This window comes from Kribbella sp. NPDC058245 (genome assembly GCF_042882005.1).
Classification (GTDB): Bacteria; Actinomycetota; Actinomycetes; order Propionibacteriales; family Kribbellaceae; genus Kribbella.
Genome location: NZ_JBHVWY010000005.1, coordinates 473,245 through 529,795, shown reverse-complemented (window position 1 = coordinate 529,795; position 56,551 = coordinate 473,245). Strand labels below are relative to the sequence as shown.

The window sequence follows — 56,551 nt, the reverse complement described above, 5'->3', positions numbered from 1 at the left end:
CTCCCATTTGATGGGTCAGCCCACCAGGTGGTGGGAGGGCCAACCGCATGCGACTAGCTCACCCACAACCAGATGGGTCAGCCCACCAAATGGGGCGGGGGTGGGTCAGGAGACGGTGGCGGTGCGGATTACCCGGCGGCTGAGGGCGACTGTGCCGATGAGGGCTACGGCGATGCCGATGCCTAGGCAGACGCCGGTGATGCCGACGGACTGGTCGGAGATCCAGCCGAGGACTGGGTTCATCACGACCAGGGCGAGGCTCTGGCAGAGGACGATGACGGACTGCAGGCGGGACTGGTAGCCGCGTTCGACCGAGTTCATCAGTAGCGGCAGGACGTGGCCGGTGAAGGCGCCGACGCCGATACCGCTGATGATCGCGGCGGCGATGGTGAGCGGGATCGAGTCGACCTGCGACAGGCCGAAGTAGCCGATCGCGGCACCGAACAGGCCGAGCATCGCGACCACACCCGGCCGCTGGAACGCGCCGCGGATCAGGATCCGGAACGAGACCACGCCGACCCCGAGACTGCGGGTCGCGATCACCAGGCCGGCGGTCTTCGCGTCCCACTCGTGGTGACGTGCGAGCAGCGGCAGGACGAGTGAGTCCATCGGCATCAGGAGGCCCGCCGCGAGCGTCATCGTGATCAGCAGCGCGCGGGTCAGCGGCTTGCCGAAGGCGATTCGGAGGCCCTCGGCGATCGACTTGAAGATGCCTGCCTGGCTCGGCGGCGCGGCAGCGGTCGACGTCCGCAGGATCAGCAGTACGGCGATCATGATCGCGAACGTGATCGCGTCGAACGCGGCAGCCGCGGTGAGCCCGGACCAGGTGACGAGGACGCCACCAACCGCCGTACCGGTGACGGCGAAGATGACTCCCGTCACCTGGAAGCTGGCCAGCGCGCGCGGAACCTGCTCAGGCGGCACCAGCAGCCGCGGCATGGCGCGGGACGACGGCAGGAAGAACGCGTCGATCACACCGACGACCAGGGCCAGGCAGACCAGCAACCACACCGGCTCACCCGCCGCGAGCGTCGCCGGGACGAGCGCTGCGGTGACGACGAACATCGCCATACAGCTGATCAGCAGCACGCGCGGAGCGCCGAAGCGGTCGCCGATCGCGCCGCCGACCAGCAGCAGCGCAGCACGGGGTGCGGCGGCGAGCAGCAGGATCAGACCGGCCACACTGCCGCCGTGCTTGCTGGCCGACCAACCGATCGCGAACGTGATGGTCAGGTCGCCGAGCAGCGACACGGCAGCACCGAACAGCCAGATCCAGTAACGGACCGGGATGCGCTGCGTGTCCGAATCAGCGGGCGGAGTCACGATCGACGACCTTAGACGACAAATGGGTGGGACCTGACGACTACCCCACCAAGCCGGTGAAAAACCGACTAAAGCTCATGATTTACGGAGGTCTGCGGCCCCGTCACGCACGGTAGCACCCTTGGCCCGGGCCACCTCGGCCAACGACTCCTGGAACGCGATCATCTTGTCCCGCAGTTTCTCGTCCGACGCGGCCAGGATCCGGACCGCGAGCAACCCGGCGTTCTTCGCGTTCCCGATCGACACGGTCGCGACCGGAACCCCGGCCGGCATCTGCACGATCGACAGCAGCGAGTCCATTCCGTCGAGGTACTTCAACGGCACCGGTACGCCGATCACCGGCAACGGCGTGACCGACGCGAGCATGCCCGGCAGGTGCGCAGCGCCACCGGCACCGGCGATCAGCACCTTGAGCCCTCGCTCGTGTGCTGACCGTCCGTAGTCGATCATCTCGGTCGGCATCCGGTGCGCGGAGATCACGTCTGCCTCAAAGGGCACGTCGAACTCGACACACACCTCGGCGGCCGCCTTCATCGTCGGCCAGTCCGAGTCCGACCCCATCACGATCCCAATCACAGAAAGCTCCTACTCATCGATCGTGCCGGTCAGATAAGCCGCCGCATGCCGCGCGCGCTCCCGCGTCTCCTCCAACGAGGAGCCGTACGCCGTGACGTGGCCGACCTTGCGGCCCGGCTTCACCGACTTCCCGTAGAAGTGAACCTTCAGCTCCGGATCGCGCGCCATGCAGTGCAGCAACCCGCGATGCATGTCCTCGACGTCCCCGCCGAGTACGTTCACCATCACCGTGTACGGCGCTCGCGCAGCGGGCGACCCGAGCGGCAGATCCAGTACCGCGCGCAGGTGGTTCTCGAACTGCGACGTCACCGCGCCGTCGATCGACCAGTGCCCGGTGTTGTGCGGCCGCATCGCGAGCTCGTTCACCAGCAGCCGCCCGTCCCGCGCCTCGAACATCTCGACCGCGAGGATGCCGACCACGCCAAGCTCACCAGCGATCCGCAGCGCGGTCTGCTGAGCCTGAGCGGCCTTCTCCGGCGCCAGACCGGGGGCAGGAGCAGTGACCTCAACGCAGATCCCGTCACGCTGGACGGACTCGACGATCGGATACGCGACCGCCTGCCCGTGCGGCGAGCGCGCCACGATCGCAGAGAGTTCGCGAACGAAGTCGACCTTCTCCTCGGCCAGGATCGGTACGCCGCTGCCGAAGGCGACCGCGATCGCCTCGTCATCCGGCCCGTCGACGAACCAGACCCCCTTGCCGTCGTACCCGCCGCGCGTGGTCTTCAGGATGATCGGGAAGCCACCGACCCGCTTGGCGAAGTCAGCCACCTCAGCGGCCGACGCGACCACCTGATGCGCCGGCGACGGCGCGTCGAAGCTGTCGAGGCGGCTCCGCATCACCGCTTTGTCCTGCGCGTGCACGAGCGCATCCGGTCCCGGGAAAACCTTTACGTTCTCCGCCTCGAGCGCACGGAGCAGATCGGTCGGCACGTGCTCGTGGTCGAACGTGACCACGTCACACTCCGCGGCGAACCGCCGTACCGTCTCGGGGTCCTTGTAGTCGCCCACCGGCGCGTCCGCGACCGCCTGCGCGGCCGAAACCGTCGGTCCCTCGGCCAGCACGCGGAGCTGCACGCCGAGCGCGATCGCGGTCTCCTGCGTCATCCGGGCCAACTGCCCGCCGCCCACCATGCCGACCACCGGCGTGCCGACCGGCAACTCATCTCGCGAAAACTTCACGAACGGGAGCCTAATGTCCAGATATCACCAGCCGTACGGCGGCCACCTGGGCACGCGCACGATTTCAGCCGTGGACATGTCCCCGGGTACCGTGGGAGTGCCCCCCGCTGTTGCGGCTTGATCACAGAAAGTGCCGGAGACCGTTGAAGCTCGTCACCAAGTTGTACCGCCAGGTCGAGCACCTGGTGCACGAAGTGGCCAAGTTCGGTCTGGTCGGCCTGCTCGGTCTGGTCGTCGACCTGCCGATCTACAACTGGCTGGTCTTCGACAACCCTCTGGTGCTCGCTGACTCCGGCGAGGGCATGCTGCACCACAAGCCGCTGACCGCGAAGCTGATCTCGACCACGATCGCCACGGTCGCGACGTACTTCGGGAACCGGTACTGGACCTGGCGGCACCGCGAGCGCAGCGGCCTGCACCGTGAGTACGTGCTGTTCTTCGTGCTGAACGGCATCGGCCTGCTGATCGCCGCCGGCTGCCTCGCCTTCTCGCGCTACGTGCTCGACCAGCACAGCTGGCTGTCCGACAACATCGCCGCGAACTTCGTCGGCCTGGGCCTCGGCACGCTCTTCCGCTTCTGGTCGTACCGCAAGTTCGTCTTCAAGGAAGAGATCGCCCTCGACGAGATCGAGCACCCGCACACCCCGGTCACCACCGCCGACCTGGATCCGGACACCGGGGACCTACCGGTCGTTCGCTGACTCCGCGGGCTCGATCAGCGCGAACTGAGCGTTGATCAGGGCCAACTGCGCGGCCTCTGCCGCGTCGGGTGATTCACCGGCGGACATCCGCCGGATCGCCTCGTCGGTCACGGTGTTGATCACGACCACGATCGCGCCGGCCATGGTCCGCGCGGTCGGGTCGCCCGCGGGCGCGCCGCGCTCACTGGCCAGCAGTTCGGCCAGGGCCTTCTGCAGTTCGTCGGAGAACTCGCGTCGGCGTGCCCTGAGCGCGCTGCTCGCGGCCACGATGTCCCAGAACGCGGGCGCGGTCGGCAGGAAGCTCCCGAGCGGGTGCCGCTCGCGGGTCAGCGTGAGATAGAGGTCGCGGACGGCGGCGACCGCGCTCTGCCCGGTCGGCCGGGTCGAGATCGCCTCGACGACCAGCCCGATCAGATCGTCGTACCGGTCGAAGAGCAGGTCCTCCTTGCGCGCGAAGTAGTTGAAGACGGTCATCTTCGCCACTCCCGCGGCGCGCGCGACGTCGGCGACCGTCACCGCGTCGAACCCGTCGCGGGCGAACAACCCCGTCGCCACGTCCGCGATCGCCTGCCGGGTCTCGCGCTTCTTCCGCTCGCGCAGTCTCTCCACCACAGCCAGGACTGTACCCGACCCAAAAAGTGGACTCGGTCCAAAATTATGGCTACGCTCGAATCATGACAACTTCCCGTACGACGCGATCGGCCGACGGCACGCTGATCACGTCCGAGGTCACCGGCGGCGGGCCGGGTCTCGTGGTCGTGCCGGGCGGCGGGCGGGCCGCACAGCACTATCGCGAGCTGGCTGCCGCCTTGGCCGACGACTTCACCGTCCACGTGATGAATCGTCGCGGCCGAGGCGGCAGCGGTCCGCACGGACTGGACCACTCGATCGAGACGGAGTGTGCCGACCTGGCCGCGGTCGCGCAGGCTGCCGGCGCCGAGGTGGTCTTCGGCCACAGCTTCGGCGGTCTGGTCGTGCTTGAGTACGCACTGCGGACCCCGGAGCTGCGTGCGGTGGCGGCCTACGACCCGGCCGTCCCGCTGAACAACTCACTCCCGCTCGACTGGACGCCGAAGCTGGACCGTGCCTTGAGCAAACACCAGTACGTCAAGGCGATGGCGCTCACCGGCAAGCACCTCCAGATCGGCGGGCCGTTCGCGCTGCTGCCGATCTGGCTGAGCACATTAGTTGCCCAAGGCCTCTTTCGTGGCGAGGAAGCCCGCGCCGAACTGGCCGAGCTGATGCGCACCCTGCCGTACGACTTCCGTGTCGCCAAGGCCATGTCGTCGGACGGCGAGCGGTATCGCGCGATCTCTCAACCCACGCTGCTGTTGCACGGCGACCGCTCGCCCCGCTACCTGCAGGGCGGCTGCGCATTCTTGGAGCGCACGATCCCTCATGCCCAAGCACATGAGTTCAGCGGCGTAGGGCACAACGCACCGGACCTGCCGGGACCGGCCGCGGCCGAGGTCGCCGCATCCCTGCGGGACTTCCTCGTCCCAGCTGTCCGGTAGTAGACATCTGCTGGTACTGGCCACAGTTGTCGCTTGTGCGGTGTGTGCGGCCGGGAAATCCTTCAGGGCATCAGCAATTCGCCCCCTGGAAGGAACCCGCAGATGCGCAAGCACGCTGTGCGAGCCCTGACCATCGTTGCCGCAGGCGCCGCCCTGACCGGGATTGCTCTCCCGGCCTTCGCCTGGACCCACGTCGGCACCTATCCCTCCAAGTTCGCCTGCGTCGACGCAGGCCAGACCTACCAGCGTGAAGGCTGGGACTACAGCTGCCGCACCCGCCCCGCAGGCGACTGGCTGCTCTTCATTCAGTAGGCGCTGCATTCAGTAGGCGCTGCATCCAGTCGGCGCTGCTCCTGCAGCCAGGGCGGCGCCTTCGGAGCTCAGCGGTCGGAGCTGAAGATGGTGCCGCCCTCGCCGTCGTCGTCCGGCTTGGCCTTGCGGCGCATGTGTTCGGGCGGCTGCTCGTCGTCCAGGATGCCGTCGCCGGGCCGGCCCTCCGGGCCGCCGAAGAGCAGGTCGGACATCTGCAGGTGCACGTGCTCGACATGCGGTACGTCGGGCAGGACGACCTGGCCGCGTTCTCCGGCGGACTCGATGTTCAGCGTGCCGCAGCCGAGCATCCGGTCGACCAGGCCGTGCTCGTAGGAGACGTCGTTGATCCGCATCAGCGGGATGTCGCGGCCGGTGCGGGTGAGGATGCCGTGCCGGGTGATGAGCCGGCGGTTGGTCAGCGTGTAGGTGGAGAAGAACCAGTTCAGGAACGGCTTGGCGGCGAACGCCACCAGCAGCACCACGCCGACGGCCAGGATCGCGATCCGGGCCGGGGTCTGCATTCCGCCATCCGGAACGATCGCGGCCAGGAAACCGCCGCCACCGGCCACCACCAGGAGCAGGAACACCGGGAAGATCAGCGCCTTCCAGTGGGTCCGGGTGCTGACGACGACGTACTCGTCCTCGCCCAACAATTTCGCCGAGATCGCCATGGCCTCAGTCTCACAGTTCCGAGGGGCCGTTGTCCTGCTCCCTCGACACGATCAGGCAAAAGACAGAGCAAAACACTTCCCACATTGCATACAGGTACACAAGGATGCGATCCATGAGCATCTTGTCGATTCTCGATCGGGAGAACACGGTGGCTCCACCGGGATACAGCCGCTGGCTGATCCCGCCGGCCGCCCTCGCCGTCCACCTGTGTATCGGCCAGGCGTACGCGACCAGCGTCTACAAGACGTCGCTGGTGAAGCACTTCGATGCCAGCCTGACCTCGGTCGGCGTGGTCTTCAGTATCGCGATCGTGATGCTGGGCCTGTCCGCCGCGATCGGCGGTACCTGGGTCGAGCGCAGCGGGCCGCGCAAGGCCATGTTCGTGTCGGCCTGTTTCTGGGCCGCCGGATTCCTGGTCGGTGCCCTGGGCATCGGAACCGGCCAGCTCTGGCTGCTCTATCTCGGGTACGGCGTGATCGGCGGTATCGGACTGGGGATCGGGTACATCTCGCCGGTCTCGACGCTGATCAAGTGGTTCCCGGACCGGCCGGGACTGGCCACCGGACTGGCCATCATGGGCTTCGGCGGCGGCGCGCTGGTCGCGAGCCCGCTGTCGCGCCAACTGCTCAGCCTGTACGACTCCGGCTACAACCCGAACGACAGCAAGTCGCTCGCCGACGGCGGCTCGCTGGTCGCGCTGTTCGTGACGCTGGGCATCGGCTACTTCCTGATCATGATGTTCGGCGTCTTCAACATCCGCGTTCCTGCCGAGGGCTGGAAGCCGGACGGCTTCGACCCGTCCAAGGTGAAGCAGAAGGCCCTCGTCACCACGTCTTCGGTGTCGGCTGCCAACGCGATCAAGACGCCGCAGTTCTGGTGCCTGTGGGTCGTGCTGCTCTGCAACGTGACCGCGGGCATCGGCATCCTCGAGCAGGCCAGCCCGATGATCCAGGACTTCTTCCGTGGCGCGGACGGCAAGTCCACGGTCGCGGTGGCGGCCGCCGCGGGCTTCGTCGGCCTGTTGTCGATCTTCAACATGGCCGGCCGGTTCGCCTGGTCGACCACCTCCGACATCATCGGCCGCAAGCCGATCTACGCGATCTACCTCGGCGTCGGCATCGTCGCCTACTTCCTACTGGCCACGATCGGGCACAACAGCACCGCGGTGTTCGTGCTGCTCGCCGCGGTCATCCTGTCCTTCTACGGCGGCGGGTTCGCGACAGTCCCGGCGTACCTGCGAGATCTCTTCGGCACCTACCAGGTCGGCGCGATCCACGGCCGGCTGCTGACCGCGTGGTCGGTGGCGGGCGTGGCCGGTCCGCTCATCGTGAACGGCTTCCTCGACCGGGAGGGCAAGCCGGGCACGCTGACGGCCGACGCCTACCGGCCGGCGCTGTTCACGATGGTCGGTGTCCTGGCCGTCGGCTTCATCGCCAACCTGCTGATCCGGCCGGTCGCGGCGAAGTTCCACGAGAAGTCCGGCTCGACCGTGGAGGCAGCACAATGAACCAGACCCCACGCCTGGTGATCTCCTGGCTGCTGATCGCCGTACTGCTCGGCTACGGCATCATCCAGACCTTGATCACGGCCGCAAAGCTGTTCACTAACTAGTCCGAAGGTGTGTGACGTCCCCGGCGGCGAGTGTCCGCTCTCCGTCGGGGGTGTCCACGATCAGACGGCCGTCAGCGGCCAGGTCGCGCGCAGTCCCTTCCAGGAACGTGCCGTCCGGCAGTTCGACCCGGACTGCCCGGCCTAGCGTCGCAGACAGCTCCCGGTACTCCGGCAGCAGCGCAGTCGGGTCATCCAGCCAGCTCCTGTAGCGGGACTCGAGTTCACGCAGTACGGCGGCTGCCACGGTGACCCGATCCGTCGTGGCAGCGTTCTCCAACGCCAGCGAGGTCGCCACGGGATGCGGCTTCTCCGACTCGCGCAGAGTCACGTTCAACCCCATGCCGACAACGACCGCCGGTCCGTCGATCCGCTCGAGCAGGATGCCGGCCAGCTTGCGGTCCTCGACCAGTACGTCGTTCGGCCACTTCACCTGGGCTGGAATCTGCGCCACCTGCCGCACTGCCGCAGCCACCGCCAACGGCACCAGCAGACCGAGCCACGGCCACCGCTCCGGGTCCACCGCCGTCGGACGCAACAGTGCCGACATCAGCAGCGCAGAACGCGGCGGTGTCGTCCACGTCCGTCCCAGCCGACCTCGGCCCGCGGACTGGAACTCGGTGAGCACCACCAAGCCCTCAGCGGCACCATCAGCCGCAGCCTTGGCCACGTCTGCATTTGTCGACGGCGTGTCGTCCAGTACGTCGATCTTCGTCCACAGCGAACCGGGACGCACCAGCCGTCCACTCAGATAGCGTGCGTCGAGTGGCGGCCGTTCCAGGTCGCCGAACATCAGCCGGTGTTCTGCAGGCCGGCGGCAACACCCGAGACGGTCAGCAACAGCAACCGCCGGGTCCGGACGATCTGCTCCTCGCTGAGCGTGTCATCGGTGCGCAGCGTCCGGAGTGCCCGCAACTGCAGGTAGCTGAGCGCGTCGACGTACGGGTTGCGCAGCTCGACCGCACGGCCCAGCACGCGGCGCCCGGCGAGCAGTCGCTCCTGCTTGAGGATCTTGAGCACCCACTCGGTGGTGAGGGCGTGCTCGTCGAGCATCAGCTGGGTCAGGTCAGCCCGGTCGCCCAGCTCCAGGTAGCGGCCGAGGATGCGCCGGTCCGTCTTGGCCAGCGACATCTCGGCGTTCTCCAGCATCACCTGGAAGAGCGGCCAGTTCTGGTTCGCATCCTGCAGTACGGCGACGTCGTTGACCGCGGCCAGCGCCGAGCCGAGGCCGTACCAGCCGGGTGCGTTCACCCGCGCCTGCGACCAGGCGAACACCCACGGAATAGCCCGCAGGTCCTCGAGCGACGACACTGCGACGCCACGACGAGCCGGGCGGGAACCGAGCGGCAGCTGACCGAGCTCCTCCAGCGGAGTCACCCGGCCGAACCACTCGGCGAAGCCGTCCGCCTTGACCAGCCGGTGGTACGCCGTACGGGCCGCCTCATCGAGGGTCTTCTCCATGACGGCGAAGCGCTCGGCAGCCACGACTGCCCGCTCCTCGATCGCCGGAGTGGAGGCGAGCAGCGTTGCCGCGGTCACCTGCTCGATGTGCCGCTGGGCGATCGGTGCGTTGCCATAGCGAGCCGGAATCGCCTCGCCCTGCTCGGTCAGCTTGAAGCGACCGGCCACTGAGCCAGGGGCCTGAGCCAGCACTGCACGGTTCGCCGGGCCACCGCCACGGCCGAGTGCACCGCCGCGGCCATGGAACAGGGTCAGCCGGATCGCATTGCGCTGCGCCCACGCGGTGATCCGCGCCTGAGCGTCGTACAGGGCCAGGGTCGCCGAGACCGGGCCGACGTCCTTGGCGGAATCGGAGTAGCCGAGCATGACCTCGAAGCGCCGGTCGTTCGCCGTGAGGCGGTGCCGGACCCGGGTGAGCTGGATGGCGTTGTCGAGGACCTCTACCGAGTTCTGCAGGTCCTCACCGGTCTCGAACAGCGGTACGACGTCCAGCTCGATCGGACGGCCGTCGAGAGCCGCATCGGCCAGCTCGTAGACGGCTGCCAGGTCACCGGCGTTGCGCGTGAACGAAACGACGTACCGGCGGCACGCCTCGGGACCGAAGCGCTGCTGGATCTGTCCGATGACCCGCAGAGTCGCCAGAACCTCTTCGGTCTGGTCGGACAGCTCACCGGCGCCGAGCACCTCTTCGAGCGCCTTGGCGTGTACCGACGAGTGCTGACGGACCTCCAGCTCGGCCAGGTGGAAGCCGAACGAGTTCACCTGCCAGATGAGCTGCTGCAGATCGCCGTACGCCTGGCGGGGTGCACCTGCGCCGACCAGCGAGTCTTGAAGCACCTTGAGCTCGTGCAGGAAGTCAGCAGCGCGCGGGTAGCCGAAGTCGGCGTCACGGGAGCGCGTAGCGGCCAGGCGGCGCGCTGCGAGCAGCAGGAGCTGGCGGTGCGGCTCAGACGGCGACCGCTCCTCGATGTCGGTGATCAGCTCCGGGTTGACCGCCCGGGCGTCCTCCAGGATCCGCCGTACCGGCGCGGACGGCGGAGTGGTCGCCGCGTCCAGCGTCAGGGAACGGCCGAGCTTGTCGGTCGCCTGCTCGAGTGCGCGCAGGACGTGGTCGGCCTGGATCTGCATCGCCTCGCGGGTGATCGCCGCGGTGACGTTGGGGTTGCCGTCCCGGTCACCACCGATCCACGAACCGAGGCGGACGAACGGCGCCACCACGGGCTGACGCAGACCGGCGGCCTCACCGGCTAGGGCGTCGTCGAGCCGCCGGTAGACGTTGCCGACCACGTCGAAGAGAGTCTCCTCGAACACGGCCATCGCGGAGCGGACCTCGTCCAGGGGCGAGGGACGACTTTCGCGCAATTGCGCTGTCCGCCAGAGGATGTCGACCTGCTCGACCAGGCGGCGCCGGTTCTCGGCCAGCTCGCTGTCGCCGGCGCGCGGGTCGTGCCGCTCCTCGAGCAGCCCGGAGATCCGCCGGATCGTCGCCAGGATCGCGCGGCGACGGGCCTCGGTCGGGTGCGCGGTCAGCACCGGGCGGAACTCCAGCCCGGTCAGCAATGCACGCGCCTGCTGCTCACCGCTGTCGCGGGAGATCTGCTGGACGGCCTGGGCCAGCTCCGAGGTGACCAGGGCGTTGTCGCTCCGGTCGCGCTCGCGCAGCACGCGGGCGCGGTGCAGCTCCTCGCTCAGGTTCGTCAGGTGGAAGTAGCAGCTGAACGCGCGGGCCACGTCCTCGGACCGCTCGTGCGGCCAGGAGGCGACCAGCTGCTCGGCTGCCTCGCCGTCACCGGCGATGGTGAGCTCACGCAGCCTCTCGACATCGTTGAGCAGCGGCTGACCGGCGTACTCGACGAGCACTTTTCCGAGGATCTCACCCAGCAGACGAACGTCGGCCCGAAGCTCTTCGGGCACCTCGAACCGCGCGCGGGTACGGGTCTCACTACCGGTCTCGGTCACGTTCGCCCACCCTAGCGGGCGCGCCCAGCTCGCGCCCTGCCAAGTCCGCCAACTGGATGCCTATCGTGACCGTTTCTGACGCTACTTAACAGTAGGTCACCTAGAGGGGGTCTGGGAGTTCCGCGCCGTAGCGAGCAGGTGCCCGGTGCGGTAGCTCGGTGTGCTGGGGCGGAGGCCTCGATGTTTTTCCATCGTGGCCTTTGCACCAGTGCGGCGAGGTGCCGTGCCGGGTGCCGCGCAGTAGGCGTGGAGCTTCCAGACCCCCTCACACGTTGCCGAAACCGCCGCCGACGACCTGGGAGACCACCTTCGCCAGCTCAGCGGGGGTGCGGTCGGTGCCGTCGACAACAAGCATGCGGGCGGACGACTCGGTCATGCTCGCGAGCAACTCGGCCAGTACGGCGAGGTTGGCATCCGGGTCGGTGACACCCGGCAGGGATTTCAGCAGGGTCAGGCGGAGACCCTCGACCAGGAAGGCACGGGCGGCCCGGACCCGGTCGGCGACCACGGGAGCGGCGCCGTACTGGGCTCCGAAGACGATCCGCCAGGACTGCGGGTTCTCGGCGGCGGTGGTGAGGAAGGCGGTCAGGCCGTCAAGGACATGCTCCTCAGGCGTGCCGACGGTCGGGTCGGCCGGGAGCGCCGCGACGATCGAGATGACCAGGTGCTGCTCCTCGCGGGCCAGCAGCGCGAGCAGCAACTCGTCGCGGTTGGCGAAGGAGTCGTAGACGACCGGTTTGGTGACGCCGGCCGCGTCCGCCACCGACTGCATCGTCGTCCCGGCGAACCCGTTGGCGGAGAAGACCTCGAGGGCCGCGTCCAGCAACATCGGCCGTCGCCGCTCCGGCCCGAGATGCGCCGCCCGCCGGCGTTTGTCGGAGGGCTCGACCACTTGACAAAGCTATCAGATCACGCGAGATTCCTACGGTCCGGTAGGAACTGCCACGCGGGGGTGGTGATCGGGTGACCGATCGAGGTGGTGCCGGTTGGCTGGAAGCCGACGGGCTCGCGGGTATGGACGCGAGCGAGCTGGCCCGGCTGGTCGACCGGACATCGGAGCGGGAGCTTCGGCATCGACTCATCGGGGGAGTACGAGAGGTCGCGTTGCGCGAGATCTTTCGGCGGATGCCGGAGTACCTCCGGCCTGCCCGCGCGGCCGGGTTCGACGCCGTCGTCGCCTGGCACATCACGGGGGCGGGCGGGGTCGAGGACGTCGACGCCTTCTGGATCCGCGTCAGTGACGGCCGCTGCGAAGTCATCGACAACGCCGCCGAGCCCGACATCTCCATCCGCACCGACCCCGCCACGCTCCTCCGCGTGGTCACCGGCAACGAGGACCCCGTCAACGCCGTACTGAAACAGCGCCTCTCAGTCCGCGGCGACCTCGCTCTGGCCGCCCGCCTCACCAAAATCTTCGCCGTAGGCCCCCTCTAACGTCCGAAAAACCGCACGCCCGCCCTCCGGACCTTCGGACGTTGTGTGCGGCTGGCCGCTAACGTCCGAAAAACCGCACGCCCGCCCTCCGGACCTTCGGACGTTGTGTGCGGCTGGCCGCTAACGTCCGAAAGATCGGAGGGCCCGTCTCCGGATGTTCGGACGTTAGCGAGTGGGAGGGGCTCGTTGCGGCCGATGTCACAGGCAGGGGGGCGTACTGGCGCGTAGGCTGCCGCTCATGGGAGAGACGGTGAACATCCACACCACCGCCGGCAAGATCGCGGACCTCGAGCAGCGGCTCGACGACGCGGTGCATGCGGGGTCGGAGCGCGCGGTGGAGAAGCAGCACGCGCGCGGCAAGAAGACGGCCCGGGAGCGGATCGCGCTGCTGCTCGACGAGGGCTCCTTCGCCGAGCTCGACGAGTTCGCGCGGCACCGCTCGACCAGCTTCGGGCTGGAGGCCAACCGCCCGTACGGCGATGGCGTGGTGACCGGATACGGGACCATCGACGGCCGTCAGGTCTGCGTGTTCGCCCAGGACTTCACCGTCTTCGGCGGCAGCCTCGGTGAGGTCTTCGGCGAGAAGATCGTCAAGGTGATGGATCTGGCGATGAAGATCGGCTGCCCGCTGATCGGCATCAATGACTCCGGCGGCGCCCGGATCCAGGAGGGCGTCGTCAGCCTCGGCCTGTACGGCGAGATCTTCCGCCGCAACGTCCGCGCCTCCGGCGTGATCCCGCAGATCTCCCTGATCATGGGCCCGTGCGCGGGCGGCGCGGTGTACTCCCCCGCCGTCACCGACTTCACGGTCATGGTCGACGAGTCGTCGTACATGTTCATCACCGGCCCGGACGTGATCAAGACCGTCACCGGCGAGGACGTCACCCAGGAGGAGCTCGGCGGCGCCCGGACGCACAACACCAAGTCCGGCAACGCGCACTACCTCGGCAGTGACGAGGAGGACGCGATCGAGTGGGTCAAGAGCCTCGTCGCGCACCTCCCGCAGAACAACCTCGAGGACCCGCCGACGTACGACGCCCCGGCCGATCTGGAGCCGGACGAGACCGATCTCGCGCTGAACACGCTGATCCCGGACTCGCCGAACCAGCCCTACGACATGCACACCGTGATCGAGACGGTCGTCGACGACGGCGACTTCCTCGAGGTGCAGACGCTCTTCGCGCCGAACATCATCGTCGGCTTCGGCCGCGTCGAGGGCCGCCCGGTCGGCGTCGTCGCGAACCAGCCGATGCAGTTCGCCGGCACCCTCGACATCGACGCCTCCGAGAAGGCCGCCCGCTTCGTCCGTACCTGCGACGCGTTCAACCTGCCGATCCTGACCTTCGTCGACGTACCCGGCTTCCTGCCCGGCACCGACCAGGAGTGGAACGGCATCATCCGCCGCGGCGCCAAACTGCTCTACGCGTACGCCGAGGCGACCGTCCCGATGATCACCGTCATCACCCGCAAGGCCTACGGCGGCGCGTACGACGTGATGGGTTCCAAGCACCTCGGCGCCGACCTCAACCTCGCCTGGCCGACCGCCCAGATCGCCGTCATGGGTGCACAGGGCGCCGTCGGCCTCCTCTACCGTCGCGAACTCGCCGGCGCCGAGGACCCCGAGGCCCGCCGTCAGGAGCTCATCACCGAGTACGAGGACCAGCTCGCGAACCCGTACGTCGCCGCCGAGCGCGGGTACGTGGACGCGGTCGTCAAGCCCAGCGAGACCCGCGCCGAGATCGTCCGCGGCCTCCGGCTGCTCCGCACCAAGCGCGACACCCTCCCGCCCAAGAAGCACGGCAACATCCCGCTCTGATCGGAGACCCTCGATGAACCTGCAGATCCTCAAGGGCGACCCGACCCCCGAAGAACTCGCCGCCCTCGTCACTGTCCTGGCCGCCCGCCCCACCACCTCCGAGCCGCCCGCCGAGACGGGCCGCGCCAGCAACTGGGCGACGTACTGGCGGAACGCGCGCCAGCCCTTCCACCCCGGCCCCGGCCAGTGGCGCGCCTCCGCGCACCCGTGATTCTGCGGTAGCCGTCGGCGTCATCGCCCAGAGGTTGACGGCAGGTGCGAGGCGGAGGACTTTGGGGACTGGCCTGAGGTTCATCGAGGGGGATTGTCATGGGGCGGATGCGTGCGCTGGTTTCGCTGCCAGTGGTGACGTTGGTGGCGCTGGTGCCGATCGGGGCCTCAGCCTGGGCAGGCGGTCCGCCTTCCAGCGGTCAGATCGTGTTCAGTCGCTACGATCCCGCGAGCGGTGAACCGCACATCGTGATCGCCGACCCGAGCGGCAGGCACGAGCGTGGCCTTGCACTACCGCTGCCCTCCGACAATCCGATCTGGTCGCCCGACGGGTCCCGGATCCTGGTCTTCGCCTTCCCGCCCGACGGGCCGCCACGGCCCGCGACGGTCCGCCCCGACGGCTCCGGGTTCAGACTTCTCAAGGTTCCAGCACTGCCGCAGGACGCCGACGTCCGCTGCACCGCCTGGTCACGACGGGGCAAGCTCCTGTGCCAGGTCGGCCGTGCAGCCGGCGGCGACCCGGCCCTGAACGGCATCTACACGATCCGTGCGTCGGACGGCGGCGAGGTCCGGCGGCTGACCACCAACCCCTACCCGCCCAGCGGCGACTTCGGAGGCGGGGACATCCCCGGCGACTTCTCCCCGGACGGCAGCCGGTTCGTCTTCATGCGAGCGAAACCAGGCCCGGAACCGACACCGGACATTGGCCAGAGCGGCGCCTTGTTCGTCGCCAACAGCGATGGCACTGGCCTGCGCCAGATCACCGACTACGGTCTGCCCAACTCACACGACAACGGCCTGGCGCACTGGTCGCCGAACGGACAAACCCTCGTGTTCGCCGGTGAACAGGGCGAACTGCTCCTCGCCAAGCCGGACGGGACCCACCTCACCCGGATCCATCTCCAAGTCGAAGGAGACGCCTTCGCCTTCACCCCCGGCTGGTCGCCCAGCGGTGGTCGCGTCGTCTTCAGCCTCTTCCTCCGGCAGTCCGGGCAGGAAGACATCTACACCGCCGACCTTCACGGCGGCCACCTGGCGCAGGTGACGAAGACGCCCGAACCCGAGGACTTCGCCAACTGGACGGGCCACCGCTAGGTACGCCAGAGCACGGCGTCCAGAAACTCTTCGGCGGCAGTCGCCACCTGACCGAGTACGGCGGTCGAGGCGGCCAGCGGGCCCGGCACATACATGCCGTGGTCAGCGTCGTCGACCTCCAACACGTACGGCGTGAGCTCTCGCGCAAGAGCCGAGTTCCACAGCGAGTCGGCCGTGCCGCCCACCAGCAGGAACGGCGCGGTCGACCGACGCAGGGCGCTGACTACCCAGTCGCTGGTCAGCACTGGCGTCAGCCAGATCGCAGGGAGCCCTAGTTCGGCGGTGAGGGTGGCTGCATGGGTTCCGAGGGACTTACCAATCAGCAGCGTGTTCGACGGCTCGGCCGAGCGAACCGAAGGCACCGCGCGCTCGACCTGATCCAGCACCCACGGCCCGAACTCCTCGGGCCGGAGGGTGAGCAGATGATCGCGATCGTTCCACGACACGGGCGTCACGGTGGCGTCGCGTCGCTCGGCGGCGTCGGCACAAAACATCAGCAGGGGTGCGAAGGGCCCGAACTGGCCGCCGGGCACGATGATCGCCTCACGTGAACTCATCCGCCCACACTGGCACAATCGCTCGTATGGCCAAATACGAGGTCAATGACAGTGCGGTCGAGTTTGCGCGGAAGCTGATCGACTCGCGGCAGTATGTGCTGGACAGCGACTGGGGCTCGGTGCAGCCGCATGCGGATGCCCAGAACGCCTTTCTGGACAAGCATTCCTGGGCCGACTACTCCGCTTGGCACCTCGGTCTCACCGATGGAGCGAACGACGAGACCAAGGCGCGCTACGCCTTCGTGTACGGCGATCTGCGCCGCATCCACCGCTCCGGCCTGATCGCGTGCGTCTACCGAGCCTCGGAATGGCGCCACAAGCAGGTGGAGTTGGCCGCGCACGACCTGCTCCAACTGCTGGACGCCAAAGCCGGGATCAAGTGAGCCGGAAGCGCACCAACGGATAGATCGGCGCCGCGCCGGCCGTCCGCACAGGGCCGGGGAAGGTGGTTGCTCCGTCCAGGACCAGACCGTGTACGGCGGCCTCGGCGACCAGGCGGGTGAGTGAGTCCTGGGCGCGCGACGAATTCGGTTCGCGGCCCTCGGCGTACCGGGTGGCGTCGTTCTTCTCGGTGGTGGTGAGGAAGACGCCGCCGGGGCGGAGGACGCGGGCGACCTCGGCGAAGATCGGGGCGCTGTCGTAGAGCAGGTGCAGCAGCCAGATCGCGATGACAGCATCGGTACGGCGGTCTGCTACGGGGAGCCGGGTTGCGTCGGCGGCCGCGATGTGACCGGGCAGCCGGACCTTCGCGTGCTGCAGCATCGCCGTGGAGAGGTCGAACCCGTGGACGAGGTTGCCTAGAGCAACCAACTCGGCGCCGACGCTGCCGGTACCGACGGCCAGCTCGAGCACGCGACTCGATCCCTCCGGCAGCAGCTCTTGAACCGCCTGCGCCGCGGCTTGGGCTCTTTGCGTCCCGCCGCGGGTGTCATCGTACCGAGCCGCCTCAGACTCGTTGTATTCAAGGCGATTCTTGGGCGGTGCCCAGAGCGCCGGCCACGCGATGCCCACCTTGGCGAGCATGGTGCGCAGCAAGGGCAATGAGAGGCCGACCACGTTGTGATAGTCGCCCTCGATGCCCGTCACGAAGGGCCCGCCGAAGCCGTCGACGGTGAACGAGCCGGCGACCACGAGCGGTTCGCCGGTGGCGACGTACGCGTCGATCTCCTCGTCGGTCAGGTCGGCGAAGAAGACCTTCGTCGAGGCCAGCTCACGCTGCTCCGTCTTCGACTCGGTGTCGAACAGGCAGTGCCCCGTGTGCAGTACGCCGGTCTGCCCGCGCATGGACCGCAGTCGCTCGCGCGCGACCTCCGGCGTACCGGGTTTGCCGTAGGCGACGCCGTCGATCTCCAGCACCGAGTCGCAACCGAGCACGGTCGCGTGGTCGTCGAGCTCAGCCACGACGGCCCGCGCCTTCAAGACCGCGAGCAGCCGGGCGAGCTCGCCCGGGCTCTCGGCGGTCACGTTGTCCTCGTCGACGCCGGAGACGATCACCTCCGGCTCGACGCCGGCGCTCCGCAACGTCTGCAGCCGCGCCGGCGACTGCGATGCGAGTACGAACCTCACAGCTTGGCCAGCGCCCGGCGCAGCGGGTCGAGACCGATCGACCCGAGGTTGAGCGCGTCGGAGTGGAACTGACGCAGGTCGAACGCGGATCCCTTGCGCTGCTTGGCCTCCTCGCGCGCCTGCAGCCAGAACCGCTCGCCCACCTTGTACGACGGCGCCTGGCCCGGCCACCCGAGGTACCGGTTCAGCTCGGCCTTCAGGAACTCGCTCTCCAGACCGCTGTGCGCGGTCAGGAACTCGAGCCCCATCTCGGCGTTCCAGCGCTCGCCCGGCCGCCAGCCGAACGGGTTGTCGCGCGGGACCTCCAGCTCGAGGTGCATGCCGATGTCGACGATCACGCGCGCGGCCCGGAAGCCCTGCGCGTCCAGCATGCCGAAACGGGCACCCGGGTCGTCCAGGTAACCGAGCTCCTCCATCAGGCGCTCGGCGTACAGGGCCCAGCCTTCGCCGTGACCCGAGACCCAGCAGGCGATCCGCTGCCAGCGGTTCAGCAGGTCGGTGCGCAGGATCGTCTGCGCGACCTGAAGGTGATGCCCGGGAACGCCCTCGTGGTAGACGGTGGTGACCTCACGCCAGGTGGCGAAGTCCTCGACGCCCTCCGGCACGGCCCACCACATCCGGCCCGGGCGGGTGGTCAGGTCCTCACTCGGCTGGGTGTAGTAGATCGCCCCGTCCGAGGTCGGCGCGATCATGCACTCCAGGGTCCGGATCGACTCCGGGATGTCGAAGTGCTTGCCGGCCAGCTCCGTCACCGCGGTGTCGGACATCTGCTGCATCCAGTCGCGGAAGGCTTCCTTGCCGTGGATCTTGCGGGCCGGGTCGGCGTCGAGCAGTGCGGCCGTCGCCTGGATGTTGCGGTCGCCACCGTTCAGCTCGGCGGCGATCTTCGCCATCTCGCCCTCGATGCGGGCCAGCTCGGCCCAGCCCCAGGCATAGGTCTCGTCGAGGTCGACGGTGGCGCCGAGGAAGTTCCGCGAGGCGAGCTGGTAGACCTCACGGCCGCACGCGTCCCGCTCCGATGCCTTGGGCGCCACCTCGGTGCTCAGCCAGGAGCCGAACTCCGCGTACGCCTTCCGGGCCGCCTCCGCGGCCGCGATCACGCTGTTCTTGACCGGGCTCTCCGGGGCCTGGTTCGCGAGCCCGCCGAAGAAGTCGTCGCCGGACGGGTCGGTCCAGGTCTTGATCTTGCCGGCGATGTCGAGCACCTGGCGGCGCGCCGAGACCCGGCCCTGACCAGCCTGGTCGAGCAGGGTCTCGCGGTACCCGTCGAGCGCCGTACCGACGAGGTTGAGCCGGATCGCGATCCGCTCCCAGTCGTCGTTGCTCGCGGTCGGCATCAGGTCGAAGACCTGCCGGATGTTCGCCGGGACCGACGAGATCGCGTTCAGCTGGTGCTGCGGGACACCCGCCTCGTACGTCTCCTGCTCGAGGCCGAGCCGCTCGACGAACGCGTCCTTGGCGACCTCCTCGCGCGGGCTGGCCGGCTCGATCGCGGTGGCCTGGGCCAGCGTCCGCCGGGTCAGCGCGAGGACGGCGTCGAAACCGGCCGGGGTGTAGTCCGGCAATTCGTGGTCGTGGCCCTCGATACCGAAGTACGTCGCCTCGATCGGATTCAGGGCGATGAGTTCCTCGAGGTAGCTCTCGGAGAGCTTGTCGATCGGGCTGTCCGTCGCATCAGTCACACGCCCGACCTTACCTCGGGGCGCGGCCCCGATCCTGCCGATTTTCGCCCAGTCGATTCACTCGGTCGTGAAGTTCGGGCGGGGCCACCTGGCGCCAGGAATCCAGCAGGATGTCGCGCAGCTCGGCGTCGTCCTCGAGCACGGCGAGGCGGGCCCGAACCCAGTTCGAACCCGCCTCGTGCCGTGGTACCCAGAACTTGTCCGGCTCGGCCAGGATCAGCTCGTCCCGCTCCAGCCGCGGACACCGCACCGCGAACGACGTCTGGTCGTCCGGCACCGTCACGAACATCCGCCCGGCCACGTCGAACGTCGGATGCCCCCACCGCTGCTTCTCCCGGGTCTCCGGGAGAGACAGCGCGATCCGTCGTACGTCGTCAGCGTCCAGCACGCCGCCCACCTTAGAGTCAGGCGCCGACAGCTTTGCGGCGACCGGGGAGCAGCAGGCTGACGACCGCGCCGACCGCGACCACGGCCGCTCCCGTCCAGACCGCGGGAACCAGGCCGTCGACGTACCGGTCGGGCGTGTTGTAGTCGCCGGCCGAAGCGAAGACAGAGACCAGTACGGCGATGCCCATCGCCACGCCGATTTCGCGGATCGTGCTGTTCGCGCCGGAGGCAACCCCGCGGTCCGCATCGGTCATCTCGGCCATCATCACGCTCGCCAGCGGGGCGAAGGTGAGCCCCATCCCGACTCCACCCAGGACGAACGGGATGACGAGCTCGCCGAACGTGACGCCGGCCGTGGTGACGAGCGCCATCCAGCTCAGCCCGACCACCAGCAGCACTTGACCGGTTGCGACCAGCACCCGCGCGCCGACCCGGTCGACGATCAGTCCGGCGATCGGTGCGACCACCATCGGCGCCATCGTCCACGGCATCGTGCGGAGGCCGGACTCGAGCGGGCTGTAGCCCTGCACGACCTGGAAGAACTGCGCCAGCAGGAAGACCGATCCGAACACACCGAGCGAGAAGGTGAACCAGACCACGTTCACCACGCTGAACGCGCGGATCTTGTAAAGCCGCAGCGGCAGCATCGGCGTGGGCGTGCGCCGTTCCCAGCCGACGAACGCGGCCAGCAGGACCACACCGGCGATCAGGGACCCGAGCACCCCGGCCGACGTCCAGCCGTCGTCGGCGCCGTTCACCACACCCCAGACGATCGCCAGTACGCCGACGCTCGACAGCGCCAGCCCGAGCAGGTCGAGCCGCTGCTTGATCCCGTGCGACTCCTTCAGAACCCGGGCAGCCAGTACGACGGCGACGACGCCGATCGGCACGTTCAGCCAGAAGATCCACTGCCAGTTGAGGCCGTCGACGACAGCTCCACCGACGACCGGACCGACCGCCACACCGAGCCCGGAGATTCCGCCCCAGATACCGATGGCCGCGCTGCGCTGCCGCTCGGGCACCGCACCGGCCAGCAGGGTCAGTGCCAACGGCATGACCGCGGCCCCACCCACACCCTGGATCGCGCGGGCGGTGATCAGCATCCACGGCTCGGTCACCAGCGCACAGGCTGCCGATGCCAGTGTGAACAGCGCGATCCCGGCCAGGAACAACCGGCGACGGCCGAGGCGGTCGCCGAGCGCGGACGCGGTCAGCAAGAGCGCGGCGAAGGACAGTGTGTAGGCATTGATGAACCACTGCAGGTCGGTCAGGGATGCGTTCAGCTCGGTCTTGATCACCGGCAGCGCGTTCGTCACGACCAGGTTGTCCAGCGTGACCATGAAGGTCGGGATTCCGACTGCGGCCAGGACCGCGCCCAGCCCACGGCTCCGGGCCGGCGCTCCAGCGGCCGGTACCTGCTCATCGAGAGCGGTCGACGTCATCGTTCACTCCTAGTTGTAATTCACTGATAACAAGCTCGGTCACCAAAGTATGCATCGACTGATAACTTGTCAACCCATCCCAGCGTCCGAAGATCCGCAGTGCGTGGTCGGCGTGTTTTCGGACGTTGCGAGAGGGGTCAGTTCCGCCTGGCGGGAATTTGCCTTAGGGGTGTTGGTAAGCGCTTGCCAAGGCGTGGGGAGCCCCGCATGATGGCCTCCTGTTCCGCCATCAGGCAGTCCTTCCGCCCAAGAGACAGGTACTCGATGACGAACCTCTTCAGCCGCCGCAGCGTGCTCGGAGCCAGTGGAGCCGCCCTCGGCGCGGCCGCCCTCGGCTCCCTCGGCTTGAGCCAGGCCGCCGCGACACCCACCGGCCGGCTCTGGCAGTCCGAGCGGGTCCGGTACGACGCGAAGTACCGGCTGGTCTACACGGCCGACGCCGAGGGGAACCGGATCCCCGACTTCAGCCACGCGGGCTACAAGAACGGCGACAGCCCGATCCCGCACGTGCGCACCGTGCAGAGGGTCGCCCCGATCGAGGGCGACAACACCGCGCACCTGCAGGCCGCGATCGACGAGGTCGGCCTGCGCACCCCGGACCGGAACGGCGTCCGCGGCGCGCTACTGCTTGCTCCCGGCAACTATCCGGTCGCCGGCACGCTGCGGGTGAACAAGTCCGGCGTCGTACTGCGCGGATCCGGCGACGGGGCCGACCCGACCCGGAACACCGTGATCCTGGCGACCGGCAACACCCCGGTCGCGCGCGATGTCGTCGTACTGGGTGGGTCTGTCAGTACCGGCTGGCGCGGCGAGGTCGCCAGCACGCGGACCGACATCACCAGCGACTGGGTCCAGGTCGGGTCGCGGTCGTTCGAGGTCGCCGACGCGAGTGCGCTGAAGCGTGGCGACAACATCATCCTGATCCACCCGTGCACCGAAGCCTGGCTGACCTCGGTCGACCACGGCGGTACGGCGACCGACGAGGGCTGGACCGTCGACAGTCAGCCGATCACGTACAACCGCTTCATCCGGTCGATCCGCGGCAACACCGTGTCCGTCGACGTACCGATCTTCGAGCACCTGCGGCGCGCGCGATCGCAGTCCTATCTGTACGTCTGGGACCGCGCCGGCCTGGTGACCGGCGTCGGTGTCGAGAGTCTGCGGATCGACATCCAGTTCGCGGGTGACCCCGATGTCGACGAGGCGCACGCCTGGGTCGGCGTGAAGGTTCGCCAGGTCGAGGACGCGTGGGTGCGGGACAGCACCTTCCTGCACTTCGCGAAGGCCGGCATCGAGACTACCGAGGCCACCCGGGTCACCGTCCGGAACTGCCGCGCGCTGGATCCGGCCTCGGTCATCACCGGCGGGCTGCGCTACAACTTCAACTGCGAGTCGTTCTCACAGCAAGTGCTGTTCGTGGACTGCTATGCCAGCAAGGCGCGGCACGCCTTCATCTCGAACGGCGCCAGCAGCGCCTCGGGCATCGTCTTCCTCCGCGGTACGTCGGAAGGCGCGCTCGCCTCGAGTGAGGGTCACCGCCGGTGGAGTCAGGGCCTCCTGTGGGACAACTACCGCGACATCGACCCGATGGTCGATCTCACGCTGGGCATCTACAACCGTGGTGACTACGGCACCGGCCACGGCTGGGCGACTTCACACTCGGTCGGCTGGAACTGCGACACCGGGACGGCCAAACTCGTCGTACAGAAGCCGCCGACCGCCCAGAACTACGCGATCGGCTGCCACGGCGTGATCACTGGGGACGGGCCGTTCACCCAGCCCGCGGGCTACATCGAGGGGCCGAACCGGTCGGGTCTCGTGCCCTCATCGCTCTACCAGGCGCAGTACCTGGATCGGCACCACTGAGGGTTTGTATGCATCGACTGATAACATAGTCGTTGGGGTGACCGAGCCAGTTGACGGAGGACCGGATGACGAAGGTACGGCTGACCGCCGCCGAACGCGGCGAGGAGGTGCTGCAGGCCGCTGTCCAGGCCTTCGGCGCCTCCGGCTACGAAGGCACCAAGACCGACGAGATCGCCCGCCTCGCCGGCGTCTCCCAGCCCTACGTCATCCGGTTGTTCGGCACCAAGCAAGAGCTCTTCCTGGCTTCGGTCCGGTACGTCTGCGCCCGGGTCGAGCAGGTCTTCCGCGAGGCGGCCGCCGAGGCCCCCGACCTGGCCCACCTCGCTCGCGGCTACGAGCAGATGTCCGAGGAGCGTGAACTCCTGCTCGTCCTCCTCCAAGGCTTCTCCGCCAGCGCCAACCCCGCCATCGGCGAGTGCACCCGCGAAGGCTTCGGCAGCATCTATCGGCTGATCCGCGAACTCACTGGCGCGACCGCCGTCGAGGCCCGCGAGTTCCTCAGCACCGGCATGCTCCTCACCGTCCTGACCGCCATGCAGGTCATGGGCCCTGATGCCCGTCCTGCCGCCTGGGCCGACGAACTCAAAGCCACCTTCACCGTCAACACCGACTAACAGGCACTCCGCGATTCATTCGCGGCCGAGCCGTTGGCCGGCGGCGAACCAGACGGTGATCGTGGCCAGCACGAGGGCGCCAACCGTCACAAGCAGGGAGCCCGGTACGTCGGCGCCTTGCACCAAGGCCGCGGCCAGCGCGATGACCGGTGCGAGGAGCACCGCGATCCCGCCCGGCAGAACCCAGCGGCGCAGGGCTCGTCGCTCGATTCGCACGTACGACGGGAGTTGCGCGGCGAAGGCAGTGGCCAGGTGCACGACCACCAGCGCGATCGCGGTCACCACCAGGCCCCAGCTGATCTCGGCCGGTGCCCGAATCACCCAGCCGACGGTCACCGTCAGCAGAAACATCACGCCCGCCAGCGAGTCGGGTACCACGACAGTTGCTATGAGCAACGGAATGGCCAGGATCAGCACGAGGTCGAGCTGATCCCAGGGGGCCACGGTCGGTACGACGATCGCTACCGCGCCGGCCAGCGCGATGACGGCCCGAGCGACCAGCACCCCGCGGCCGGTGTCTCGCAACTGGGCCAGCCACAAGGTCAATCGTTCCGCGGCGGTCATGAGCGCATCCTGGGGGCTGAGGCCAGGCGGGCTGCGTCGCGGAGGACTTCGTCGAGAGTGCCGGAGCCTCGCCAGGGGACGGTGGGAACGCCGAGGTCGCCGAGACGGTCCAGTTCGCGACGGCGTTCGAGGAGGCGGAGACGCCAAGCCAGGGGCCACGCCCGGTGGTCGTGTTCGTCGAGGTCGATCAGGGAATCGATGTCGGGTGGCAGCGTGTCGACGGCAATAACTGTGCAGCCGGAGTGCACGAGGGTGACCACATAGCCGAGAACTACCTGGCGGAGTAGCGGGCTCAGCACCAGGACGAGGCTGTCGGACTTGATCCGGTTCCGCTGGGCCAGCTGGTCCTGGTCGGGCTGACGTCCTCGGCGGTCAGCGTGCACGAGCGCGTCGAGGATGCGTCGCAGATGCCCGCGCCCGCTGCCGGAGCGAACCCCGCGCACCAGGTTGCCGGTGTCGACCAGCCGAACCCGGTCGCCGTGCCGCAGGTAGTGCTCGGCGATCGACGCGGCGGCGCGAACTCCGGTGTCGAGACTGCTCGACCGGCCGTCGATCCCTTCACTGATCCCGATCTCGCCGCCGGTATCGAGCAGGATCACCACCTCGGTATCGCGATCCGACCAGGTCGAGGTGACATGCAGCTCGCGGGTCCGCGCGGAGACCGACCAGTTGATCCGCCGCAGGCGGTCACCGGTCCGGAACGGCCGCACTCCCGCCAGCTCGGTCCCCTCACCCGGACGCCGTGAACGATGCAACCCGACCAGCCCAGCCGGCCGCGGCATCGCGTCCACCGCCTCGAAACCTTCTCGCAACGGCAACGTCGTCACCGCCAACGCTTTCGCAGATGTCACCTGTATGCGATACGACCCCAGCACGGACGTAGCCACCACGGTCGGCCGCTCCAACGCCCGCAACCCCCAGCGCTTGGACCGAACCCCGACCTCCAGCTCCACCGCGTCCGGTACGTCGTCTCCCTCGCTCGCCTGTGGTCGCACCGGCTCCGCAACGGCAGCCTGGCGCGGTGCGTAGTCGAACCACTTCGACCGCGGCAGCGCCGCGACGATCAGGTCGATCTCCGGATCCACCGTCGACGGCACGTGCATCCGGTACGTCGTCGCCTGGCCCTCGAATAGCACATCCGCATCGAGCTCGGTATGCACCTCGGGCTCCGCGCGTGGCCGGAAGAACCGGCCCCACACCGCCACGAAGGCCAACGGCAGCCCAAGCACGGCAGCGTCCGGCCGGCGCGCCAGCACGGCGATGACGAGCATCGCCGCCGCGACCACGAGCACCCGGACATGCGCATGCGTCGGCTGCCACCTCATAATCTGGCCCCGCATGGCCTGGCTCCCGCGGACATGGCGCGTCTCAACGACCAGTGCCGGCAACGGTGGGCGGTGTCGGCACGGCACCGAGCACGGATCTGACCACCGTCGCTCCGGTCACGTCATGCAGCCACAACTCCGGCCGAACCGTGATCCGGTGCGCCAGCGCAGGCACCGCGACCGCCTTCACATCCTCCGGTACGACGTAGTCGCGTCCTTTGATCACCGCGTACGCCCGAGCGGTCAGCAGCAGCGCCAGCGAACCACGCGGCGACGCACCGACCAGCACCTGCGAATCCCGCCGAGTCGCCGAGGCGAGATCAACGCAGTACTGCCCGACCGTGTCGTCGACCGTCACGGTCTCGACCGCTTGCTGAGCCGCGAGCAGACCGGCCGCATCGGTGACCGCCTCGACCTTCTGGTCCTCGCTCCGGCGGCTCATCCGGCGGCGCAGCACCTCCCACTCCTCGGCCGCGGTCGGGTAGCCGAACCCGATCCGCAGCATGAAGCGGTCGAGCTGTGCCTCGGGCAACGGATAGGTGCCCTCGTACTCCACCGGGTTCGCGGTGGCGAGCACGTGGAACGGGACCGGCAGCGGGAAGGTCTGACCCTCGACCGTCACCTGGTGCTCCTGCATCGACTCCAGCAGCGCGGCCTGCGTCTTCGGCGGCGTCCGGTTGATCTCGTCGGCCAGCAGCAGCCCGGTGAAGATCGGCCCCGGCCGGAAGACGAACTCCGAGTTCTTCTGGTCGTAGACGAACGCACCGGTCACGTCGGACGGCAGCAGGTCCGGCGTGAACTGCACCCGCCGGAACTCCAGTCCGAGCGCCTGGGCGAACGACCGCGCCGCGAGCGTCTTCGCCAGTCCCGGGTAGTCCTCGAGCAGCACGTGCCCGCCGGCCAGGATTCCCGCGAGGACCAGCTCGAGCGCCTCGCCCTTACCGACGACGGCCTGGCCGACCCGCTCCAGCACCCGCCGGCTCAGGTCGGAGACCTCCGCCAGCCCGAGGCCCGCACTCGGGGTCAGGACGTCGGCGGTTCGGGTATCGGAGTCGGTCACGGTTCCTCACAAGTTCTCGATGGTCTGGATCGCGGCCTCGATCTCGCCGAGGGACGCGACGCGCTGGTCGTCGGAGGTGACCAGGTTCCACAGCTGGTCGCCGGCCAGGGCCCGGGCGCGCTCCGGGTCGAGGTCGGGGTCGATCCCGTGCCGGTGCACGAGCCGGTCGTTGGTCAGCTCCAGCAGCAACGGCCGGATCCGCCGGTCGAACGTGTGTGAGCCTTCACCGGCCCGCCGCTCGCGACTCGACTCCTGCAGCCAGGTCGCGATGAACTGGGTGCGGTTGTCGTTGCTCTGGGCCCGTGATGTCGCGAGCTCCGCGTCCTGCCGGGCCGGCCAGTTCGTCTCGAGCAACTGCGGAACGAGCTGACGCAGCGCCACCGACCCGAAGCCGATGGCCAGCGCCGTCGCCACGAACCACAGCGGCCGCGGCGCCATCCCGGCCGCACCGAACGCCCCGACCAGCAGCAAACTCAGCACGACCGTGGCACCGACGTGCTGCAGCAGCACCTTGCTCGGCAGCAACGACCGAACCTTCGGCTTCTCAGCAGGCGGCCGGTCGTCCTCCAACGGCGTCCACCGGTACGACGTCATGCGCCCACCCCCTCATCCGGCGGAGGGGTGGTCGGAGCCGAGGCTGCAACCCCGACCCGCTCACCGACCTGAGCCGCGGCCAGGTCATCCCGCAACCGGAGCAAGGCCGACCGCGCCTCGGACCGGGAGTCCTCACTGGATCCGTGCGTCGAGTACCGCGCCTCGCGGTAGAGCTCACCCAGCCGGATCAGATGTGGCTCGGAGATCCCGCCGAGGCCGAGCACTCGCACGGTGAACTCAGCCGGTGTCTCGGACGCCTCTCGCGCGACGCCCGCTGACGCGGCCGCCTGCTCCAACGCCACCCAGCACGCGATCACCGCGTCGGTCGCGCGACCGGAGTCGATCGCGGCCAGCCCGGCGTCGACCGCCTCCGCGAGCTTCTCCGCCGCGATGCGCTCCCAGTCCGGGTCGTTCTCCGTCACGGTCGGCAACTGGACCCGCCGGATGATCCGGTAGATCAGCAACCCGAGGAACACCACCACCGCCGCCAGCGCGATCCAGAACAGGCTCTGGAAGAGTCCCGCGACCCAGGCCGGCGTCTGCCGGGTCTTCGCCGGCGGCTCCGAGCGTTGCGCGAACGTCGGCTGCGACGATGCCGTCGCGCTTTGGGTCCGCGGCGACATCGGCTTCGGCGACAACGTGCTGTCGCTGACCGGCCGCACCGACCCACCGGCCGAGGCCAGCACGACGAACCCGGCGCCGGCGATCCCGAGGATCAGCACGACGACCAGCGCCCAGCTCCCGCGGCGATGCGTCAACATGCGGGCAGGCTAGCCGATGAAAAGTGCTGACCACGGGTCGATTTCCCCTTTGTGCCAGAAGAATGCGCAAGAAATGCGCAAGAAGTGCCGAACCAGTTCCGTCAACCCCCTGACAGCAACCGGCCACCCGATCAACCCCATCTGATGGGTTCACCCCAAGGCCGGTTAGTTAGTGGGTCGGCGGCGGTGTCAAGCAGCCCGCCCCGCGTTAACGTCCGAAAGAACTGCGGGCGTGGCCTCCGGATGTTCGGACGTTGGGTGTGGTGAGCGCGGTCGGGTCGGGTTTGCGGAGTGGCCGGTTTCGGTGGTGGCTGTCGTGCTGTGGCTCCCCAAACCGGTTTGGGGAGGATTTGCCCCCCGAATCGGTCCCATATCCTCCCCACACTGGCTGGACGCTCGGACAGGATCCGCTCGAGGTCAGGCCGCCCCGCCGGTCTCGAGTTCGAGCTGGCGCCAACCCGAACCCTCCCCTGGAACCGGCGCCGCTTACGTCCGAAGACACGCCGTACCAGGCCTGCGGGTCCTTCGGACGTCAGCTCGGCGGCAGGCCGGTTGACGCCAACCCCATCTGATGGGTTCACCCACCGGCTGGTGGGTTCGGCACCCGCATGCGAGTACAGAACCCACAACCTGATGGGTGAACCCATGAGATGTGGCGCGGTGGGAGGCGGGGCCGGTAGCGGGGTTAGACGGTGATGGACCAGTTGGTGAGGGTCCCGGTGTCGCCGGGGCCGTTGTCGCCGATGCGGAGGGTCCAGGTGCCGGCGGCGGTCTCGTCGGCTGCGACGTCGTACGTCTTGCTGGCGGGCAGCGGGTGGCAGGTGAAGCCGCCGCTGCGCTGCAGGTAGTACCAGCGGCCGCTCGGGGAGACGAGGCTGATGTTGAGGTCCTCGAGGCAGGTGTGGTTGCCCTCGACCTTCACCTTGACCGGGCTCTTGGTGCGTCCGGTCGTGGTCGCCTTCACCGTGCTGACCACGGTCTGGAAGTCGCGGATCGGGTAGTCGGTGCCGTTGGTGAAGGTGCGCTCGCCCGGCTCCGGGTCAGGATCCGGGTCCCCCGGCGTACCGGTGAGCAGAGTCAGGTTCCACTTGGCCAGGGCCTCGGAGACCGGCTGGAAGATCGAGTTGCCCGGGTCGTTCGCGACACAGGAGGAGTTGCCACCGGAGTGCAGGCCGACGGCCTTGTCACCGCGCAACCACGCACCACCGGAGTCACCGCCCTCCGAACAGGCGTCCGTCGTGGTCAGGCCGTCGATCACCACGTTGCCGTAGTCGATGCTCTGGTTGACCGCGGTGACCTTGCCGCACTCCCAGTTCGGAGCCGTGTTACCCGAGTGACAGACCGAGTCACCGACGATGGCCTCGACAGCGCCCGTGACCGTGACCGCAGGTGAGCCGTAGGTGTTGACGTTCGGCGAGATCGTCCAGCCTGCCTCCGTGACCGCGACGACGCCCATGTCACCCTCCCGCGCGTTCACGCTCCGGGTACCACCGACGTTCGAAGTACCGAGCCGGTTGGCCTGGCTGATCGCGCCGTACGCCGCCTGGTTCGCGTCGTTCGTGCAGTGTCCCGCGGTCAGGAAATGCTTGTTGCCCTGGGCATCTGTTGCCGGGAAGGCCACGGAGCAGTACGTCTCGCTGCCCGGCCACCACGGGTCGCCCGGGTTCACCTCACCCGACTGCTGATGGGCCCTCGTCGCCACCGACTCGACCCGTACGCCGTCCAGGCCGCGGAACGCATCACTGCCGCCCACTGCCTTGACCACGACCTGGTTCGTCACCGGATCGATTCCCCAGCTCCGCAGGTTGTTCTGACCGCGTGCGATCTTGTCGACCGACGACAGCAACCCCTCCAGCTGCTGCTGGGTGCGGCCGACGTACTTCGGGGTTGCACCGGCAGCACGGGCCTGCGCAGCGGCGGCGTCCGAGGTCACAGCGACCACCAGGCGACCGTTCTCGATCCAGCGACCTGCCTGTCCGGCACTGGCCGGGAGCTGGGCCGAGACCTGATGTGGTTCGGGCGCTACGGCGTTCGACGGCGCCGGGAGGGCGATCAGGCTGCCACTCAGCAGCAGGATCGCGGGGACTGTCCTTCGCATGGTGCACTCCTCAGGTTGGGACGGTGCACCGAACCTAGGAGCGTGACGAGCAAGTGAAAATCGGCAGAACGCCTTTCACAGTTAAGACTCCGGGATTAACAGTTCACTCCCCCAGGTCCATCTGAACCCGTGCCGGCCCGGCCCAAAGTTCAGTACGACGTCATGGACCTCAGGTGCGACGTCGACTACACGCGATTGCTCCTCACCGTCGTCGAGCTGCGAGAACGCCGTACAGGTCGTCGGCAGCACGTCCGGGTCGAAACAGACCTCCAGGACGAACTCACGCACGGGCAACCGGAACTTGCGCTCGTAGTTCGTGGACGGCGGATAGGGCGCGACGTTCACCAGTTCGTGCTCAGTGATCACTGTCTCGCCCTTACGGAGCGGGTGATCGAAGAGCAGCTCTGCAACGAGCAGTCCGTCCTCAGGACGTCGTACCGTCCGGCCGAGCGAGCAGTGCCGCAGCGGCCAGATGTCCGGCAGCGGCCGATCGTGCTCGTCCAGATGCATGATCACGACCCACCGGTCCGGCCCGTCCGCCTCCGCACGCAGCACCTGGCGCGAGTGGTACGAACGCTCGCCACCCTCAGCCCCGATGAACACCCTGTCGTGCTGACTGATCCGCGTGAGCCGTTCGTCCCAGTGGATGTCCACCTCACTCACAGCTGCTTCAACCGCACTAGGCCGAGGCCAGTACGCCGCTATGTCCGGCCGATCAGGCACTGTGCTGAGCCACCGACCACGCGGACGCGGTGGGCCGAGCGAGGTAGACAGAGTGCCGGCGGGAAGAGCTAGCACCTCTTCCAACAGCGCGACTGCCGCCAGTGAGTCCCGGCGCTCCGGACGCGATCGACCGGACTGCCAGTAGCTCAGGGTGGCCATGCTGACCGACACACCCTGCACCAGCAGCCGCTCACGGATCCGCTCCAGGCCGAGACCGCGCGCCTGGATGGCCGCGCGCAGCACGTCGGCAAACTCGCGCTCACCCATGCTCGCGACCTTAGGCATGAGCAGCTGCGGTGACCAGAGCATGGAGCCTTAACTGTTAACACCCTCAGCGGGGCGATTTCCCGGCAGAGCGGGAAATTTCCCGTGCTGACGGGAAAGTTCACCCACCCCAGCTCTGGACTGATGAAAACCGTTTTCATATACTCGTCGCCATGACCGCCCAACCGAAGACTCCGTTGTCCCTGCTGGCCGGGCTGTCCATGACGCTCCGGCAGCCCGTTCTCGACGCGATGCTGGACGCGACCACGGTGGCCGTGGTGGTCGACCAGGACGAGCTCGCCGGTCGCGGTGTGCTGACCTGGCGAGTGCTGGACGCAGGTGGTCCGATCGACGCCGGTGAGTTCACCGTCGGCGACGACTGCGGCGCCTGCCAGCTGATCGAGTCCCTGATGCCACTGCTGGAGACACTGGTCGCGCGCAAGCACTGGGACCACGTCGTGCTCTCCGCCCCGCCGGCGATGGAGGCGCGCCCGCTGGCGTCCACCCTGGTGGCGCTGATGCCGGAGATCACTGTCGACACGGTCACCTGCGTGGTCGACGCCGTACTGCTGGTGGAGCAGCTCTCTGGGGACGAACTGCTCGACGAACGCGGCCTGGCGCTCGGACTGCCGGACCGGCGCAACGTGGCTGAGCTGACCGCACGTCAGATCGAGTACGCCGATGTCTGCGTGCTGGCGAATGCGCACCGCAGCAAGGCTCCGGAGCGGCTGCACAACCTGCTGCTGCACCTGAATCCACGGACCACAGTGGTCGCGGCGGATCCGGCCGGCGTACCGGATGGGCCGGTTGCCCGGACCGGGCTGTTCAACTTCGCAGCCGCCGAGGCGTGGGCCGGTGACCTGGCAGCGTCCGACCAGGTGCAGCCGAGCGGTGACGGGGTAACGACTGTGCTCTGGCGGTCCACGCGACCGCTGCACCCGGCCCGGTTGAACGAGGCACTCGAGGACATCGTCGACAACGTCGTACGGAGCAGAGGCGTGGTGTGGTTGGCGAACCGGCCGACGCAGCGCGTGCGATGGGAGTCTGCCGGCTACAGCGCTTCGCTCGGCACTCTGGGCGAGTGGTCGGACACCGAGCACCTGGCTGAGTGCACTGTGGTTGCTACTGGCATGGGACTCGACCCTGCGAAGCTGCAGTCGATTCTGGACGCCTGCCTGCTGACGGAGTCCGAGCTGGCCAGTCTGGACTGGAAGGAGCTTGAGGACCCGTTCGCTGGAGTACTACCCCAGTAGCGGCAAGCGCTCGGCGTGCGAGCCGAGCATCTCGAGGTCTGCGTCGTCGAGTGGCACCCGGCCGGTGCCTTTGAGCACGTACGTCGTGGTGTCCCACTCGATCACGTCCCACGCGTCTGGGCCGAACAGCCCGTCCAGCGTGCGCGCAGTCACGCGTAGCGCCTCAGGATCGGGCTCCGGTGCGTCAGGGAGGTTGAGCGTCAGGTCGAGGTGGTGAACCGTCGCCTCCAGCACCAGCGTCGCCACGAAGTCCTTCACCGCCAACACATGCCCTTGTGTCTCGATGCGTCCCTCAGCAACCGCAGCAGCCCGTACGGCGGCCTCTGACACCTCCCGCCAGTGCTGCACGAGCACACCGGGCTTCCGGTACGCCGCCGCGACGCCCTGAACGAAGCTGGTGTCACTGGGGGATCCCGGCGGGAAGTCACCCCAGTAGCTGACGTAGTCCCGGTTCGGGTCGACCACAGCTGGACTGGCGAAAGCGATCAGAGCGCGCTGAGCGTCGTACAGGAGGTGCACCAGCAGTGGGCCGACCGGCATACCGGGGCATCTGGTCTCGCGAGCGAAGTCTGCGGTGCTGAGACCCTGCACGGTCTCGGTGATCCGCCCGTAGGCCCGCTCGAGCGTGCCTGCCAGTCCCTGCGGCAAGGCGCCTCGCTCGGGTGCTCTCATCGGGGTCTCCTCGGTGTCGCTTCTTCCGACGTTAACCCCAGGCAGCCGCTATGTGTTCCTGGCAACCCGCAGGTGCTCGGCCGCTACGGCCTCCAGGTGGGTGACGTCGGAGGAGACCGTGGCGAACGTGAAGCCCTGCTCCAGCCGTCGCCTGGCGTTCTCACCGTCGGGCGTGTGCATGCCAACCGCCAGACCGGCCGCTGTGGCGGTCTTGACGATCAGTGCGATCGCCTCCTCCAGCGCATCGGCTGTCTCCGGGTCGCCCGGGTAGCGAGCACCGAGGGACAGCGCCAGGTCGGACGGACCGACGTACAGGCCGTCCAGTCCGGGGGTCGCACAGATCTCGGCGACGTTCTCCAGGGCCTGTGCCGTCTCGATCATCGCGATGACCACAGTGAGCTTGTTGTTCTCAGCCGGCACCGGATGCACCCGTAGCTCGGCTCGCATCGGCCCGAAGGACCGGCGGCCGAGCGGCGGGTACTTCACCGACCGGACCGCGCGGGCCACGTCCTCGGCCGTGTCGATCAGCGGAATGATCACACCGATCGCCCCAGCGTCGAGAGCCCGCCCGATCGGCGTCGGGTCGTTCGCCTCCACCCGGACCAGGCCGGCCGCCCCGCGACCGGCATCGATCGCGAGCAGCCCGTTCATCATGCCCTGGTACCCGAACAGACCGTGCTGAGCGTCCAGCACTAAGTAGTCGTAATCCAGGCGAGCGATCCGCTCGGTAGCGGGTGGCGCATCCAGCGTCACCCAGTACCCGACCAGCTGCTCACGATTGCGAAGACGCTCTGCGAAGGTCACGCCGTACAGCCTAGACGGGCGGTACGCCGTGACGCTTGGTCGAGAAATGGCGGTCCTTGGACTGGGCGGCGGCGAGGCGGGCGATCAGGTCGTTGCGGAGATCCTCGGGCTCGACGATCGCGTCGATCACCAGGTCGGCGGCCAGGCGCAGGATGTCGATGTCGGTCTCGTACTCCTCGCGGAGCTTTGAGACGTACTCGACGCGCTCGGTCTCGTCGGCGATCTCCTGGATCTTGTTGTAGTACACGGCGTTGATCGCCGCCTCCGGGCCCATCACCGCGATCTTCGCGGTCGGCAGCGCGATACACGCGTCCGGCGAGAACCCGGGACCGCACATCGCGTACAGACCCGCGCCGTACGCCTTGCGCACGATCACCGAGACCGTCGGGACGGTCGCCTCCGACACCGCGGTGATCATCTTCGCGCCGTGCCGGATGATGCCGGCGCGCTCGACCTCACTGCCGATCATGAAGCCCGGTACGTCGCACAGGTAGATCAGCGGGATGTTGAACGCGTCGCACAACCAGATGAATCGGGCAGCCTTGTCGGCCGAGTCGACGAACAGTACGCCGCCCTTCACGGCCGGCTGGTTCGCCACGAAGCCGACCGTCTGACCGGCCAGCAGCCCGAACCCGACGACCAGCTCCGGCGCGTACGTCGGCTTGATCTCGAAGAACGTGTCCGCATCCGCGATCGCATCGATCACGTCATGGATGTCGAACCCGACACTCTCCTCCGCCGGCACCAGGTCGCGGGTGAAATCACGGCCCGCCGGAGAGGCGTCGTACGACGGCGGCCTGGCCCGCCACGAACCGGGCAGGTAGGAGAAGTACTGCTTGGCCAGCTCAATCGCCTCGGTGTCGTCACTCGCGAGCAGATCGCCGCAACCGGAGACGCTGGTGTGCATCCGGGCGCCGCCCATCTCCTCCAGCGTCACCTTCTCGCCGACGACCATCTCGGCCATCCGCGGTGAGCCCAGGTACATCGAGGCGTTGCCGTCGACCATGATCACCAGGTCGCAGAACGCCGGGATGTACGCACCACCGGCCGCGGACGGGCCGAACAGGCAGCAGATCTGCGGCACCTTGCCGGACAGCGCGACCTGGTTGTGGAAGATCCGCCCAGCCCCGCGACGGCCCGGGAACAGCTGCACCTGGTCGGTGATCCGGGCGCCCGCGGAGTCGATCAGCCAGAAGATCGGCAGCTCGTCGCGCAGCGCGACCTCGGTGATCCGGACGATCTTCTCGACCGTCCGCGCACCCCACGACCCCGCCTTGACGGTCGGGTCGTTCGCCACGATCAACGCCGGCCGCCCGTCGACCAGCGCACGGCCGGTCACCACGCCGTCGGCGGGAAGACCCGCGTTCAGCGCGTTCGCCAGCTGCGCCTCCTCGACGAAGCTGCCCTCGTCGACGAGCAGCGCGATCCGATCGCGCACGTAGAGCTTGTTCTGGGAGTCGAGCTTGGCCTTGGCCTTCTCGGGCGGCGCCAGCGTGGCTTCGCGGGCAACCTTGAACTCTGTCCAGTGATCCCTCATGACTGCCTTTCTACCTGCAACGTCCGAAAACACGCCGACCACGCACCACAGTTCTTCGGACGCTACGACTCATTCGACGGGGAGACCGAGACCCCGCGCGATCAGCATCCGCTGGACTTCCGACGTACCTTCACCGATCTCGAGGATCTTGGCGTCACGGTAGAACCGGGTGACCGGGTACTCCTCCATGAAGCCGTAGCCGCCGAACACCTGCGTCGCGATCCGCGTCGCGGTCACGGCGGACTCGCTCGCGTACAGCTTCGCCACCGACGCGGCCTGCTTGAACTCGGCCACCGAGGCGCCGGCGTCCTTCAGGGAGGCAGCCTTGTAGACCAGCATCTCCGCTGCGTCCGCCATCACCTTCAGGTCGGCGATCTGGAACGCGACCCCCTGCTTACGGCCGATCGGACCACCGAACGTCTGCCGCTCACCGGCGTACTGAACAGACATGTCCAGACAGGCCCGGATGCAGCCGAGCGCGACCGCGGCGATCGCGACGCGACCGTCGTCCAGCGTCGCGAGGAACTGCCCGAACCCCTTGCCGCGCTCACCCAGCAGGTTCGCCTCCGGAACCCGTACGCCGGTCAGCGCCAGCGGATGCGTGTCGCTCGCATGCCACCCGAGCTTGTCGTACGCCGGTTCCGCGACGAATCCCGGCGTACCGGTCGGGACGATGATCGTGGAGATCTCCGGCTTGCCGTTCTCCCGCGTACCGGTCCGCGCCGTCACCGTCACACACGAGGTGATCGCGGAGCCCGAGTTCGTGATGAACTGCTTCGACCCGTCGATCACCCACTCGCCGTTCTCCAGGACCGCCCGCGTCCGGGTCGCGCCCGCGTCCGAGCCCGCATCCGCCTCGGTCAGCCCGAAGCCGGCCAGCCGCTCGCCCGCGACCAGCTCCGGCAGCCACTGCGCCTTCTGCTCGTCGGTCCCGTAGGTCAGGATCGGGTTGATCCCCAGCCCGACCCCGGCCTCGAGCGTGATCCCCATCGACTGGTCGACGCGGCTGATCTCCTCGATCGCCACGCACAGGCTGGTGAAGTCGCCGCCAGAACCGCCGTACTCCTCCGGCGCGGTCAGCCCGAACAGCCCGAGCTTGCCCATCTTCTGCACGACCTCCACCGGGAAGTAGTGCTTGCGATCCCACTCCGCCGCGTACGGCGCGATCTCCGCCTCCGCGAAGTCGCGCACACTGCGCCGGAACTCGCGGTGCTCCTCGGACAGCTCGAACATGCCAACTCCTCTATGCTTGACGCTTACGTAAACGTAAAGCACAGTGGGCCAGGTGCACAATATCCGGGTGCCCGCCGACACATGGACGATCGCCGAACTCGCCGCCGAGTACGCCGTCACCCTGCGCACGATCCGCTTCTACGAGGACCGCGGCCTCCTCACCCCCGAACGCCGCGGCACCGTCCGCATCTACCACCCCCGCGACCGCGTCCGCCTCGGCCTCATCCTCCGCGGCAAACGCCTCGGCTTCTCGCTCGACGAGATCGCCACCATCGTCGACATGTACGACGCCGAACCCGGCGAGGCCGGGCAGCTCGAGTACCTCTTGGCCCAAATCGCCACCCGCCGGGCCGACCTCGAGCAACGCCGCCAAGACCTGGAACAAACCCTCAAGGACCTGGCCGAAGTAGAAGCCCGCTGCCAAGCCGACCTAGCCGCCCTCCGCCCCCGGAACTAACCGACTGGTGTTCGGTGCGCAAGGCGTACAGACGGACTGTTAGTACGCGGCACGCCCAGAGAAGCTGCCGCGTGGACGCGATGCGATTGGTCAGCCTGAGGTGCCTATCAACAGTCCGTCCGTACGCGACTGGCCCGCCACTAGAGCGATACGAGCACCCCGGCACCCTCGGCCAGGTCGCATCGAAAGCTTCCAGCTGTACGGCGAACTGTTGCGGATCGTGAACAAGTTACGACCTGTTCACCTCCCCGACGTCCTGTTCAAGCCTCCGGTGGTTGGCGCGGCTCGACCACCTGCGGCGGTCGGCTGAAACCTTCGGGCGCGGCAGGTAGGTGGCTGCGGGGGATGGTGCGGTCGGCGTCCAGTTTGTGCGTTGCGTGGGGCTGACGGGCTGTGGCTGAGGTGTGTGATAGTCGGGGGTCTTGCGTTCTGGGTGAGTTTTTCGGGTCCAGGTGACCAAAAAATACCGGCTAACGTCATGGGCGGGTGTGGGCAAGTTGAGTACGCAACCAGCCCACAGCAACAGCCCACAAATCCGTTGTAAATAAGGGGTTCTCGGCTCGGAAACTGTCGGTGGGCGTGGCTATGCTTTTCGGTATGGAGATCTTGGCGATGCGCCCGGTGTGGATGCAGAGTGGCAGCGAACTGCTGTCTACTCTCGACACCCTGGAAAGCGTCGACGCCCTGGTCAAGACCTTGAAGCTGCAAGTCATAGGACACCTGGACGAGATGGGCACTGCCCAGGAGTTCGGTGCGCATGACACCGTCGAGTTGGTGTCGCAGCGGTACCGGCTGAACCCGGCCGATGTCCGCAAAGACGTGACGTTTTCTGGTGCTCTGGGCAAGTATCCGGCAGTCACAGCCGCGCTGCCCGATCCCACCGACCCGTCGCGTCCCGCCGTCCTGGACCCGGCGCTGGCCAAGGTCATCGTCACCACCCTGGAAAAAGCGCCCGCTTCGGTTCCGGTTGACCAGTTGGAGGTCGCCGAGGAGCAGATGGTCGAGGCCGCCCGGATCTCCAACCCGCGCGAACTGACCAAGTTCGGCCTGGAGGTCCTGGCCCGCCTCGACACCGACGGTGCCGAACCGGCCGAGGACGAAGCCCGTGCGAAGGAGTCGCTGCGGGTGCGGCAGGTCGAGGGCGGGGTCAAGTTCTCGGGGATGCTGGCCGGTGCCGACGGCGAGACACTCATCACGCAGATCCACGCCTTGTCCAAGCCGCACAAGACTGTCGACGGTGAACGTGACCCGCGGTCGCTCGAGGTCCGGCAGGTCGACGCGTTCAAGACGATCCTGGAAGCGGCCGCAGGCAACCCGGACTACCCAGGAGTACCGCACATCACCGTCACCATCGACTTCAACGACCTCAAAGCCTCCGTCGGCATCGCCACCGAAGCCGCCACCACCAACACCCCCACACCCACCACGACCAGTGGAGCAGGTGCGTCAGGCGCGGCCGGTACGACGGATCCGGTGGGCGTGCTCGGTTCGTCAGGTACGGGCGGTGAGTTGGTGTTCGGGGGCAACCTGTCCGCCTCGGCCGTGCGGTTGCTGGCTTGTGATGCTGCGATCCTGCCCATCGTGCTGGGTGGTGATTCCCAGCCGCTGGATGTGGGGACCGAGCAACGATTCGTGAACCGGTACATTCGCCGCGCTCTGAACAAACGCGACAAGGGCTGTGTGGTGTGTAAAGCGCCACCGTCGATGTGCCACGCCCACCATCTGACGCATTGGGCCGACGGCGGCCCGACGAGCATGCGTAACTTGGCGTTGCTGTGCGCTCGTCATCATCGTGCGGTTCACGCGGGACAGTGGCGGGTGTCGATCACCAGCGCCGGGGTCGTTCAGGTGACGCGCCCAGCCTGGGCAGATCCGTCCCCGACCGATCCCGCTTCCCTGGCTGCGGTCGTAGCGTGGGTAACCCCTGCCGACAGCGTCAACGACAGCACGGCCAAGGCTCCTACGAGCAACGTCAGCACCGTCAACGCGAGCGCGAGTGCCAGCAGTGCAGGTGCCAGCACCGCCAATGCCGCCAATGCCGCCGGTGTCGGTGTCTGGACTCCCGGGACGGGCGGGGCCAGTGCCGGCAGCGCCAGCGGCAGCGATACTGGTGGTGCGGGCAGGGCGAGTGTGAGTAGCGATCCAATGGACTGGCCGCCGAGCAGGCTCCCCGCCGCCACCACCCTGCCCAGCCCAGAAGTGGCTGCTGCTCGCGAGGCTTTCCGGGCTCGGCTGGGCACACTAGACCGCGACCCCTGGGCCACCGACGCCACCACAGGCGCCGGGCCGTAACCACCGCACGCCCCAATGTCTGCGCGGTCGCTGTCTTATGGTCGCGCCATGATGCGCTGCGCTGGGAAGTCTGGAACGGTGCGGACTGGGTGCCGTGCTCGCATTTCGTGAGCCTGCCTCGGTCACCATCGAGAAGTCTGCGTCGGGCGGCATGCTGGACGCCCGGCCCGAGCCGGGTCTTGCCTGTGACGCCGCGAAGTTGGTGATGGCCGTGACCAGGCAGCATCGGCTTCGGCGGGAGGCGGGCTCAGCTGTACGGCGACCTCTTGCCCGAAGCGCAACCACAGCCCGGCACCCCAAGCAACAGTAAGGCTGGTCGCGGCCTCACCATCCCCCTCAATCACCGCATCGCCCAGCCACCCCGTCTTTGATCGGCCGCAGTGGCGATCAGCCACAACAAGACGTACCCGGCCGAGTCCCGGCCCCGAAGCCCGTGAGCCACTTTGAGCACCCCCTCAACCACCCGGGGCTCGCCGAAACGGTTGAGCCGTGCACAACGTGGCGCGGTCGGTCGCACAAGCTGACGGCGGTGGACTTAGTACGGCGGTCACGGTCATACCCCTGATTGCCCGGTGGGGCCCCGGACGTTCACGACCGCAGGCTAGACGGCCAGGGGTACACCTCGGAGGGCTGCGTCGTAGCGAGCGAGTGCCAGCCGGGCCAGGCGGGGGTCGGCGCCAAGGGGAGCGGTTACTCGGTGCGAGCCGGCCTGGCGGTGCAGGCGGTCTGAGAAGGCGCCGGGGGCTAGGAGGTAGTTGGCGACGGCCAGACGGCCCGGTGTGGTCGCGAGGACCGCCGGGACGCGGCGACCGCGGCCGGCCAGGTAGCCGATGGTGACGGGGCGGTGGATGCGGGCGTGCAGGTAGGCCGCCATGCGCTCGCAGTCGGCCTGGGCTCGGGGGTCGTTGGAACCGGCGGCGGCCAGTACGACGTGGTCGGTGCGCGAGAGGTCGCCAAGGCGATCCACCAGGATGTCAGCGATGAGCGGGTGCGGGCCCAAGGGCCGGGCGGCGGTCAGACCGGGGTGCTGCTCCACCTGACCGGCGATGTCGACGTGCACGTGGTAGCCGCTGGACAGCAGCAGCGGCACGATCACTGCTGAGGGGGTGTCGGTCATGACGCGGTCTACGAGGCCGGGCATGGCTGGTGCATCAACGTCTACGAAGCCGAGTGACATCGGGAGGTCGGGGCGGAGGCGAGCCATCTGGCGCACCAAGTCGTGGACGACGCGGATACCCCGAGGATCCGCGGTGCCGTGGGCGATGGCGATGAGGTCGGTCATGAGGGCACCGCCGCTGCCTCGACCGCCAAGCGGTAGCCGCGGCGCACTACCGTGCGCACCAACTCTGGACGACCCACTGCGGTACGCAGTCTGTTCACGGTGACCTCCACTGCATGCACATCCTCAGCACCCGGCAGTACGGCGAGCAGGTCGGGACGCGAGACCACATCACCGCCAGCCGCTACCAGTGCGGCCAGCACAGCTCGCGGTCCCGGTCCGAGCGGTAGGACAACCCCATCCAGTACGGCGGCGCCGCCGCGGATCACGAGTTGACCGAACTCGGTCTCGATGGAGCGGGCGTTGTCGTCCGTGAGCCGGTCAGTCACGATGCGGATGAGAGCACCCAACCGGTAGCGGTCCGGGACCAGCGGCTCGAGGCCCAGGTTCACAAAGGGCCCCGCAGTCACCGGTCCCACGCACGCGTTCAGCACGCGGCCAGTCCGCAGTGCCGAGACCAGAGCGTCGTACTGACCGTTCAAGGCGGCAGCGTCCAGCATCGCCTGCGCACCTGGCGCCGAGGTGTGGACGACGGCGTCGACTGCACCTGTGCAGACCTGTCCAATCGTTCGCTCGACGACCACCGGGTCAGGCGCCGGTCCCCAGCGGTAGACCTCGAGTCCGCGCACCGACGCCCCAGCGCCCCTCAGCGCGTCCATCAGCGCCGGATCCGACAACCCGTGCAGCTGTACGACGATCTTCCGGCCCACCACGCCCTGGGCGCGCAGCCACTCGACCACCTCGACCGTGGTCTCTGAGCGCGCCGACCAGTGCTCAACCAACCCAGCGGCCCGAATCGCGCCCCGCGCCTTCGGACCGCGCGCCAGGATCCGCGACTGCTCCAGAGTCACCAGCAGATCCGCAGCGAGCCCAGCGGTGTCCGCAGCCTCGATCCACCCGCGGAAGCCGACCGCCGTGGTCACCACGACGTCGTCCGGCGGGTTGGCGATCACTCGCCGGGTCGCCTCGATCAGTGCGTGGTCGTCTGCGACCGGTGTGATCTGCAGGGTCGGTGCGTGCAGCACCCGCGCGCCGCGGCGTTCGAACGACGCGATCAGGTCGTCTGCCCGCCGGTGCGCGGTCACTGCGATCGTGCAGCCGCTGAGCGGACCTGGCCTACTGTTCGCCGACACCGGACTCCCCTACCCGAAGCATCCCGTCGACGATCTCGACCGGGTAGACCGGCAGCGACACCGCCGGGTCGTCCAGACACTCGCCGGTGCGCAGATCGAAGACCTGCTTGAACATCGGCGACGCCACCGTCGGTACGTCGCCGCGACTGCCGACGATCCCGCGCGACATCACGTTGGCCCCGCTGAACGGGTCCTGGTTACCCAGGGCATACACCGACCCGTCGTACAGCCGGAACAGTGCAATCTGCACCTCTCCGGCCAGGGCGGCGACACCACGCTCAGGCATCAGTACGTCGTACCGGCAGATCACCGTGGATTCCAATGCCGTCAGACCGGGGTGGTGGGGCGGGGAAGGTATCAGTTGAGTCATCGGCGTACCTCCAATCGGGGACCGGCGAGCAGCACCGGCTCCAGTTGCCCGCGCTCGGCCGGTGTGGCCGGGCGTGGCTGGTTGCGCTCGACCACGTAGCGCAGGTCGGCGTCCGGCTGATCCGGAGCGTTCACGAACGACACGAACCGGGCCAGCTTGGCGGGGTCGTCCAGGGTGGCCCGCCACTCGTCGACGTACGAGTCCACGTGTGAGGCCATCGCAGCGTCCAGGTCGGCGCCGATCCCGAGGCTGTCGTTCAGTACGACGTCCCGCACGTGATCGAGTCCGCCTTCGATCTCGCGGACCCACACCGACGTGCGCTGCAACCGGTCACCGGTCCGCACGTAGTACATGAGGAAGCGGTCGATCGCCTGCACCAGCTCGTCGTCCGACAAGTCAGATGCGAGCAGCTCGGCGTGCCGTGGCGTCATGCCGCCATTGCCGCCGACGTACAGGTTCCAGCCCTTCTCCGTCGCGATGATGCCGACGTCCTTGCCCCGTGCCTCAGCACACTCGCGTGCACACCCGGAGACCCCGAGCTTGATCTTGTGAGGCGACCGCAGCCCGCGGTAGCGCAGCTCCAGCGCGATAGCCATTCCCACCGAGTCCTGTACGCCGTACCGGCACCAGGTGGAGCCGACACACGACTTCACTGTGCGCAGCGCCTTCCCGTACGCGTGACCCGACTCGAAGCCCGCATCGACCAGCCGCTTCCAGATAGCCGGCAGTTGCTCGATCCGGGCGCCGAAGAGGTCGACCCGCTGCCCACCGGTGATCTTGGTGTACAGACCGAAGTCCCGGGCCACCTCGCCGATCGTAATGAGACCCTCTGGGGTGATCTCGCCACCGGGGACGCGCGGTACGACGGAGTACGTGCCGTCCTTCTGCATGTTGGCCATGACGTGGTCGTTGGTGTCCTGCAGCGCTGCACGCTCCCCGTCGAGCACGTGACCGGCCGGGTCCACACTGGCCAGGATCGACGCCACCACAGGCTTGCAGATGTCGCAGCCGCGCCCAGTGCCGTGTCGCTCGACAATCTCGCTGAACGTCCGCAGACCGGTCACCCGGACCACGTCGAACAGCTCAGCCCGTGAGAGCGCGAAGTGCTCGCACAGCGCCTTGCTGACCTCGACTCCGGCCGCGGCCAGCTCCTTGTTCACCAGGTTCTTCACGATCGGCAGACACGAGCCACAGCTGGTCCCAGCCCTGGTGCGGCCGCACACCGACTTCACATCACCGCAGCCCTCGTCCCGGACCGCGCACCGGATCGTCCCGGCCGACACGTTGTTACACGAGCAGACCGGTGCATCATCCGGAAGCTCCAACTGAGCCGGTACGGCGCCCTCCGGCAGCAGGAAGCCAGCCGGGTCCGCACCGAGCTCCCGGCCCACCATGGGCCGCAGACCCGAGTAGGCCGAGGCATCGCCGACCAGAATGCCGCCCAGCAACGTCCGGGCGTCGTCGGACAGCACCAGCTTCTTGTAGACCCCAGCCACCGGGTCCGCGTACACGATGTCCAGTGCGCCTTCAGTGGTGCCGAACGCGTCACCGAAGCTGGCCACGTCCACTCCGAGCAGCTTCAGCTTGGTGGAGGTGTCAGCGCCAGGGAATGTCGCCGCGCCGCCCAGCAGCCGGTCCGCGACGATCTCGGCCATCGTGTTGCCAGGGGCAACCAATCCCCAGACCCGCCCATCGATGCACGCGACCTCACCGATCGCCCAGACACCAGGCACAGACGTCCGGCAGGCCTCGTCGACCACGACACCGCCGCGCTCACCCATCTCCAGGCCGGCAGCCCGCGCCAGCTCGTCCCGCGGCCGCACACCGGTCGCGAACACGACCACATCGGCCGGCAGGTCCGGTCCCTCGGCCACAGCCATCGCCCGCGCCGCCCCCTGCGGGGTGAGCTTGACACGAGTGGTTGCCGACGATGTCTGTACGGCGACATCCAGGCCGCGGATCAGCCGCGCGAGCGCCGACCCACCGCCCTCGTCGACCTGCAACGGCATCAGCCGCGGCGCGAACTCAACCACGGTCGTGGCTGCACCAAGCGCCTGCAGCGCGCCAGCGGCCTCCAGCCCGAGCAGGCCGCCGCCGACCACGACACCGCTGACCTGGTCCCGTTCACTCTTCAGCCGCTCGACGTAGACGCGCAGTGCGGCCACATCGTCGATGGTCCGGTACACGAAGCAGCCCTGCGCGTCGCTGTTCTTCACCGGCGGCACAAACGCCGAAGAGCCAGTCGCCAGCACCAGCTCGTCGTACTCCAGCACCTCACCGCGCGCTGTCGTCACTGTCTTGCCAGCAACGTCCAGCGCCGTCACCTGCACGCCCTTGCGCAGTACGACGGCTGGGTCGTCCCAGAGAGATGGATCACCCAGTGCGAGGTCCTGAGGGTCCCGTCCGGAGAAGTAGCTGGTCAGTGCGACCCGGTCGTACGGGAGACGCGGCTCCTCGGCCAGCACGGTGATCCGCCACTGGATGTCGGTGTCACGCGCCCGCAGTGCCTCTACCAGCCGGTGCGCGACCATTCCGCCGCCTACCACTACTACGTGCCGGGCCTTGCTCAGCTCTGTCATCGTCGCCCTCCTGGCCGGAACTGGTTCGGTCTCGCCACGGCGGAACCGGTCGAGCAGGTCACCGACGGCACCGGTGCAACTGCCGCACCCAGTGGTCGCCCGTGTGGTGGCGGCGATGCCGGCGACACTGTCGGCACCTCCACGCCAGGCCGCTTCGATCGCAGCCCTGGTCACTCCGTTGCACCGGCAAACCGCAGCTGCCTTGCGATCCGGTACGACGGGCTCCGCGAGCAGCCCGTCCGCCACAACCGGCGTACCGCGGTCAGCCAGCAGCACGAGTTCCGCCGCAACCTCCGGCGCACCCACTGCGACCGCCGACCGCACCACACCGTCACGCAGTACGGCGCGCACCCACCGCTCGCCGTCCTCAAGCCGAACCTCTTCGCCGGACTCGTCGGCAGCGCCCAGCACCAGTACGTCGAGCCCACCGGCCGTCAGCCGGATCACCTCAGGCCCCACCGACGCCGCGCCACCAGTCAGATGCGAGGCCAACGCCTCAGCGTGCGTCCAGGCCGACCCTGCAGTCCCAGTGACCAGACCGTCGACCTCCGCGCAGTCCCCGATCGCATGAACGCGTGGATCGTCCGGACTGGTCAGCGTCTCGTCGACAACGATCCCGGTCCGGACTGTGAGGCCGACAGCCAGCTCTGTCCGCGGTTTCACACCACAGGCAACAACCAGCAGGTCGCCGAAGACCTGCCGCCCATCCGCCAGCCGGAGAGCCTTTGTTGTGTCGACGACCTCAGCGTCGAGCAGGACCTCGACCCCCGCCCGCCGTACGGCGCGAAGCACTCGTCGTCCGACCGAGCGCGGTACCAGCTTGTCCAGCAGGTCCTCGCCGTCGTGCACCAACGTCACCGCGACGCCACGCTCGCGCAGCGCACAGGCGGTCTCCACACCGAGCACTCCGCCGCCGAGCACCACCACGCGGCGGACCCGGCTCGCTGCATCGACCAGCGCACGCGCATCCGCAGCGGTACGCAGCACCTGGACCCCAGCTCCACACGGAACAGGCACCACTGGTTCAGCCCCAGTCGCGAACACCACGTGGTCGTAGACATGCTCAAACCCAGCAGCGTCGGTCACCACGCGCCGTACGCGATCCACCGCGACAGCGGTAGCCACCGGCTCGTCACCCAGCACCAAAGCGGCCCGGCCGGCGACGTACTCGGTCAGCCGGCTGCGGTTGTACGAAACCTCATCCCCCAGCACAGTGACGTCGTACGACGGCAGCAGCGCCTCGAGCCGTCGTCCCGCCATGCCACCGCCGATGATGACCACCTTCACGCGGACACCCCCGTTACCGGCAGCGCAGCCGCACTCAGCGAGACCGCACAGGCCTTGAACTCGGGCATCCGCGACACCGGATCCAGCACGTCGTTCGTCAGCTCGTTCACCGCGCCCGCACCGCCGTAGTGGAACGGTACGAAGACCGTGTCCGGCCGTACGTCGGTCGTCACGCGCGCCGCGAGCACCATGGACCCACGTGCCGTCTGCAGCCGCACCGGCCGACCATCCGCGATCCCAAGCTGGGCAGCGACGCGGGGATGGATCTCCGCGAACACCTCCGGCTCGGCCTCGGCCAGCTCCGGAACCCGCCGCGTCTGCGCACCACTCTGGTAGTGCTGCAGGAGTCGCCCAGTCACCAAGTACATCGGCGCTGCGGTGTTCAGATCGTCTGCCACCGGACGGTGGTCGACCGGGACCACATGCGCCCGGCCGTCCGGCGTGCCGAAGCGGTCCGCGAACAGGCGCGGCGTACCGGGGTGGTCCACCGAAGGGACCGGCCAGAACAGCTCCTCGTGGTCGAGGCGGTCCCAGGTGATCCCGGAATAGTCAGCCTTGCCGCCTGCACTGGCCAGCCGCAGCTCCTCGAACACCTCCTCCGGTGCGGTCGGAAACGCCGCCGTACAGCCCAGCCGCTCAGCGAGGCCGGCAAAGACGTGCAGGTCGCTACGCACCTCACCAGGTGGTGCAATAGCCGCCTTGCGCCGCAGCACTCGACCTTCGAGGGACGTCATCGTCCCGTCTTCCTCAGCCCACTGCGTGACTGGAAAGACCACGTCGGCGAGCAGTGCGGTCTCAGACGGTACGACGTCCGCAACGACCAGCAAGTCCAACGCAGCAAGGCGTTCCCGTACCGATGCGAGGTTCGGAGCAGACACGAGCAGGTTGCTCCCGTGGACCAAAAGAGCGCGCGGCCCATCCGCCGTACCGAGGGCGTTGATCAGCTCAACCGCGCTCTTGCCCGGCCCCGGCAGCTCAGCCGGGTCTACACCCCAGACCGCTGCCACGTGTGCGCGAGCGGCCGGGTCCGCGATGCTGCGGTAGCCGGGCAGCTGGTCGGCCTTCTGACCGTGCTCGCGACCGCCCTGCCCGTTTCCCTGCCCGGTGATGCAGCCATAGCCGCTCCCGAGCCGCCCAGGCAGGCCAAGAGCCAGTGCGAGGTTGATGCAGGCAGTCACGGTGTCAGTGCCCTTGCTGTGCTGCTCTGCACCACGGCCAGTCAGGATGAACGCCCCAGCACCGCCATGCACCGGAGCAGCGGCAGCGAGCACGCGAGCGGCCTGTCGGATCGTTGCCGAAGGCACACCGGTCACACGCTCGGCCCGCTCCGGCCACCACGCCGAGGTCGAGCGGTAGAGCGCATCTGCATCGTCCACGCGCTCGGCCAGGTAGGCGGTGTCAGCAAGGCCTTCCTGCAGGACGACGTGAGTGAGAGCGAGCACCAGCGCCAGATCGGTACCAGGAGTCGCCTGCAGGTGCAGTGCGCCGGGCAGAGCCGCGGTCGCCGAGCGACGTGGGTCCACGACCAACAAACCTTCAGCGGGCAGGTGGGCCACGGCCGGCGGCATAGTGTCCGCGATGTTGCTACCGACCAGCAGTACGGCGTCTGCTCCGTCCAGATCCGCCAGGGGGAAAGGCAGACCGCGGTCGATGCCGAAGGCACGGTTGGTCGCGGCTGCTGCAGACGACATACAGAATCTGCCGTTGTAGTCGACGTTCGCGCTCCGCAACGCCACTCTGGCGAACTTGCCAAGCGCGTAGGCCTTCTCGTTCGTCAGACCGCCGCCACCGAAGACCGCCACGGCATCCCGACCATGTGAGGCTTGCAGCTCAAGGATGCGCTCAGCAACGAAGTCCAGTGCGAAGTCCCAGCTTGCCGGGACCAGCTCACCCGCAGCGTTGCGCACCAGCGGCGTGGTCAGGCGGTCCGGCACGGTGAGTACCTCAGCCGCCGTCCAGCCCTTCCGGCACAGCCCACCCGCACCGCGAGGACGCACCTCCACTGCACCCGGCCGGGCGACCGGATGCAGTGTGGTGGCGCACTGCAGCGCGCAGTACGGGCAGTGCGTGGGGACTGCGGTCACACGCGCTCCTGGCTGAGCGGGCCACCCTTGCGCAGGTAGCAGAAGTACGTGACTGCCAGGCAGACCACATAGAACCCGCAGAACACGTAGAGCGCCGGGATCAGCGAGCCGAAGTTACTGGTCGACATCGCGAATCCACGCGGCACCAGGAAGCCGCCGTACGCGCCGATGGCCGAAGCGATGCCGATGCAGGCCGCAGCCTCGCGCCGAGCGCGCCCCGGGTCGCCGGGCGTGGTGATCCGGAAGACCGCCGGGATCATCCGGTACGTCGAGCCGTTCGCGGCGCCGCTGGCGACGAACAGGAACAGGAAGCTGATCAGGAAGCCGGTGAAGCTCTCGGCCTTCAGCGCGACGATCGCGGCCAGGATGCCCAGCCCCATCACCACGAACGAGCAGACCGTCACCCAGGCGCCGCCGACCAGGTCGGCCAGCTTGCCGCCGAACGGCCTGGCGACCGAGCCGACCAGAGCGCCGAGGAAGGCGATGTGCGCGACCGTGATCGAGGGGAACGTCGTCTTGATCAGCAGCGGGAACGCCGCCGAGAAGCCGATGAACGAGCCGAAGGTCCCGATGTAGAGGAACGAGATGATCCAGGTGTGCGGGCGCTTGGCCGCGGTGATCGACGCCCGGAAGGACGAGGTCGCGACGGACAGGTTCGACATCACCCGCCAGGCCAGGAAGGCCGCGAGCAGGATGAACGGCAGCCAGAGCAGACCGGCCCGGTTCAGCGTCAGACCGGCGCCGATCGTGATCGCGACCGGGACGAGGAGCTGGACGACCGCGACGCCGAGGTTGCCGCCGGCCGCGTTGATGCCGAGCGCGAAGCCCTTCTCCTTCTCCGGGTAGAAGAACGAGATGTTGGTCATGCTGCTCGCGAAGTTGCCGCCGCCGACGCCCGCGGTCGCCGCGACCAGCGCCATCAGCCAGAACGGCGTGTCCGGCCGGCTGATGAAGAACGCCAGCCCGCTGGTCGGGATCAGCAGCAGGAGCGCGGACACGATCGTCCAGTTCCGACCGCCGAACTTCGGTACGGCGAACGTGTACGGCAACCGTAGGGTCGCGCCGACCAGGCTTGGCAGGGCGACCAGCCAGAACAGCTGGTCGGTGCTGTAGCCGAACCCGGCCTTCGGCATCGACACCACGACGATGCTCCACAGCTGCCAGACCGAGAAGCCGAGGAACTCGGCGAAGATCGACGGCCACAGGTTGCGCCGGGCAACCGCACGCCCCTTGGACGCCCAGAACGTCGCGTCCTCCGGGTCCCATACATCGATCCAACGGCCGCGCCGCGGCGCCTCGACCGTGCCCACCGTACCGGCCTGGTCGCTGGGAGCAACGACCTCCGGTCCTGCCTCGAGCGTCATCGTGCGTCTCCTGTCGTCCGACCTCACTGATTAGGCCAGGACGCTATGACCGGGGTGTTTCCACGTGGTCATCTCGTTGTTACGCCGCCGAAACGGCTTCCGCACACCTGCCGGTGAGCAGTGAGAGAAGCCGGGTACTGTGCGATCCACCAAGGGCGGAGGGGAACAGAGCGTGAACAACAGACGGTGGGGCTGGCGGGGCCTGATCGCCGCGGTGCTGATCGGGTGGCTGGTGCTGGGCTCGATCGGCGGGCCGGCGGTCGGCAAGCTGAGCGAGGTCCAGGAGAACGACAACGCCAACTTCCTGCCGAAGCAGGCCGAGTCGACACTGGTCGCCAACGAGTCGGCCAAGTTCGTCGACTCCAAAGCGCTCCCGTACTTCGTCCTGATCGAACGCGACTCCGGAATCACCCCGGCGGACCTGACGGCCGCGCAGGCGTTCCTCGCGAAGGTGCCGTCGCTGGATCTCGGCGGCGGGAAGAAGCTCGGCGACTATCTGGCCGCGCCCGCGAAGACCGTCGTACCGTCCGCGGACAAGAAGGCTTTGCTCCTCACCGTCGAGCTGGACGGGGACCGAGCTGATGAGGTGGTCACGGCGGGCGAGACGGTCCTGTTCGCCGCCGCCGACACAATGCGTGACGAGATCAAGCAGAATCTCACTCCGAGTGGTCTCCAGGTCTACGTGACCGGACCCGGCGGCGTGTTCGCGGACTTCGTCGTCGCGTTCAGCGGGATCGACGGGATCCTGCTCGGCGTCGCGCTCGCGGTGGTGTTCGTGATCCTGCTGATCGTCTACCGCAGTCCGATCCTGCCGATCGCCGTCCTGCTGACCGCCGTCTTCGGGCTCGCGCTGGCCGCGACGATCGTCTACCCGCTCGCGAAGCACGGCGTACTGGAGCTGAACGGGCAGAGCCAGGGCATCCTCTTCATCCTGGTCGTGGGCGCGGCGACGGACTACTCGCTGCTGCTGGTGTCGCGGTACAAGGAAGAACTGCACGACTACTCCAGCAAGTACGACGCGATGCGGATCGCCTGGCGGGCTGCCATCGAACCGATCGCGGCCAGCGCAGCCACGGTCATCCTCGGTCTGCTGTGCCTGCTCCTGTCGCAACTGGGGAGCACGAAGGGCCTTGGCCCGGTCGGTGCGATCGGTATCGCGGGTGCGCTGATCGCGTCGATGACGTTCCTGCCGGCAATCCTGCTGGCGTTCGGGCGGCGGATCTTCTGGCCGTCGGTTCCGCACGTCGATCACGTACACGCTCGCGATCAGGTCGGCGGACGTCGGCTGTGGGGTCGCGTGTCCGGGCTGGTCGGGCGGCATCCGCGCCGGGTCTGGGTGATCAGCGCACTGGCGCTGCTGGCGTGCGGTGCGTTCCTGCCGACGTTCAAGGCGAGCGGAATCTCGCAGGAAGACCTGTTCCTGAACAAGGTCGAGTCCGTCACCGGGCAAGAGGAGCTGGCCAAGCATTTCGACGCAGGAGCCGGTACGCCGGTCCAGATCCTCACGCCGTCTTCCCAGGCCGATGCCGTGGTCGCGATTGCCTCCAAGGTGGACGGGGTTGCGGCGGCATCCGCTTCGGTGGCTCCCGGCGTACCGCCGAAGGTTGTCGACGGCAAGGTTCTGGTCCAGGCGACACTGAAGGTGAAGGCCGACTCACCTGGGGCGACCAAGGTCGTCGAGCATCTACGGACCGAGCTCGACAAGGTCAGCCCGGACGTCCTGGTCGGCGGCAACACAGCGATCAACCTGGACGTCCTCGACGCGAGCCAGCGCGACCTGCGAGTCATCATCCCGACCATCCTCGCGGTCATCTTCCTCGTGCTGATGTTGTTGCTGCGCTCAGTCCTGGCTGCCGTTCTGCTTGTCGTCGCCAACGTCATCTCGTTCGGCGCCACGCTCGGCGTCAGCGCCATCTTCTTCAACCACGTCTTCGACTTCCCCGGCGCCGACCCCGCCATCCCGCTCTACGGCTTCGTCTTCCTGGTTGCCCTAGGCATCGACTACTCGATCTTCCTGATGACCCGCGTCCGGGAGGAGTCGGCGGACCAAGGCACCCGCCCCGGCATCCTCACCGGCCTCGCCGTCACCGGCGGCGTCATCACGTCGGCCGGCGTAGTCCTCGCCGCCACCTTCTCGGCGTTGGCCGTCCTGCCGATCCTCTTCCTCGTCCAGACCGCGTTCCTGGTCGCCTTCGGCGTCCTCCTGGACACGACGATCGTCCGCTCCCTCCTGGTCCCTTCCCTCGCCCACGACATCGGCGCGAGAATCTGGTGGCCCAGCAAACTCTCCCGAGAGACGGTGGACCGACGAACGGGTAGAGGTGAGTGAGGACCGGCATCCGCGGGCGGGGGCGAGGCGGCCGGAGCGTAAAACTGGCGATCACTACCCGTTCGTTCGTACACCTCCCGGCGTTTAGCCTCGGGGGATGGAGACGTTTGACGGTGTGATCGTGGTGGGTGACGGGGGCGGCGCCTGGGTTGAGGTTCCGGGTGAGGTGATCGCCGGCTTGGGCGGAGGCGGGCGGATTCCGGTGCTCGCGACCTTTGACGGGGTTGAGTACCGCGGGTCGATCGCCTCCATGGGTGGGTGCATGGCGCTCGGCGTGCTGAAGGGGATTCGAGCCGAGTTGGGCAAAACCGCAGGCGACACCGTCACCGTGACGGTTGAGCGGGACACGGCTGAGCGGACGGTCGACGTACCGGACGACTTCGCACAAGCGCTCGCCGCCGCCAACCTCCGCGGCACCTTCGACGCGCTCGCCTTCAGCCACCGCCGCGAACACGTGAACGCGATCCTCGACGCCAAGAAACCCGAGACCCGCTCACGGCGGATCACCAAGGCGCTAGAGATGCTTCTCGACCGTGCGGGCCAGGATTCCTAGGGTGGCGCGAAGACCGGCTTCGGGGATGATCGGGAAGTTCACGCGGCCGCGGTAGCGCTCCTCGATCTGGCTCCAGTCGTAGTACGACGTGACCAGGGTGCCGACGTCGCTCGACTCGAGACGGTAGCCGTAGAGGTGTTTGATGGGCGGCTGGATCGTCCCGGAGATGGTCCACTCGAGCTCGGCGTCCTCGGCGTACCGGGTGATGATCACCGTGACGTCGTACTTGCCCATCGGGAGGTCGTTCAGCGACTCCCGATCCATGTGCACGACGAACTCGTCGCCGACGGCGCCAACCGGCTGACCGTCCGCGGACTGGAGCATGCCGGAACTGTCGATGGCGACGTGGCCGCGCGGATCCCGCAGTACGGCGAAGATCTCGGCGGGCGTGGCGGCGATCTCGCGCTGGACTTCGAACCGTTCCTCGTTGGTCACGCCGCCGAGCCTACTTGCCCGCCGTGGACGGTGGTTCTCGGCGGACCACTACCGCTAACCTCGCGGAAAGAGTCGACGATGTGAGGAGCCCGGAATGGCTGACAGCACGGCGACGGACCACGGCACGTTCGCGTTGCCGACGAAGAATCTGCCCGCCCCGCAGGTCCGCGACCTGCCGGAGCCACCGACCCGGACCTGGAAGGTGGTCGGGCCCGGCATGGTCGGGGCGGGGGTGGGGCTGGCCTCGGGTGAGTTCATCCTGTGGCCGTACATCTCCAGCCAGGTCGGGCTGGTGTTCCTCTGGGGCGCCCTGGTCGGTGTGGTGATCCAGTGGTTCCTGAACATGGAGATCGAGCGGTACACGCTGGCAACTGGTGAGACAGCGTTGACCGGCTTCAACCGGTACGGCAAGCACTGGGGTCTGTTCTTCGCGATCATGACCTACTTCGCGAACATGTGGCCCGGCTGGGCGACCAGCTCGGCGTCGATGCTGACCTATCTGTTCGGCGGCGGTGATCCGCGCTGGATCGCGATCGGCATCCTGCTCGTGATCGGCCTCATCCTGACCTTCGCCCCGGTCGTGTACGTGATGCTCGAGCGGCTGATCCTGGTCAAGATCCTCGCCGTCGGACTCCTCGTCGTACTGGCGTTGATCTTCGCGATCCGGGCCAAGACGTACGACGCCCTCGGGCACGCCGTCACGCACCCGCAGTTCCCCGTCGAGCAGCTCGGATTCGCGCTGATGATGGGTGCGATCGCGTACGCCGGTGCCGGTGGCGGCCAGAATCTCGTGCAGAGCAACTGGATCCGGGACAAGGGCTTCGGCCAGGGTCTGCACGTCCCCCGCCTGACCTCACCGGTGACCGGCGAGACCGAGGCCGACCCGACGGCCAACGGCTACGTCTTCACCCCGAACGACGCCAACCTGGCCCGCTGGAAGCGCTGGTGGAAGTTCGCCAACATCGAGCAGGCCGCGACCTTCGTCGCGATCACCGTGCTGACCATCGCCTTCACCTCGATGCTCGCGCACGCCACCCTGTTCGGCGACAGCAACGTCAAGAACAACATCGGCTTCCTCAAGATCGAGGGCACCACCCTGCAGACCCTGGTCGGCGGCTGGTTCGGCTACCTGTTCTGGGCGATCGGCGCCTTCTCCCTGTTCGCCGCCGCGGCCGGCATCGTCGACTACACCTCGCGCCTGACCGCCGACATGATCAAGGCCCGCTACCTCCGGACGTCGACCGTCACCGAATCCAAACTGTACTTCGGCCTGGTCTGGGGACTCGTTGCCTTCGGCATCATCGTCCTGCTCGCCGGCCTCACCCAGCCCCTGGTCCTACTGGTCATCTCCGCCTGCACCGCCGGCACCATGATGTTCGTGTACTCCGGCCTGCTCTGGTGGATGAACTCCCGAGCCCTCCCCCGGGCCATCCGCATCACCCCGGTCCGGACCGCCGTACTGGCCTTCTCGTTCCTAGCCTTCGGCTTCCTGGCCGTCTTCACCCTCATCGACCAGCTCAAGAAGCTCTGACACCTGCGGCAACCCGCAGCGGCGGTACAACTCCAACGCCAACCGCCACTGCTCCCGAGCGGGCTCGTCCTCTCCGAGCCCGCTCAACGCCGTGCCGAGGCCCTGGCGGATCTGGGCTTCCATCTCGTCGTTGCTGCCTTGAATCATGTCGAGTGCTTCGGTGAAGGCAGCGCGGGCCGCGTCGTGGGCGGCGAGTGCCGTTTCGGCGACACCCAGCCAGCGGAGGTGTTCGGCGATGGCGGATTTGTCGCCGGCGAGCCTGATTTCCGCCAGGTGATCGCGGAGCCAGGTTCGGGCGGATTCAGGGCGGCCTGAGCGCAGGTAGCTGGCGCCGATGTCGGGGAGAAGCAGGTGGAGAATCTCTGGGCGGCTTCGACGCAGGGTAGCGGCCGCCAGGTCGAAGGCCTCGTCCTGCTCCGCGAAGCGGCCGAGGCGGCCGGCCAAGGAGCCGATGCTGAAGCGTGCGTCGCTCTCGATGATCTCGTTGCCGAGCCGGAGCGCACCCTCCAGGCCGGATCGGGCCAGCTCCGTTGCCTCGTCCAGCTGGTCGAGTCGCTCCAGATCCTGTGCGAGCGTGATCGTGCACACGACGTGGTTCAACGGATCGGTCTCCAGCGGTGCCGCTGCGATGGCCACCCTCAAGTGAGCTACCGCGGTCTCGGAGTCCGACCTGGCCGAGTAGTGCGCTGCCACGTGATAGCTGATCCGGCTCAGGGCGAAGACAGAGGCACAGGTCGGATCGTCGCGGAGCGCGGTCAGCGCAAGTTCCCCGAGTTCTGCTCCCTCGGCGTGCCGGCGGCGGATGATCCAGTACCGCATCATGCCGCCCGCGAGGATGACGACGGTTCCGCGGTCTGTCGTCGGTCGGCGGGCCGCGGCGAGGATCTCGGCCGCCTCGGCGTCCAGCCACGCCATGACTTCGTCGTACTCCAGATGCTCGACACCGGCGGTCCACTGCTCTTCGTACCAGAAGGCCTGCGAGACGCCGAGTTTCACTCGCGCTTGCCAGGCCATCGCCACGTACAGCGCCAGCACCCGCTCGCGGGCCGCCGCCGCGCGCTCGTCGGGTGCGAGCTCCCGTGCGTACGTTCGGACGAGGTCGTGGAACTGGTAGCGGCGTGGGCTGGCCGACTCCAGGAGATGCAGGTCGACGAGGTGTTCCAGCAGCGGTTCGACCTCCGACTCCGGGCGATCGACCAGGCGAGCGGCGACCTTCAGATCGAGTTCGTTGCCTTCGTGCAGGCCCAGCAGCCCGAAGATCTCCGCCGCGGCCACGTCGATGGCCGACGTACCGGCCAGCGACAGCGCGATCGACGCCCGGACACCGTCCCCGAACAGGTCGAGACGGGCACTCTCGTCGGCCAGGCGGCGGGCCAGGTCGGCGACCGTCCAGGACGGCTCGGCGGCCAGGCGGCTGCCGGCGATTCTGATTGCCAGTGGCAACGATCCGCAGCGGGCCACGACTTCGCGTGCTGCCTGCAGGTCGGTTTGGATCCGCCCCGATCCGGCGGCAGCAATCAGCAGCGCCAGTGCCTCGTCGTCCGGCAGGACAGCGAGCTCGAGTGACCGCGCGCCCGGCAGACCGACCAGGGCGCGGCGGCTGGTGACGATGACGGCGCAGGTCGACGCACCGGGAAGCAGCGGAAGAACCTGGTCGACACCGGCGGCGTCGTCCAGTACGACGAGCAGCTTGCGGGTGGCACACGCCGTTCGGAACAGACCCGCGGCCTCCTCGGTGGATTCGGGTGGTCGTTGGAGGGCGAAGCCCAGTTGCTGGAGAAGGGTGTTCAGCGCCTCCAGCGGCGTCATCGGTTCGCCGATGCCGAAGCCGCGGAGGTTCACGTAGAGCACACCGTCACCGAACCGGCCCGTCAGCTCACGCGCGACGCGCACGGCCAGCGCGGTCTTCCCCACACCGCCCATCCCTGCGATCGCCGAAATCACGACGACGCCCGGCGCCTGTCCACCACCAGTCAGCAGATCGGAGACCGCG

Annotated in this window: 49 protein-coding genes (1 of these 49 cut by a window edge); 17 read left to right on the top strand and 32 right to left on the bottom strand. The window is 68.1% G+C overall.

The window, feature by feature from the left end:
- Positions 1–105: 105 nt before the first annotated feature.
- The 3 genes from ACFVWG_RS14700 to ACFVWG_RS14690 all read right to left on the bottom strand — a co-directional run bounded on the left by ACFVWG_RS14700 (position 106) and on the right by ACFVWG_RS14690 (position 3,081).
- Positions 106–1,323, bottom strand: a complete 1,218-nt coding sequence (locus ACFVWG_RS14700) for an MFS transporter (protein ID WP_391543756.1) — start codon at positions 1,321–1,323, stop codon at positions 106–108.
- 75 nt (positions 1,324–1,398) lie between these two features.
- Positions 1,399–1,884, bottom strand: a complete 486-nt coding sequence (gene purE / locus ACFVWG_RS14695; RefSeq protein WP_391543832.1) for a 5-(carboxyamino)imidazole ribonucleotide mutase — start codon at positions 1,882–1,884, stop codon at positions 1,399–1,401.
- A 24-nt stretch (positions 1,885–1,908) separates the two neighbouring features.
- Positions 1,909–3,081 (bottom strand): 5-(carboxyamino)imidazole ribonucleotide synthase, encoded by a 1,173-nt coding sequence (locus tag ACFVWG_RS14690; protein ID WP_391543755.1) that lies wholly within the window; start codon positions 3,079–3,081, stop codon positions 1,909–1,911.
- Positions 3,082–3,224: 143 nt separating this feature from the next.
- Between ACFVWG_RS14690 and ACFVWG_RS14685 the strand changes: the two genes are divergently transcribed.
- Entirely contained in the window at positions 3,225–3,782 is a 558-nt protein-coding gene (locus ACFVWG_RS14685; RefSeq protein WP_391543754.1) for a GtrA family protein, read from the top strand.
- On the opposite strand, the gene ACFVWG_RS14680 is transcribed toward ACFVWG_RS14685, so the two are convergent.
- The gene (locus tag ACFVWG_RS14680) at positions 3,765–4,394 is read right to left on the bottom strand and encodes a TetR/AcrR family transcriptional regulator (protein WP_391543753.1); all 630 of its coding nucleotides are present in this window, start codon (positions 4,392–4,394) and stop codon (positions 3,765–3,767) included. The genes ACFVWG_RS14685 and ACFVWG_RS14680 overlap by 18 nt on opposite strands.
- 62 nt (positions 4,395–4,456) lie before the next feature.
- Here ACFVWG_RS14680 and ACFVWG_RS14675 point away from each other — a divergent pair, with 62 nt between their 5' ends.
- Complete coding sequence (locus tag ACFVWG_RS14675) at positions 4,457–5,296, top strand: alpha/beta fold hydrolase (RefSeq protein ID WP_391543752.1); 840 nt, start codon at positions 4,457–4,459, stop codon at positions 5,294–5,296.
- A 102-nt stretch (positions 5,297–5,398) separates the two neighbouring features.
- Positions 5,399–5,608, top strand: coding sequence for a hypothetical protein (locus ACFVWG_RS14670; RefSeq protein WP_391543751.1), 210 nt, complete (start codon positions 5,399–5,401; stop codon positions 5,606–5,608).
- 68 nt (positions 5,609–5,676) lie between these two features.
- Here the strand turns inward: ACFVWG_RS14670 and ACFVWG_RS14665 are convergent, their stop codons facing one another.
- A complete protein-coding gene (locus tag ACFVWG_RS14665; protein WP_391543750.1) occupies positions 5,677–6,279 on the bottom strand; it encodes a PH domain-containing protein in 603 nt (200 codons plus the stop codon).
- Positions 6,280–6,392: 113 nt separating this feature from the next.
- On the opposite strand from ACFVWG_RS14665, the gene ACFVWG_RS14660 reads away from it, so the two are divergent.
- Positions 6,393–7,787, top strand: coding sequence for an OFA family MFS transporter (locus ACFVWG_RS14660; RefSeq protein ID WP_391543749.1), 1,395 nt, complete (start codon positions 6,393–6,395; stop codon positions 7,785–7,787).
- Between the two features lie 96 nt (positions 7,788–7,883).
- Here ACFVWG_RS14660 and ACFVWG_RS14655 read toward each other — a convergent pair whose 3' ends face one another.
- From ACFVWG_RS14655 to ACFVWG_RS14645, 3 genes are all read right to left on the bottom strand, one after another.
- Positions 7,884–8,681: a biotin--[acetyl-CoA-carboxylase] ligase gene (locus tag ACFVWG_RS14655; protein ID WP_391543748.1), complete on the bottom strand. Its 798-nt coding sequence runs from the start codon at positions 8,679–8,681 to the stop codon at positions 7,884–7,886.
- Positions 8,681–11,308, bottom strand: coding sequence for a phosphoenolpyruvate carboxylase (locus tag ACFVWG_RS14650; protein ID WP_391543747.1), 2,628 nt, complete (start codon positions 11,306–11,308; stop codon positions 8,681–8,683). Before ACFVWG_RS14650 ends, ACFVWG_RS14655 begins: the two co-directional genes overlap by 1 nt.
- A gap of 265 nt (positions 11,309–11,573) precedes the next feature.
- Positions 11,574–12,200, bottom strand: coding sequence for a TetR/AcrR family transcriptional regulator (locus ACFVWG_RS14645; RefSeq protein ID WP_391543746.1), 627 nt, complete (start codon positions 12,198–12,200; stop codon positions 11,574–11,576).
- A 71-nt stretch (positions 12,201–12,271) separates the two neighbouring features.
- Between ACFVWG_RS14645 and ACFVWG_RS14640 the strand changes: the two genes are divergently transcribed.
- The 4 genes from ACFVWG_RS14640 to ACFVWG_RS14625 all read left to right on the top strand — a co-directional run bounded on the left by ACFVWG_RS14640 (position 12,272) and on the right by ACFVWG_RS14625 (position 15,863).
- Entirely contained in the window at positions 12,272–12,742 is a 471-nt protein-coding gene (locus ACFVWG_RS14640) for an SCP2 sterol-binding domain-containing protein (protein ID WP_391543745.1), read from the top strand.
- A 238-nt stretch (positions 12,743–12,980) separates the two neighbouring features.
- Positions 12,981–14,558: an acyl-CoA carboxylase subunit beta gene (locus ACFVWG_RS14635; protein ID WP_391543744.1), complete on the top strand. Its 1,578-nt coding sequence runs from the start codon at positions 12,981–12,983 to the stop codon at positions 14,556–14,558.
- A gap of 13 nt (positions 14,559–14,571) precedes the next feature.
- Positions 14,572–14,769 carry an acyl-CoA carboxylase subunit epsilon gene (locus tag ACFVWG_RS14630; protein WP_391543743.1) on the top strand — a complete coding sequence of 66 codons (198 nt, stop codon included), beginning with the start codon at positions 14,572–14,574 and terminating at the stop codon, positions 14,767–14,769.
- 107 nt (positions 14,770–14,876) lie between these two features.
- A complete protein-coding gene (locus ACFVWG_RS14625) occupies positions 14,877–15,863 on the top strand; it encodes a TolB family protein (RefSeq protein ID WP_391543742.1) in 987 nt (328 codons plus the stop codon).
- Here the strand turns inward: ACFVWG_RS14625 and ACFVWG_RS14620 are convergent.
- Entirely contained in the window at positions 15,860–16,420 is a 561-nt protein-coding gene (locus ACFVWG_RS14620) for an alpha/beta hydrolase (protein ID WP_391543741.1), read from the bottom strand. The two genes, ACFVWG_RS14625 and ACFVWG_RS14620, sit on opposite strands and share 4 nt — an antisense overlap.
- Before the next feature lie 26 nt (positions 16,421–16,446).
- On the opposite strand from ACFVWG_RS14620, the gene ACFVWG_RS14615 reads away from it, so the two are divergent.
- Positions 16,447–16,803 (top strand): hypothetical protein, encoded by a 357-nt coding sequence (locus ACFVWG_RS14615; protein ID WP_391543740.1) that lies wholly within the window; start codon positions 16,447–16,449, stop codon positions 16,801–16,803.
- Here the strand turns inward: ACFVWG_RS14615 and ACFVWG_RS14610 are convergent.
- The 4 genes from ACFVWG_RS14610 to ACFVWG_RS14595 are packed head-to-tail and all read right to left on the bottom strand — an operon-like array spanning position 16,796 to position 21,497.
- Complete coding sequence (locus ACFVWG_RS14610; RefSeq protein WP_391543739.1) at positions 16,796–17,986, bottom strand: Maf family nucleotide pyrophosphatase; 1,191 nt, start codon at positions 17,984–17,986, stop codon at positions 16,796–16,798. The two genes, ACFVWG_RS14615 and ACFVWG_RS14610, sit on opposite strands and share 8 nt — an antisense overlap.
- Positions 17,983–19,668, bottom strand: a complete 1,686-nt coding sequence (locus ACFVWG_RS14605) for a DUF885 domain-containing protein (RefSeq protein ID WP_391543738.1) — start codon at positions 19,666–19,668, stop codon at positions 17,983–17,985. Before ACFVWG_RS14605 ends, ACFVWG_RS14610 begins: the two co-directional genes overlap by 4 nt.
- A gap of 10 nt (positions 19,669–19,678) precedes the next feature.
- Positions 19,679–20,056 carry an MmcQ/YjbR family DNA-binding protein gene (locus ACFVWG_RS14600; protein WP_391543737.1) on the bottom strand — a complete coding sequence of 126 codons (378 nt, stop codon included), beginning with the start codon at positions 20,054–20,056 and terminating at the stop codon, positions 19,679–19,681.
- A gap of 16 nt (positions 20,057–20,072) precedes the next feature.
- Complete coding sequence (locus tag ACFVWG_RS14595) at positions 20,073–21,497, bottom strand: DHA2 family efflux MFS transporter permease subunit (RefSeq protein ID WP_391543736.1); 1,425 nt, start codon at positions 21,495–21,497, stop codon at positions 20,073–20,075.
- Between the two features lie 264 nt (positions 21,498–21,761).
- On the opposite strand from ACFVWG_RS14595, the gene ACFVWG_RS14590 reads away from it, so the two are divergent.
- Together ACFVWG_RS14590 and ACFVWG_RS14585 are read left to right on the top strand one after the other, a co-directional pair.
- On the top strand, positions 21,762–23,363 hold the full coding sequence (locus tag ACFVWG_RS14590) for a hypothetical protein (RefSeq protein ID WP_391543735.1): 1,602 nt from the start codon (positions 21,762–21,764) through the stop codon (positions 23,361–23,363).
- A gap of 65 nt (positions 23,364–23,428) precedes the next feature.
- Positions 23,429–23,977, top strand: a complete 549-nt coding sequence (locus ACFVWG_RS14585) for a TetR/AcrR family transcriptional regulator (RefSeq protein WP_391543734.1) — start codon at positions 23,429–23,431, stop codon at positions 23,975–23,977.
- Positions 23,978–23,992: 15 nt separating this feature from the next.
- On the opposite strand, the gene ACFVWG_RS14580 is transcribed toward ACFVWG_RS14585, so the two are convergent.
- The 7 genes from ACFVWG_RS14580 to ACFVWG_RS14550 all read right to left on the bottom strand — a co-directional run bounded on the left by ACFVWG_RS14580 (position 23,993) and on the right by ACFVWG_RS14550 (position 31,369).
- Entirely contained in the window at positions 23,993–24,541 is a 549-nt protein-coding gene (locus tag ACFVWG_RS14580; protein ID WP_391543733.1) for a hypothetical protein, read from the bottom strand.
- Positions 24,538–25,881, bottom strand: coding sequence for a DUF58 domain-containing protein (locus tag ACFVWG_RS14575; protein ID WP_391543732.1), 1,344 nt, complete (start codon positions 25,879–25,881; stop codon positions 24,538–24,540). Before ACFVWG_RS14575 ends, ACFVWG_RS14580 begins: the two co-directional genes overlap by 4 nt.
- A gap of 28 nt (positions 25,882–25,909) precedes the next feature.
- Positions 25,910–26,926: an AAA family ATPase gene (locus ACFVWG_RS14570; RefSeq protein ID WP_391543731.1), complete on the bottom strand. Its 1,017-nt coding sequence runs from the start codon at positions 26,924–26,926 to the stop codon at positions 25,910–25,912.
- Between the two features lie 6 nt (positions 26,927–26,932).
- Complete coding sequence (locus ACFVWG_RS14565; RefSeq protein ID WP_391543730.1) at positions 26,933–27,520, bottom strand: hypothetical protein; 588 nt, start codon at positions 27,518–27,520, stop codon at positions 26,933–26,935.
- Positions 27,517–28,281: a DUF4129 domain-containing protein gene (locus ACFVWG_RS14560; protein ID WP_391543729.1), complete on the bottom strand. Its 765-nt coding sequence runs from the start codon at positions 28,279–28,281 to the stop codon at positions 27,517–27,519. Before ACFVWG_RS14560 ends, ACFVWG_RS14565 begins: the two co-directional genes overlap by 4 nt.
- Positions 28,282–28,966: 685 nt before the next feature.
- A complete protein-coding gene (locus ACFVWG_RS14555; RefSeq protein WP_391543728.1) occupies positions 28,967–30,379 on the bottom strand; it encodes a proprotein convertase P-domain-containing protein in 1,413 nt (470 codons plus the stop codon).
- An 81-nt stretch (positions 30,380–30,460) separates the two neighbouring features.
- On the bottom strand, positions 30,461–31,369 hold the full coding sequence (locus ACFVWG_RS14550; RefSeq protein WP_391543727.1) for an XRE family transcriptional regulator: 909 nt from the start codon (positions 31,367–31,369) through the stop codon (positions 30,461–30,463).
- 170 nt (positions 31,370–31,539) lie between these two features.
- On the opposite strand from ACFVWG_RS14550, the gene ACFVWG_RS14545 reads away from it, so the two are divergent.
- A complete protein-coding gene (locus ACFVWG_RS14545) occupies positions 31,540–32,619 on the top strand; it encodes a CobW family GTP-binding protein (RefSeq protein ID WP_391543726.1) in 1,080 nt (359 codons plus the stop codon).
- Here the strand turns inward: ACFVWG_RS14545 and ACFVWG_RS14540 are convergent.
- The 4 genes from ACFVWG_RS14540 to ACFVWG_RS14525 form a co-directional block, all read right to left on the bottom strand.
- Positions 32,608–33,291, bottom strand: coding sequence for a maleylpyruvate isomerase N-terminal domain-containing protein (locus ACFVWG_RS14540; protein ID WP_391543725.1), 684 nt, complete (start codon positions 33,289–33,291; stop codon positions 32,608–32,610). The genes ACFVWG_RS14545 and ACFVWG_RS14540 overlap by 12 nt on opposite strands.
- Before the next feature lie 48 nt (positions 33,292–33,339).
- On the bottom strand, positions 33,340–34,095 hold the full coding sequence (locus tag ACFVWG_RS14535; protein ID WP_391543724.1) for an HpcH/HpaI aldolase/citrate lyase family protein: 756 nt from the start codon (positions 34,093–34,095) through the stop codon (positions 33,340–33,342).
- A 10-nt stretch (positions 34,096–34,105) separates the two neighbouring features.
- Positions 34,106–35,632 (bottom strand): acyl-CoA carboxylase subunit beta, encoded by a 1,527-nt coding sequence (locus ACFVWG_RS14530; RefSeq protein WP_391543723.1) that lies wholly within the window; start codon positions 35,630–35,632, stop codon positions 34,106–34,108.
- 69 nt (positions 35,633–35,701) lie between these two features.
- Positions 35,702–36,865: an acyl-CoA dehydrogenase family protein gene (locus tag ACFVWG_RS14525; RefSeq protein ID WP_391543722.1), complete on the bottom strand. Its 1,164-nt coding sequence runs from the start codon at positions 36,863–36,865 to the stop codon at positions 35,702–35,704.
- A gap of 67 nt (positions 36,866–36,932) precedes the next feature.
- Here ACFVWG_RS14525 and ACFVWG_RS14520 point away from each other — a divergent pair, with 67 nt between their 5' ends.
- Both ACFVWG_RS14520 and ACFVWG_RS14515 read left to right on the top strand, forming a co-directional pair.
- The gene (locus tag ACFVWG_RS14520) at positions 36,933–37,322 is read left to right on the top strand and encodes a MerR family DNA-binding transcriptional regulator (protein WP_391543721.1); all 390 of its coding nucleotides are present in this window, start codon (positions 36,933–36,935) and stop codon (positions 37,320–37,322) included.
- Positions 37,323–37,919: 597 nt separating this feature from the next.
- Positions 37,920–39,614: a DUF222 domain-containing protein gene (locus ACFVWG_RS14515; RefSeq protein WP_391543720.1), complete on the top strand. Its 1,695-nt coding sequence runs from the start codon at positions 37,920–37,922 to the stop codon at positions 39,612–39,614.
- Positions 39,615–40,215: 601 nt separating this feature from the next.
- Here the strand turns inward: ACFVWG_RS14515 and ACFVWG_RS14510 are convergent.
- From ACFVWG_RS14510 to ACFVWG_RS14485, 6 genes are read right to left on the bottom strand one after another with little or no spacing between them, the layout of a single operon-like run.
- On the bottom strand, positions 40,216–40,896 hold the full coding sequence (locus ACFVWG_RS14510) for a sirohydrochlorin chelatase (RefSeq protein WP_391543719.1): 681 nt from the start codon (positions 40,894–40,896) through the stop codon (positions 40,216–40,218).
- Positions 40,893–42,026, bottom strand: a complete 1,134-nt coding sequence (locus ACFVWG_RS14505; protein WP_391543718.1) for a uroporphyrinogen-III synthase — start codon at positions 42,024–42,026, stop codon at positions 40,893–40,895. Before ACFVWG_RS14505 ends, ACFVWG_RS14510 begins: the two co-directional genes overlap by 4 nt.
- Positions 42,010–42,396: a nitrite reductase small subunit NirD gene (gene nirD, locus ACFVWG_RS14500; RefSeq protein WP_391543717.1), complete on the bottom strand. Its 387-nt coding sequence runs from the start codon at positions 42,394–42,396 to the stop codon at positions 42,010–42,012. The genes ACFVWG_RS14505 and nirD overlap by 17 nt, the downstream gene beginning before the upstream one ends.
- Positions 42,393–46,262, bottom strand: a complete 3,870-nt coding sequence (nirB, locus tag ACFVWG_RS14495) for a nitrite reductase large subunit NirB (RefSeq protein WP_391543716.1) — start codon at positions 46,260–46,262, stop codon at positions 42,393–42,395. Before nirB ends, nirD begins: the two co-directional genes overlap by 4 nt.
- Positions 46,259–48,346, bottom strand: a complete 2,088-nt coding sequence (locus ACFVWG_RS14490; protein ID WP_391543715.1) for a molybdopterin oxidoreductase family protein — start codon at positions 48,344–48,346, stop codon at positions 46,259–46,261. Before ACFVWG_RS14490 ends, nirB begins: the two co-directional genes overlap by 4 nt.
- Entirely contained in the window at positions 48,343–49,710 is a 1,368-nt protein-coding gene (locus tag ACFVWG_RS14485) for an MFS transporter (RefSeq protein WP_391543714.1), read from the bottom strand. Before ACFVWG_RS14485 ends, ACFVWG_RS14490 begins: the two co-directional genes overlap by 4 nt.
- Positions 49,711–49,882: 172 nt before the next feature.
- On the opposite strand from ACFVWG_RS14485, the gene ACFVWG_RS14480 reads away from it, so the two are divergent.
- Both ACFVWG_RS14480 and ACFVWG_RS14475 read left to right on the top strand, forming a co-directional pair.
- Positions 49,883–52,039 (top strand): MMPL family transporter, encoded by a 2,157-nt coding sequence (locus ACFVWG_RS14480; RefSeq protein ID WP_391543713.1) that lies wholly within the window; start codon positions 49,883–49,885, stop codon positions 52,037–52,039.
- A 97-nt stretch (positions 52,040–52,136) separates the two neighbouring features.
- Positions 52,137–52,592, top strand: a complete 456-nt coding sequence (locus tag ACFVWG_RS14475) for a YdeI/OmpD-associated family protein (protein WP_391543712.1) — start codon at positions 52,137–52,139, stop codon at positions 52,590–52,592.
- Here the strand turns inward: ACFVWG_RS14475 and ACFVWG_RS14470 are convergent.
- Entirely contained in the window at positions 52,554–53,027 is a 474-nt protein-coding gene (locus tag ACFVWG_RS14470; RefSeq protein ID WP_391543711.1) for a polyketide cyclase, read from the bottom strand. The two genes, ACFVWG_RS14475 and ACFVWG_RS14470, sit on opposite strands and share 39 nt — an antisense overlap.
- Before the next feature lie 94 nt (positions 53,028–53,121).
- Here ACFVWG_RS14470 and ACFVWG_RS14465 point away from each other — a divergent pair, with 94 nt between their 5' ends.
- On the top strand, positions 53,122–54,558 hold the full coding sequence (locus tag ACFVWG_RS14465) for an Nramp family divalent metal transporter (RefSeq protein WP_391543710.1): 1,437 nt from the start codon (positions 53,122–53,124) through the stop codon (positions 54,556–54,558).
- Here the strand turns inward: ACFVWG_RS14465 and ACFVWG_RS14460 are convergent.
- Positions 54,502–56,551, bottom strand: the 3' portion of a protein-coding gene (locus tag ACFVWG_RS14460) for an NB-ARC domain-containing protein (RefSeq protein ID WP_391543709.1). Its footprint extends 278 nt past the window's final position; 2,050 of the gene's 2,328 nt are visible here — the last part of the coding sequence; its start codon lies beyond the right edge, outside the window; it ends in the stop codon at positions 54,502–54,504. The two genes, ACFVWG_RS14465 and ACFVWG_RS14460, sit on opposite strands and share 57 nt — an antisense overlap.

Bases quoted from the DNA above. Each gene is read 5' to 3' on its own strand.
- purE (WP_391543832.1), bottom strand. From the start codon at position 1,884: ATGGGGTCGGACTCGGACTGGCCGACGATGAAGGCGGCCGCCGAGGTG.
- ACFVWG_RS14675 (WP_391543752.1), top strand. From the start codon at position 4,457: ATGACAACTTCCCGTACGACGCGATCGGCCGACGGCACGCTGATCACG.
- ACFVWG_RS14670 (WP_391543751.1), top strand. From the start codon at position 5,399: ATGCGCAAGCACGCTGTGCGAGCCCTGACCATCGTTGCCGCAGGCGCC.
- ACFVWG_RS14665 (WP_391543750.1), bottom strand. From the start codon at position 6,279: ATGGCGATCTCGGCGAAATTGTTGGGCGAGGACGAGTACGTCGTCGTC.
- ACFVWG_RS14660 (WP_391543749.1), top strand. From the start codon at position 6,393: ATGAGCATCTTGTCGATTCTCGATCGGGAGAACACGGTGGCTCCACCG.
- ACFVWG_RS14655 (WP_391543748.1), bottom strand. From the start codon at position 8,681: ATGTTCGGCGACCTGGAACGGCCGCCACTCGACGCACGCTATCTGAGT.
- ACFVWG_RS14635 (WP_391543744.1), top strand. From the start codon at position 12,981: ATGGGAGAGACGGTGAACATCCACACCACCGCCGGCAAGATCGCGGAC.
- ACFVWG_RS14630 (WP_391543743.1), top strand. From the start codon at position 14,572: ATGAACCTGCAGATCCTCAAGGGCGACCCGACCCCCGAAGAACTCGCC.
- ACFVWG_RS14625 (WP_391543742.1), top strand. From the start codon at position 14,877: ATGCGTGCGCTGGTTTCGCTGCCAGTGGTGACGTTGGTGGCGCTGGTG.
- ACFVWG_RS14620 (WP_391543741.1), bottom strand. From the start codon at position 16,420: ATGAGTTCACGTGAGGCGATCATCGTGCCCGGCGGCCAGTTCGGGCCC.
- ACFVWG_RS14615 (WP_391543740.1), top strand. From the start codon at position 16,447: ATGGCCAAATACGAGGTCAATGACAGTGCGGTCGAGTTTGCGCGGAAG.
- ACFVWG_RS14595 (WP_391543736.1), bottom strand. From the start codon at position 21,497: ATGACGTCGACCGCTCTCGATGAGCAGGTACCGGCCGCTGGAGCGCCG.
- ACFVWG_RS14590 (WP_391543735.1), top strand. From the start codon at position 21,762: ATGACGAACCTCTTCAGCCGCCGCAGCGTGCTCGGAGCCAGTGGAGCC.
- ACFVWG_RS14585 (WP_391543734.1), top strand. From the start codon at position 23,429: ATGACGAAGGTACGGCTGACCGCCGCCGAACGCGGCGAGGAGGTGCTG.
- ACFVWG_RS14580 (WP_391543733.1), bottom strand. From the start codon at position 24,541: ATGACCGCCGCGGAACGATTGACCTTGTGGCTGGCCCAGTTGCGAGAC.
- ACFVWG_RS14575 (WP_391543732.1), bottom strand. From the start codon at position 25,881: ATGCGGGGCCAGATTATGAGGTGGCAGCCGACGCATGCGCATGTCCGG.
- ACFVWG_RS14565 (WP_391543730.1), bottom strand. From the start codon at position 27,520: ATGACGTCGTACCGGTGGACGCCGTTGGAGGACGACCGGCCGCCTGCT.
- ACFVWG_RS14560 (WP_391543729.1), bottom strand. From the start codon at position 28,281: ATGTTGACGCATCGCCGCGGGAGCTGGGCGCTGGTCGTCGTGCTGATC.
- ACFVWG_RS14555 (WP_391543728.1), bottom strand. From the start codon at position 30,379: ATGCGAAGGACAGTCCCCGCGATCCTGCTGCTGAGTGGCAGCCTGATC.
- ACFVWG_RS14550 (WP_391543727.1), bottom strand. From the start codon at position 31,369: ATGGGTGAGCGCGAGTTTGCCGACGTGCTGCGCGCGGCCATCCAGGCG.
- ACFVWG_RS14545 (WP_391543726.1), top strand. From the start codon at position 31,540: ATGACCGCCCAACCGAAGACTCCGTTGTCCCTGCTGGCCGGGCTGTCC.
- ACFVWG_RS14540 (WP_391543725.1), bottom strand. From the start codon at position 33,291: ATGAGAGCACCCGAGCGAGGCGCCTTGCCGCAGGGACTGGCAGGCACG.
- ACFVWG_RS14530 (WP_391543723.1), bottom strand. From the start codon at position 35,632: ATGAGGGATCACTGGACAGAGTTCAAGGTTGCCCGCGAAGCCACGCTG.
- ACFVWG_RS14525 (WP_391543722.1), bottom strand. From the start codon at position 36,865: ATGTTCGAGCTGTCCGAGGAGCACCGCGAGTTCCGGCGCAGTGTGCGC.
- ACFVWG_RS14515 (WP_391543720.1), top strand. From the start codon at position 37,920: ATGGAGATCTTGGCGATGCGCCCGGTGTGGATGCAGAGTGGCAGCGAA.
- ACFVWG_RS14510 (WP_391543719.1), bottom strand. From the start codon at position 40,896: ATGACCGACCTCATCGCCATCGCCCACGGCACCGCGGATCCTCGGGGT.
- nirD (WP_391543717.1), bottom strand. From the start codon at position 42,396: ATGACTCAACTGATACCTTCCCCGCCCCACCACCCCGGTCTGACGGCA.
- ACFVWG_RS14485 (WP_391543714.1), bottom strand. From the start codon at position 49,710: ATGACGCTCGAGGCAGGACCGGAGGTCGTTGCTCCCAGCGACCAGGCC.
- ACFVWG_RS14475 (WP_391543712.1), top strand. From the start codon at position 52,137: ATGGAGACGTTTGACGGTGTGATCGTGGTGGGTGACGGGGGCGGCGCC.
- ACFVWG_RS14465 (WP_391543710.1), top strand. From the start codon at position 53,122: ATGGCTGACAGCACGGCGACGGACCACGGCACGTTCGCGTTGCCGACG.